Source organism: Hafnia sp. HMSC23F03 (assembly GCF_001816025.1).
In the GTDB taxonomy this organism is placed as follows: domain Bacteria; phylum Pseudomonadota; class Gammaproteobacteria; order Enterobacterales; family Enterobacteriaceae; genus Hafnia; species Hafnia paralvei.
This window is the reverse complement of sequence record NZ_KV824188.1, coordinates 1-57,671: the sequence shown is the minus strand read 5'-3', so window position 1 is coordinate 57,671 and position 57,671 is coordinate 1. Positions and strand designations below refer to the sequence as shown.

At 48.3% G+C, this 57,671-nt stretch carries 51 protein-coding genes and 1 other RNA gene (1 of these 52 running past the window's edge); 36 read left to right on the top strand and 16 right to left on the bottom strand.

Features of this window, described 5'->3' with window-relative positions; genetic code table 11:
• A protein-coding gene (locus HMPREF3091_RS01415; RefSeq protein ID WP_070713574.1) for a LacI family DNA-binding transcriptional regulator crosses the window boundary here: on the bottom strand, positions 1–625 show its 5' portion. 446 nt of this gene lie to the left of the window's left edge; only the first 625 of its 1,071 coding nucleotides appear in the window; its start codon is at positions 623–625; its stop codon lies off the left edge, out of view.
• A 347-nt stretch (positions 626–972) separates the two neighbouring features.
• On the opposite strand from HMPREF3091_RS01415, the gene HMPREF3091_RS01410 reads away from it, so the two are divergent.
• From HMPREF3091_RS01410 to HMPREF3091_RS01345, 14 genes are all read left to right on the top strand, one after another.
• Positions 973–2,166, top strand: a complete 1,194-nt coding sequence (locus HMPREF3091_RS01410) for a Gfo/Idh/MocA family protein (protein ID WP_070713570.1) — start codon at positions 973–975, stop codon at positions 2,164–2,166.
• On the top strand, positions 2,163–3,236 hold the full coding sequence (locus HMPREF3091_RS01405; RefSeq protein ID WP_070713567.1) for a Gfo/Idh/MocA family protein: 1,074 nt from the start codon (positions 2,163–2,165) through the stop codon (positions 3,234–3,236). The genes HMPREF3091_RS01410 and HMPREF3091_RS01405 overlap by 4 nt, the downstream gene beginning before the upstream one ends.
• Positions 3,237–3,248: 12 nt before the next feature.
• Positions 3,249–4,271: a Gfo/Idh/MocA family protein gene (locus HMPREF3091_RS01400; protein WP_070713565.1), complete on the top strand. Its 1,023-nt coding sequence runs from the start codon at positions 3,249–3,251 to the stop codon at positions 4,269–4,271.
• 102 nt (positions 4,272–4,373) lie between these two features.
• A complete protein-coding gene (locus tag HMPREF3091_RS01395) occupies positions 4,374–5,933 on the top strand; it encodes an MFS transporter (RefSeq protein ID WP_070713563.1) in 1,560 nt (519 codons plus the stop codon).
• A gap of 64 nt (positions 5,934–5,997) precedes the next feature.
• Positions 5,998–7,113, top strand: coding sequence for a glycoside hydrolase 5 family protein (locus tag HMPREF3091_RS01390; protein WP_070713560.1), 1,116 nt, complete (start codon positions 5,998–6,000; stop codon positions 7,111–7,113).
• A gap of 196 nt (positions 7,114–7,309) precedes the next feature.
• Entirely contained in the window at positions 7,310–7,639 is a 330-nt protein-coding gene (bolA, locus tag HMPREF3091_RS01385) for a transcriptional regulator BolA (protein ID WP_004091708.1), read from the top strand.
• Between the two features lie 512 nt (positions 7,640–8,151).
• A complete protein-coding gene (gene tig, locus HMPREF3091_RS01380) occupies positions 8,152–9,456 on the top strand; it encodes a trigger factor (RefSeq protein ID WP_004091710.1) in 1,305 nt (434 codons plus the stop codon).
• 224 nt (positions 9,457–9,680) lie between these two features.
• Positions 9,681–10,301, top strand: a complete 621-nt coding sequence (gene clpP / locus HMPREF3091_RS01375) for an ATP-dependent Clp endopeptidase proteolytic subunit ClpP (protein ID WP_004091711.1) — start codon at positions 9,681–9,683, stop codon at positions 10,299–10,301.
• A 283-nt stretch (positions 10,302–10,584) separates the two neighbouring features.
• A complete protein-coding gene (gene clpX, locus HMPREF3091_RS01370) occupies positions 10,585–11,856 on the top strand; it encodes an ATP-dependent protease ATP-binding subunit ClpX (RefSeq protein ID WP_004091713.1) in 1,272 nt (423 codons plus the stop codon).
• Between the two features lie 190 nt (positions 11,857–12,046).
• Positions 12,047–14,401, top strand: a complete 2,355-nt coding sequence (lon, locus tag HMPREF3091_RS01365) for an endopeptidase La (protein WP_070713558.1) — start codon at positions 12,047–12,049, stop codon at positions 14,399–14,401.
• Positions 14,402–14,619: 218 nt separating this feature from the next.
• Positions 14,620–14,892, top strand: a complete 273-nt coding sequence (gene hupB, locus HMPREF3091_RS01360; protein WP_008814266.1) for a nucleoid-associated protein HU-beta — start codon at positions 14,620–14,622, stop codon at positions 14,890–14,892.
• Positions 14,893–15,210: 318 nt separating this feature from the next.
• A complete protein-coding gene (gene ppiD / locus HMPREF3091_RS01355) occupies positions 15,211–17,091 on the top strand; it encodes a peptidylprolyl isomerase (RefSeq protein WP_070713556.1) in 1,881 nt (626 codons plus the stop codon).
• Between the two features lie 143 nt (positions 17,092–17,234).
• A complete protein-coding gene (locus tag HMPREF3091_RS01350; protein WP_070713553.1) occupies positions 17,235–17,615 on the top strand; it encodes a ComEA family DNA-binding protein in 381 nt (126 codons plus the stop codon).
• A 156-nt stretch (positions 17,616–17,771) separates the two neighbouring features.
• Positions 17,772–18,182 carry an acyl-CoA thioesterase gene (locus HMPREF3091_RS01345; protein ID WP_004091720.1) on the top strand — a complete coding sequence of 137 codons (411 nt, stop codon included), beginning with the start codon at positions 17,772–17,774 and terminating at the stop codon, positions 18,180–18,182.
• Between the two features lie 49 nt (positions 18,183–18,231).
• Here the strand turns inward: HMPREF3091_RS01345 and queC are convergent, their stop codons facing one another.
• Positions 18,232–18,918 (bottom strand): 7-cyano-7-deazaguanine synthase QueC, encoded by a 687-nt coding sequence (queC, locus tag HMPREF3091_RS01340; protein ID WP_020303632.1) that lies wholly within the window; start codon positions 18,916–18,918, stop codon positions 18,232–18,234.
• A 124-nt stretch (positions 18,919–19,042) separates the two neighbouring features.
• On the bottom strand, positions 19,043–20,743 hold the full coding sequence (locus tag HMPREF3091_RS01335) for an SgrR family transcriptional regulator (protein WP_070713551.1): 1,701 nt from the start codon (positions 20,741–20,743) through the stop codon (positions 19,043–19,045).
• A 103-nt stretch (positions 20,744–20,846) separates the two neighbouring features.
• Between HMPREF3091_RS01335 and cof the strand changes: the two genes are divergently transcribed.
• Positions 20,847–21,668, top strand: coding sequence for an HMP-PP phosphatase (cof, locus tag HMPREF3091_RS01330; protein WP_070713549.1), 822 nt, complete (start codon positions 20,847–20,849; stop codon positions 21,666–21,668).
• A 78-nt stretch (positions 21,669–21,746) separates the two neighbouring features.
• Here cof and HMPREF3091_RS01325 read toward each other — a convergent pair whose 3' ends face one another.
• Positions 21,747–22,787, bottom strand: coding sequence for a PLP-dependent cysteine synthase family protein (locus HMPREF3091_RS01325; protein WP_070713546.1), 1,041 nt, complete (start codon positions 22,785–22,787; stop codon positions 21,747–21,749).
• 125 nt (positions 22,788–22,912) lie between these two features.
• On the opposite strand from HMPREF3091_RS01325, the gene HMPREF3091_RS01320 reads away from it, so the two are divergent.
• The 5 genes from HMPREF3091_RS01320 to amtB all read left to right on the top strand — a co-directional run bounded on the left by HMPREF3091_RS01320 (position 22,913) and on the right by amtB (position 29,169).
• A complete protein-coding gene (locus HMPREF3091_RS01320; RefSeq protein ID WP_004091728.1) occupies positions 22,913–23,374 on the top strand; it encodes an Lrp/AsnC family transcriptional regulator in 462 nt (153 codons plus the stop codon).
• Positions 23,375–23,616: 242 nt separating this feature from the next.
• Positions 23,617–25,389, top strand: coding sequence for a SmdA family multidrug ABC transporter permease/ATP-binding protein (locus HMPREF3091_RS01315; protein ID WP_070713543.1), 1,773 nt, complete (start codon positions 23,617–23,619; stop codon positions 25,387–25,389).
• A complete protein-coding gene (locus tag HMPREF3091_RS01310; RefSeq protein ID WP_004091730.1) occupies positions 25,382–27,160 on the top strand; it encodes a SmdB family multidrug efflux ABC transporter permease/ATP-binding protein in 1,779 nt (592 codons plus the stop codon). Before HMPREF3091_RS01315 ends, HMPREF3091_RS01310 begins: the two co-directional genes overlap by 8 nt.
• Before the next feature lie 347 nt (positions 27,161–27,507).
• Positions 27,508–27,846, top strand: a complete 339-nt coding sequence (gene glnK, locus HMPREF3091_RS01305) for a P-II family nitrogen regulator (RefSeq protein WP_004091732.1) — start codon at positions 27,508–27,510, stop codon at positions 27,844–27,846.
• A gap of 33 nt (positions 27,847–27,879) precedes the next feature.
• Positions 27,880–29,169 (top strand): ammonium transporter AmtB, encoded by a 1,290-nt coding sequence (amtB, locus tag HMPREF3091_RS01300; RefSeq protein ID WP_070713540.1) that lies wholly within the window; start codon positions 27,880–27,882, stop codon positions 29,167–29,169.
• Positions 29,170–29,232: 63 nt separating this feature from the next.
• Here amtB and tesB read toward each other — a convergent pair whose 3' ends face one another.
• Positions 29,233–30,093, bottom strand: a complete 861-nt coding sequence (tesB, locus tag HMPREF3091_RS01295; protein ID WP_004091734.1) for an acyl-CoA thioesterase II — start codon at positions 30,091–30,093, stop codon at positions 29,233–29,235.
• A 307-nt stretch (positions 30,094–30,400) separates the two neighbouring features.
• Here tesB and HMPREF3091_RS01290 point away from each other — a divergent pair, with 307 nt between their 5' ends.
• On the top strand, positions 30,401–30,919 hold the full coding sequence (locus HMPREF3091_RS01290; protein ID WP_070713537.1) for a YbaY family lipoprotein: 519 nt from the start codon (positions 30,401–30,403) through the stop codon (positions 30,917–30,919).
• Between the two features lie 57 nt (positions 30,920–30,976).
• Here the strand turns inward: HMPREF3091_RS01290 and HMPREF3091_RS01285 are convergent, their stop codons facing one another.
• Complete coding sequence (locus HMPREF3091_RS01285) at positions 30,977–31,309, bottom strand: MGMT family protein (protein ID WP_070713534.1); 333 nt, start codon at positions 31,307–31,309, stop codon at positions 30,977–30,979.
• Between the two features lie 191 nt (positions 31,310–31,500).
• Between HMPREF3091_RS01285 and ffs the strand changes: the two genes are divergently transcribed.
• Positions 31,501–31,597, top strand: an RNA gene (gene ffs / locus HMPREF3091_RS01280) — signal recognition particle sRNA small type.
• Positions 31,598–32,266: 669 nt separating this feature from the next.
• Here ffs and HMPREF3091_RS01275 read toward each other — a convergent pair.
• The 6 genes from HMPREF3091_RS01275 to HMPREF3091_RS01255 form a co-directional block, all read right to left on the bottom strand.
• A complete protein-coding gene (locus HMPREF3091_RS01275; protein WP_004091739.1) occupies positions 32,267–32,470 on the bottom strand; it encodes an HHA domain-containing protein in 204 nt (67 codons plus the stop codon).
• A 13-nt stretch (positions 32,471–32,483) separates the two neighbouring features.
• A complete protein-coding gene (gene tomB / locus HMPREF3091_RS01270; RefSeq protein ID WP_070713531.1) occupies positions 32,484–32,858 on the bottom strand; it encodes an Hha toxicity modulator TomB in 375 nt (124 codons plus the stop codon).
• Between the two features lie 517 nt (positions 32,859–33,375).
• Positions 33,376–33,516: a type B 50S ribosomal protein L36 gene (gene ykgO / locus HMPREF3091_RS21950; RefSeq protein WP_004091741.1), complete on the bottom strand. Its 141-nt coding sequence runs from the start codon at positions 33,514–33,516 to the stop codon at positions 33,376–33,378.
• Positions 33,516–33,788 (bottom strand): type B 50S ribosomal protein L31, encoded by a 273-nt coding sequence (locus HMPREF3091_RS01265; protein WP_004091742.1) that lies wholly within the window; start codon positions 33,786–33,788, stop codon positions 33,516–33,518. The genes ykgO and HMPREF3091_RS01265 overlap by 1 nt, the downstream gene beginning before the upstream one ends.
• 160 nt (positions 33,789–33,948) lie before the next feature.
• Positions 33,949–37,101: a multidrug efflux RND transporter permease subunit AcrB gene (locus tag HMPREF3091_RS01260; RefSeq protein WP_070713527.1), complete on the bottom strand. Its 3,153-nt coding sequence runs from the start codon at positions 37,099–37,101 to the stop codon at positions 33,949–33,951.
• Positions 37,102–37,146: 45 nt separating this feature from the next.
• Complete coding sequence (locus HMPREF3091_RS01255; RefSeq protein ID WP_004091744.1) at positions 37,147–38,337, bottom strand: efflux RND transporter periplasmic adaptor subunit; 1,191 nt, start codon at positions 38,335–38,337, stop codon at positions 37,147–37,149.
• Positions 38,338–38,476: 139 nt separating this feature from the next.
• On the opposite strand from HMPREF3091_RS01255, the gene acrR reads away from it, so the two are divergent.
• The 3 genes from acrR (at position 38,477) to mscK (ending at position 43,077) form a co-directional block, all read left to right on the top strand.
• The gene (acrR, locus tag HMPREF3091_RS01250; RefSeq protein WP_004091745.1) at positions 38,477–39,181 is read left to right on the top strand and encodes a multidrug efflux transporter transcriptional repressor AcrR; all 705 of its coding nucleotides are present in this window, start codon (positions 38,477–38,479) and stop codon (positions 39,179–39,181) included.
• Positions 39,181–39,534 (top strand): DsrE/DsrF/TusD sulfur relay family protein, encoded by a 354-nt coding sequence (locus HMPREF3091_RS01245; protein WP_008814248.1) that lies wholly within the window; start codon positions 39,181–39,183, stop codon positions 39,532–39,534. Before acrR ends, HMPREF3091_RS01245 begins: the two co-directional genes overlap by 1 nt.
• A gap of 177 nt (positions 39,535–39,711) precedes the next feature.
• Positions 39,712–43,077 (top strand): mechanosensitive channel MscK, encoded by a 3,366-nt coding sequence (gene mscK / locus HMPREF3091_RS01240; RefSeq protein ID WP_004091751.1) that lies wholly within the window; start codon positions 39,712–39,714, stop codon positions 43,075–43,077.
• Between the two features lie 55 nt (positions 43,078–43,132).
• On the opposite strand, the gene rsmS is transcribed toward mscK, so the two are convergent.
• The 3 genes from rsmS to priC all read right to left on the bottom strand — a co-directional run bounded on the left by rsmS (position 43,133) and on the right by priC (position 44,212).
• The gene (gene rsmS, locus HMPREF3091_RS01235; protein WP_070713524.1) at positions 43,133–43,312 is read right to left on the bottom strand and encodes a pleiotropic regulatory protein RsmS; all 180 of its coding nucleotides are present in this window, start codon (positions 43,310–43,312) and stop codon (positions 43,133–43,135) included.
• Positions 43,313–43,321: 9 nt separating this feature from the next.
• Positions 43,322–43,570, bottom strand: a complete 249-nt coding sequence (locus HMPREF3091_RS01230; RefSeq protein ID WP_008814246.1) for a GlsB/YeaQ/YmgE family stress response membrane protein — start codon at positions 43,568–43,570, stop codon at positions 43,322–43,324.
• A 99-nt stretch (positions 43,571–43,669) separates the two neighbouring features.
• Positions 43,670–44,212, bottom strand: a complete 543-nt coding sequence (gene priC, locus HMPREF3091_RS01225; protein ID WP_039188534.1) for a primosomal replication protein PriC — start codon at positions 44,210–44,212, stop codon at positions 43,670–43,672.
• A gap of 129 nt (positions 44,213–44,341) precedes the next feature.
• On the opposite strand from priC, the gene HMPREF3091_RS01220 reads away from it, so the two are divergent.
• From HMPREF3091_RS01220 to htpG, 6 genes are all read left to right on the top strand, one after another.
• Complete coding sequence (locus HMPREF3091_RS01220; RefSeq protein WP_035503033.1) at positions 44,342–44,722, top strand: DUF454 family protein; 381 nt, start codon at positions 44,342–44,344, stop codon at positions 44,720–44,722.
• A 187-nt stretch (positions 44,723–44,909) separates the two neighbouring features.
• Positions 44,910–45,461, top strand: coding sequence for an adenine phosphoribosyltransferase (gene apt / locus HMPREF3091_RS01215; protein ID WP_004091760.1), 552 nt, complete (start codon positions 44,910–44,912; stop codon positions 45,459–45,461).
• 351 nt (positions 45,462–45,812) lie between these two features.
• Entirely contained in the window at positions 45,813–47,816 is a 2,004-nt protein-coding gene (dnaX, locus tag HMPREF3091_RS01210; RefSeq protein ID WP_070713520.1) for a DNA polymerase III subunit gamma/tau, read from the top strand.
• A gap of 50 nt (positions 47,817–47,866) precedes the next feature.
• On the top strand, positions 47,867–48,196 hold the full coding sequence (locus HMPREF3091_RS01205; RefSeq protein ID WP_004091772.1) for a YbaB/EbfC family nucleoid-associated protein: 330 nt from the start codon (positions 47,867–47,869) through the stop codon (positions 48,194–48,196).
• Positions 48,196–48,801 carry a recombination mediator RecR gene (recR, locus tag HMPREF3091_RS01200; RefSeq protein WP_004091774.1) on the top strand — a complete coding sequence of 202 codons (606 nt, stop codon included), beginning with the start codon at positions 48,196–48,198 and terminating at the stop codon, positions 48,799–48,801. Before HMPREF3091_RS01205 ends, recR begins: the two co-directional genes overlap by 1 nt.
• A 175-nt stretch (positions 48,802–48,976) precedes the next feature.
• Entirely contained in the window at positions 48,977–50,845 is a 1,869-nt protein-coding gene (gene htpG, locus HMPREF3091_RS01195) for a molecular chaperone HtpG (protein ID WP_070713516.1), read from the top strand.
• Here htpG and HMPREF3091_RS01190 read toward each other — a convergent pair.
• Entirely contained in the window at positions 50,842–51,084 is a 243-nt protein-coding gene (locus tag HMPREF3091_RS01190) for a hypothetical protein (protein ID WP_139146180.1), read from the bottom strand. The genes htpG and HMPREF3091_RS01190 overlap by 4 nt on opposite strands.
• 114 nt (positions 51,085–51,198) lie before the next feature.
• Here HMPREF3091_RS01190 and HMPREF3091_RS01185 point away from each other — a divergent pair, with 114 nt between their 5' ends.
• From HMPREF3091_RS01185 to HMPREF3091_RS01165, 5 genes are all read left to right on the top strand, one after another.
• On the top strand, positions 51,199–52,776 hold the full coding sequence (locus HMPREF3091_RS01185; protein ID WP_070713511.1) for an MFS transporter: 1,578 nt from the start codon (positions 51,199–51,201) through the stop codon (positions 52,774–52,776).
• A 62-nt stretch (positions 52,777–52,838) separates the two neighbouring features.
• Positions 52,839–53,978 carry a beta-galactosidase BglB gene (locus HMPREF3091_RS01180; protein ID WP_070713507.1) on the top strand — a complete coding sequence of 380 codons (1,140 nt, stop codon included), beginning with the start codon at positions 52,839–52,841 and terminating at the stop codon, positions 53,976–53,978.
• Between the two features lie 225 nt (positions 53,979–54,203).
• Positions 54,204–54,848, top strand: a complete 645-nt coding sequence (adk, locus tag HMPREF3091_RS01175) for an adenylate kinase (protein WP_004091785.1) — start codon at positions 54,204–54,206, stop codon at positions 54,846–54,848.
• A gap of 141 nt (positions 54,849–54,989) precedes the next feature.
• The gene (gene hemH / locus HMPREF3091_RS01170) at positions 54,990–55,964 is read left to right on the top strand and encodes a ferrochelatase (protein WP_070713503.1); all 975 of its coding nucleotides are present in this window, start codon (positions 54,990–54,992) and stop codon (positions 55,962–55,964) included.
• A 102-nt stretch (positions 55,965–56,066) separates the two neighbouring features.
• Positions 56,067–57,368, top strand: coding sequence for an inosine/guanosine kinase (locus tag HMPREF3091_RS01165; RefSeq protein ID WP_070713502.1), 1,302 nt, complete (start codon positions 56,067–56,069; stop codon positions 57,366–57,368).
• The last annotated feature ends 303 nt before the right edge of the window (positions 57,369–57,671 follow it).

Here is a 57,671-nt window from a genome sequence, read left to right as displayed (position 1 = left end):
GATGATCCAAACAGGCTCTTTTAAAGCCGTCGAGGCGTAGCAGCATGGTATCTCGGCGTAGGTCTGTAAACAGTAAAACTGGACGATGGCCTTTTTGAAATAAATAAGTCGCAGCGCTGTAACTCGAGGAATAGTGGTCTGGCGAAATACTGTCTAAACGCATTTCTTTATCTTTAGCATTTATCGTAATAGCCAGTTTATTAGATTCTGATGCGAGTTTATATACCATTGCGTCATCGATACCAATTATTATGATTGCGTCAATGTCCTCTTTGTTGATTAATTTTATAAATGATGAAATATCAGCCCCGTTCACCTCTAAACTGCATTTACTGAGCCGGATGTCGTAATGCTCGATTTCTGAGGCGATGCTTTGAATGACCTCATAATAATAGCGATCGCCGTGAGGCGTGAATGCCTTAGCCGGGGCACACACTAATATAGAATTCATTAATAAGCGTCCAGCGGGCATGTTGTGCAAAATACCCAGTAGTTTTGCATGCGTAAATACTTTCTCTTTTGCCTGAGGACTGACGTTTGATTTACCCGATAATACGCGAGACACGGTACTGGTAGACAGTTGGGTAAGTTCTGCTAACTGCTTGATTTTTAATTTACCGGTCATTTTTGTGATCGACTCCATATATGAGTGATGAGATTATTTTCGTGGCTAGCTCATTGTCTATTTTGAAGTTTTATTTCTGTCGCACTCACTAAATCTACACGCTGCAATTCGTCCCATAAATAGCAGTTGTGTGAAAAAGAAGCCATTACTATTCTCTCAAAAATAAAATTCAAATGAAGAATTTCGTAACAAGACACAAATTATGTTTATCCCAACTCCGTCATTCGGAGATGACTAAGCGTGACGATGTCGGTTCTGACTTAATATGTGGGGAATAATTCCGACAAACACATTAATTCCATGAATGTGATGTGGTTTTATTCTATCAATGATGATGAGGTAACAGAATGCAAAAAATAGCGATTATTGGCACCGGTGGTATTTCTCGTACTCATATACAAGGGTATTTAAAATTTGCAGACCGTTGCCAAATTGTGGCTCTGGTTGACATTTACCCTGAAAAGGCAGAAGAGAAAAAACGCCAATATGGGCTGAACGATGCTAATGTTTACAGCAGCCATAGAGATATTCTAAGCGATGAGAATATTGACGTTTTTGATATCTGTACGCCGCCATATGTCCACGCAGAGATTGCTATTGATGCTCTTAATGCTGGTAAACATGTGCTTTGTGAAAAACCAATGGCAGCTTCATTACAAGAGTGCGATGCCGTTATCGCTGCCGCCAAGTCCAGCGGTAAGACGCTTTCTATCATTGCGCAAAATCGCTTTACCGATGCTTTCTGGCGCTTAAAAACGATCATTGATTCAGGTGCGGCAGGAAAGGTTTGTCATGCGCAGGTGGACTCATTTTGGTGGCGTGGGCGTTCTTATTATGATCTGTGGTGGCGCGGAACTTGGGAAAAAGAGGCCGGCGGCTGCACCCTTAATCATGCCGTGCACCACGTTGATGCCATTCAGTGGATGCTAGGATACCCCTCTGAGGTGGTATCAATGATCACCAACGCGGCGCATGAGAACGCTGAGGTTGAAGATCTTTCTGCCGCAATCTTTAGATATGACTCTGGCGCATTAACTCAGCTTACCGCATCGGTTGTCCATCATGGTGAAGATCAGAAAATCGTCATTCAAGGTGAGAAGGCTAGAATTTCAGCTCCGTGGGATAAGTACGCCAGTATTTCGGGGGCGAATGGGTTTCCGATTGAAGAGCGTGATACTGAATGTGAAAAGCAGTTGGAAGCGCTTTATCGGTCGGTGCCAAAGCTTGCCCACACCTTACATGCTGGGCAAATAGATAATTTCCTGCATGCTCTAGAAACCGGAACGGCCCCGTTAGTGGATGGTGTGCAGGGCAAACGCGCGTTGGAACTTATCACTGCGATCTATAAGTCTGCTATCACGCGTAGCTATGTCAGCCTACCTATTGGTGCCGATGATCCTTATTACCAAACCGGTGGTTTGATCTCTCTCGCGCCTCATTTTCATGAAAAATCTGCTTCGGTAGAAAACTTCAGCGATGAAGGGGAGATTCCTCTGGGCAAAGATATGGACAAAGACATGAGCAGCGAGGTTTCGGCATGAAAAACAAAGATGGTATGAACTATGCGCCGGTTGGTAAACCTCAGCCGGTCGTGCAACCGGGAGAGTTTGTTTTCGCCGCGGCGGCGCTCGATCACGGGCATATCTATGGCATGTGTAATGGCCTGATTGAGGCCGGAGCAACTTTGAAATGGGTTTACGATCCCGATCCTGAAAAGGTTAAAAAGTTTGTTAGCCAATACCCGCAGGTTCAAGTCGCTGATTCCATTACGAGTTTATTAGCCGACGAACAGGTTCAGCTGGTTGCAGGGGCAGGGATTCCCGCCGAGCGCTGTGCGCTTGGCTTGCAGGTTATGGATGCTGGGAAAGACTATTTTACTGACAAAGCGCCATTGATCAGCCTTGAGCAGTTGGCTGTGGCTAAACAGAAGGTAGAGCAAACTGGGCGTAAATATGCGGTGTATTACAGCGAGCGTCTGCACGTTGAAAGCGCTGTCTTTGCTGGACAGTTAGTGCAACAAGGCGCAATTGGTCGCGTGGTACAAACGCTAGGGATGGGGCCACATCGTGAAGGTGAAGGGCGACCCGATTGGTTCTATGACAGAAAGCAGTTTGGCGGGATTTTATGTGATATTGGCAGCCACCAAATAGAACAGTTTCTATTTTATACCGCTAACGACAATGCCCGTGTTATCGCCGCTCAGGCAAAAAACTTCAACCACCCACAACATCCACATTTTGAGGATTTTGGCGACGCCATGCTAGTGGGCAGCAATGGTGCAACGGGCTATTTCCGCTGTGATTGGTTTACGCCAGAGGGACTCTCCACTTGGGGTGATGGTCGGCTAACGTTGCTGGGAACAGAGGGCTACATTGAGATCCGTAAATACGTCGACATCACTCATCAGGAGCAGGATGTGGTGTATCTGGTCAATAACGCGGGAGAGTTCCGTTATCCCGTCGCCGGTCAAGTCGGTTTCCCATATTTTGGCCAATTAATCCTTGATTGCCTCAATCGTACTGAAAACGCCATGACTCAGGCTCATGCGTTTAAAGCGGCTGAGCTATGCGTACGGGCGCAAATGTGGGCAAATCAGAATCAATTGACCTAAGTTGGAGGCGGTATGCAAAGGATCAACGCGGCTATTGTAGGGTGTGGCTCTATTCATGCACGTCATGTAGAGGGGATAAAACATCACCCAGAGGGAAATTTACACACCATCGTTGAGCTCGACCAAGCTAAAGGCGAAGAACTGGCATCTCGCTATGGCTGTCTCTATGCCCGTCATTATCATGACATGTTGTGTGATAAGGAGATTGACGTGGTGCATATTTGCACGCCACATCATTCGCATCGAGAAATTATTATTGCGGCCTTAGCCGCTGGCAAACATGTATTCACAGAAAAACCGTTAGCGCTAAACGCGAGTGAAATCCAACAAATCAAACAGGCTGCCTTAGCATCCAAGGTTTTGCTGGGCATCTGCTACCAGAATAGGCTGAATCCGACGAGTCAGAAGATCAAATCCATGCTTGAACAGCAGACGCTTGGCAAAATGATAGGTATGCGAGCAATGCTTACGTGGGCGCGTTCTGAGGAGTATTACTCACAAAGTGAATGGCGTGGGCGATTTGCTCGCGAAGGAGGAAGCCTGCTAATTAATCAGGCCATTCATACGCTGGATCTGATGCAGTGGTTTGGGGACGGTGTTCAGGCGATTAAGGGCGTCGTCGATAGCACCTTTCTCGCAGAGGCAACGGAAGCTGAAGATACCGCAACGGCTAATATGGTGTTAGGCAATGGTGCCCGAGGACTATTTTACGCCACTAATTGTTACAGCACGGATTCACCGCTACTTTTGGAAATTCACTGTGAAAAGGGAATATTGCAGCTGCACCAAAATAGTCTGTGGCTAATAGCTGATGGAAAGAATACTCAGCTCGCTAGTGATGAGATAACTATCGGGATGGAAAAAAGTTATTGGGGCAGCAGCCACAATAAAGCAATTTCATCTTTTTACCGTGCAATAAGTGAAAATATCCACTCTGGCTACGTTGATATTAATCAGGCCGAAATATCACTGCGGATGGTTGATGCTATATATCAGTCATCGTTGTTACGTCGTTGGGTAACCTTAGCCGAATAAAATAGTTAAATATTAAAATTCATTATCCGTTTAAATGATTGTGTGGGGCTTACTCCGCGCAGGAACGCTATTTTTTATACCACAATATGCAGGGTCTATATAATGAAACCAACGGAACGTCGAGTCGGTTATGGTACTGCAATAGGATATGGTGTCACTGATTTATTCGGTGGTGGCGCATTTGCCGTTATAGGTACATGGCTACTGTTTTTTTATACGACTTATTGCGGGCTAACGGTATTAGAAGCAGGGTCAATTTTTGCTATAGCCCGAGTCATTGATGCATTATTAAGCCCAATAATGGGATATATTACTGATAATTTTGGTAATACATGGTTAGGTAAAAGATTTGGTCGTCGGCGTTTTTTCTTATTAATCAGTTCTCCTCTGATGTTCCTGTATGCCTTAATTTGGATATCAGATATGAGTTATTGGTACTACCTTGGCACTTACTTGTCGATTGAACTGCTTTCGGCCATGGTTCTGGTGCCATGGGAAACCCTCTCTGCAGAAATGACCAATCGCTTCAGCGAGCGAACTCGTTTGTCTGGCGTGCGCATGATGTGTTCACAGTTAGGAGGGTTGTTAGCGGTTTCTGTACCGGGTGTCATTATGCACTTTACCGGCAAAGATAACCCAATGACGTATACCTATATGGGCATGTTTTTTGCCGTTGTATTTTGCTTGGCGGTTTTTATTACTTGGAGGTGTACATGGGAGGCCAGCGATGTATGTGATAGCGATGAGCCTGAATATGTATCGGCACATGGATCGGGAAACCTTTGGCATCATATAAAAGGCTTGGTGTTGGATCTTTTCTCTTCTTTTAAAATTCGTATTTTTCGCCAGCATATTGCTATTTATATCTCCTCGTTTACGGCACTAGATGTATTTGGCGCGGTATTTACCTATTACGTTGTTTATAGTTTAAAGCAGGATGTCTCGGTTGTTTCCGGATTTTTAACCGTAGCCGCCTTTGTTTCTGTTCCGGGAACCTTTGGTTTTATGATGTTGCTCGAAAAATTTAATATGACACCGAGTGGTGCATTACGCTTATCCTATGGCTGTATTTTTGGTGTTCTGTGTTTTCTTTTTTATATTTATATGACTGAAGCACAGGTCTCGGTGTGGCTGTTCTTGGGTGTTTTCGTTATTTTCGGTATGGCTCGTGCCGGGCTATATTATATTCCTTGGAATATTTATAGCTTTATTCCTGATGTTGACGAAATTATCACTAAAAAACGTCGTGAAGGTATTTTTGCGGGTGTGATGGTTTTAACCCGAAAAAGCACCGTCGCACTCGCCATTATGTTGATTGGTATTGTGTTGCAGGAAAGTGGATTTGTAAAAGGCAGCGGTGAGCAGCCGATTAGCGCAGTTCATGCCATTGTTGGTTTAATGATTTTTGGTACTGGAGCGCTGTTGGCCATTAGTTTTTATATCACATACCGATTTAAGCTCACTCGTGATACTCACAAGATACTGATTAAAGAAGTCGCTCGTCTCAAACTGGGCGGACGTTTGGATGATTGCGATCCCCGTTCGCGTCAGGTGATCAAAGATCTCACTGGATATGAGTATGACAAAGTGTGGGGCGGGATGGATAAGATGTGTGATAGAGATAGCTTATCATCCGTTTCGTACCGCAACGATCCCTCTTGAACGTGTCAGTCATGAAACGTCCAGATTAGGTTAACTATTGGCATATCGCAGAGAGGGTAAGTGCATGAGAGCACAGTGGAGTAAAGAAGAAGCCAACGCTTGGTACCAACGGCAAGGATGGCTATGTGGATTCAATTATCTACCCCGCACGGCGGTTAATTGGAACGAGCTATGGCAGGCTGAAACTTTTGATATAGCGACGATTGATGAAGAACTCGGCTGGGCCGAAGATGTTGGCTACAATACGCTGCGTGTGAATTTGCCTTTTATTGTTTGGTTGCACGATAGAGAAGGACTCTTCGCTCGTATCGATGCTTTCCTCTCGGTGGCGCAAAAACATGGTATGCAGGTGATGCTTACATTAATGGATGACTGTGGATTTTCAGGCGATCAACCCCATCTGGGTGTGCAAGAGGCGCCTATTCCTGGCGTACACAACAGCCGCGCAGTGGCGAGTCCCGGACGCGACACCGTGTGCAACCTGTCCGCGAGGAGCAGCATTGAGCGTTATATTCACGACGTCATCACGACGTTTCGTGCCGATGGACGCATTCTGCTCTGGGATCTTTATAACGAACCGGGAAATCGAGGAATCTTCATCAGTGGAGCCGATGAGGCTTTGTATGCGGAAAAATTGGAGGTTTTCGCGCTGGATTTGCTGCGGCAGGCTTTTCAATGGGCGAGAGAAGCGAATCCGATTCAGCCATTGACCGCGGGGGCGTGGCATATTCCCGAGCCTAGTTCTCGCTTCGCGAATGCCTACCAGCATCCGATAGATCAGGAGGCATTAGCACAGTCTGACGTGATTAGTTTTCATGCCTATGTTGGAACGCCTGATATGGTTGGTCTAATAAATCAGCTTAACTCGTTTGGCAGACCTCTGTTTTGCACCGAATGGCTAGCGCGACACGTGGGTAGCACTTTTGAAGAACAGCTTCCTTTAATGCGAACGCATAATATCGCGTGTTATCACTGGGGATTAGTGGCTGGGAAAACGCAGACCACGCTGCCTTGGCCAAGTATCGTTAAGCGCCGTAAAGACTATGCCCATCTTTGGTTCCATGATGTATTTGATGTTCATGGCATACCGTTTCGACAGTCTGAAATGGCGCTGGTTTCACGCTTCATGCATAGCAATCAGATGCAGGCATTAGAAACCGATATGAGAAAAAACGACTAGAAAGGATGTATTACGCCCGTTTGCGTAAAATCCCCTGTTTCAGAAAAGATAAATATGTAACTTATCGTCGTTGGTTGCTAGGAAAAAGCTACAATTAACATTAAGGTATGTTTCTCATTGGTGCGTCATAGCTCATCTTTTGAGAATATAGCCTGTTAAGCGCCAGGTTTTTTCTGCCGACGTAGGCTGATGCAGTATGAGGGGATTTCTTATGATGAGAGAACAGATAGAAGCAAAGTTACGCGCCGCGTTTGAACCTTTCTATCTTGAGGTGGTTGATGAAAGTTATCGTCATAACGTACCGGCAGGTTCTGAAAGTCACTTTAAAGTGGTGTTAGTCAGCGATCGTTTCCAAGGTGAGCGCTTTCTGACTCGCCATCGTTCAATCTATGGCGTGCTCTCAGAAGAGCTGGCCGATGGTGTTCATGCGCTGGCCCTGCATACCTATACGCACAAAGAGTGGGAAGCGTTACAAGATACGGTTCCAGCATCACCGCCCTGTCGTGGTGCTGGCACCTTAGCCTAAGCTAACTTGCTTAAATAGGCGGCGAAAAGGCAAGTAAATTACCACGAAGGTGGAACTCTTGACCGTTTTTGCTGTATTAATAGCGTGTTCGATGAGAAACGGCCCTTGAGGCCGTTTCTTTTTGCGTAGCGAGTTTTATGATTAGATGCGCAGGCGATTGCATGACATATCGTCTTTGTTATGGGGCTAAAGCGGTGTGAGCTATAGCCGAAATGGCAAAGGTATCGCTCGAAACTGTGAATCACGCCGCGGACACTTGGTGTGCGGTTCTCGACTCATTGCTCATGCATCGCTATAATGTCGCGTCTATTTTTTCCTGAATGTATTCGGGACGCTTCTATGCCCAAACGACTTGAAGTTGCAGGCAATACAGCAGCGGCTTCAGGTAAGAAGGGATAAACAGGGAACACGGTTCTGGTGAAAGCGGCCGTCCCGGTTCTGTGAAGTCAGGTTTTCTTCGTTGAAAATGGCTTCTGGAGTTGACCGAGCACTGTGATTTTTTGAGGTATAAGATGCAAGTTTCTGTTGAAACCACCGAAGGCCTTGGCCGCCGCGTAAACATTACTGTTGCAGCCGACAGCATTGAAAAAGCAGTAAACAGTGAGCTGGTCAACGTGGCTAAAAAAGCACGTATCGACGGCTTCCGTAAAGGTAAAGTGCCAATGCACATTATCTCTCAGCGTTATGGCGCATCTGTTCGTCAGGACGTTCTGGGTGATCTGATGCAGCGCAACTTCGTTGACGCGATCATCAAAGAAAAACTGAATCCAGCTGGCGCGCCTAAATATGTACCGGGCGAGTACAAACTGGGCGAAGATTTCTCTTTCGCAGTTGAATTCGAAGTTTACCCAGAAATCGAACTGAAAGATCTGGAAAGCATCGAAGTTGAAAAACCAGTTGTTGAAGTTACCGACGCTGACGTTGATGCAATGCTGGATACTCTGCGTAAGCAGCAGGCAACTTGGGCTGCTACCGAACGTGCAGTAGAAGCTGAAGACCGCGTAACCGTAGACTTCACCGGTTCTATCGACGGCGAAGTTTTCGAAGGCGGCAAAGCCTCTGATTTCGTTCTGGCAATGGGCCAGGGCCGTATGATCCCAGGCTTCGAAGAAGGCATTCTGGGTCATAAAGCCGGTGAAGAGTTCGTTATCGACGTCACCTTCCCAGAAGACTACCACGCTGAAAACCTGAAAGGGAAAGCAGCGAAGTTCGATATCGTTCTGAAGAAAGTTGAAGAGCGTGAACTGCCAGAATTCACTGAAGAATTCATCAAACGTTTCGGCGTTGCAGATGGTTCTCTGGACGGTCTGAAAGCTGAAGTGCGTAAAAACATGGAACGCGAACTGAAAGGCGCGGTACGTAACCGTATCAAGTCTCAGGTTATCGACGGTCTGGTTAAAGCGAACGACATCGACGTTCCAGCGGCACTGATTGACGGTGAAGTTGACGTTCTGCGTCGTCAGGCTGCACAGCGTTTCGGTGGCAACGAGAAACAAGCTCTGGAACTGCCACGTGAACTGTTCGAAGAGCAGGCTAAGCGTCGTGTTGTTGTTGGTCTGCTGCTGGGCGAAGTTATCGCTAAGAAAGAGCTGAAGGCTGACGAAGATCGCGTTAAAGCGCTGATCGAAGAGATGGCTTCTGCATACGAAGATCCAAAAGAAGTGATCGAGTTCTACAGCAAAAACAAAGAGCTGATGAACAACATGCGTAATGTTGCTCTGGAAGAACAAGCTGTTGAAGCACTGCTGGCTAGCGCTAAAGTGTCTGAAAAAGCGACCAACTTCAGCGATCTGATGAACCAAACTCAGGCTGCGTAATGTTGCTTTGAATGGTTAATCCGTTCTGAAGTTATAAAAACCTTCGCTCTAGAGCGAAGGTTTTTTTATGGGAAAAGGTTTATTTCTTTGTGTACCGTCCCCAAATATTGTGCAAGTGTCTAACCTATAACAGCAGACACAGGCAGTTGAGCATGGTCAACATAGTTTATCTACAGTAGAATCAAAGCAAATAATGCCAAAGTGATTTCTATAGGAGACGGTTAATGTCATACAGTGGCGAGCGTGATTTAGCACCGCACATGGCTTTAGTGCCAATGGTTGTTGAACAGACTTCGCGTGGCGAACGTTCATACGATATTTTTTCCCGTCTGTTGAAAGAGCGAATCATCTTCCTGACTGGTCAGGTTGAAGATCACATGGCAAATCTGATCGTGGCTCAGATGCTGTTCCTTGAAGCGGAAAACCCAGAGAAAGATATTCATCTATATATCAACTCACCGGGCGGCGTCATCACTGCAGGGATGTCTATTTATGACACTATGCAGTTTATCAAACCTGACGTAAGCACCATCTGCATGGGGCAAGCATGTTCCATGGGCGCGTTCCTGCTGACCGCAGGTGCCAAGGGCAAACGCTTCTGTCTGCCAAATTCGCGCGTGATGATTCACCAACCGCTGGGTGGTTTCCAGGGGCAGGCGACGGATATTGAAATCCACGCGAAAGAAATCCTGAAAGTTAAGGCTCGCATGAATGAGCTGATGGCTAAACATTCAGGTAAACCGCTCGAAGAAATTGAGCGTGATACCGAACGTGACCGCTTCTTGTCAGCAGACGAAGCTGTAGAATACGGTTTGGTCGATTCGGTAATGACTCACCGCGGCTGATTGTGTCAGACTACGGCCTTGAATGGCGTCGCCTATCCAACCCTCGGTTCACATAGCGATATTTCGGTTTGCCACTGATGGGTAGCGTAACTATCAACATCGGGTCGGTTGCCGATATACTATAGTGAATATAAAGCGTCGGGTGATGCTTTGCATCGTACCAATGGGTTGTATGGCCTATGCTGAAAGGTCGTTTTGCGCAGATTGGTCGCACTGCCGTTGATAGGGTTAGCCATTGGCGACCGATTCGACGGGACAGATACTTAATGAAAGAGGTTTACTGATGACAGATAAGCGCAAAGACGGTTCAGGCAAGCTGCTGTACTGTTCTTTTTGCGGCAAAAGCCAGCATGAAGTTCGTAAGCTGATCGCCGGGCCGTCAGTGTATATCTGCGACGAGTGTGTCGATCTGTGTAATGACATCATTCGCGAAGAGATTAAAGAAGTCGCTCCACATCGTGAGCGCAATGCTTTGCCAACGCCGCACGAAATTCGTAACCATTTAGATGATTACGTTATCGGGCAGGAACAGGCGAAAAAAGTGTTGGCGGTAGCGGTATATAACCACTACAAACGTCTGCGCAATGGTGATACCAGCAACGGTGTTGAACTTGGCAAAAGTAACATTTTGCTGATCGGTCCAACCGGTAGCGGTAAAACACTGTTGGCTGAAACGCTGGCTCGCTTCTTGGATGTGCCATTCACGATGGCCGATGCTACCACCTTGACCGAAGCAGGTTATGTGGGTGAAGATGTTGAAAATATCATCCAGAAACTGCTGCAGAAATGTGATTACGACGTACAGAAAGCCCAGCGCGGTATTGTCTATATCGACGAAATCGATAAGATTTCTCGTAAGTCGGATAATCCATCGATTACCCGTGACGTATCCGGCGAAGGCGTACAGCAGGCTTTGCTGAAACTGATTGAAGGCACTATCGCTGCGGTTCCACCTCAGGGCGGCCGTAAGCATCCACAGCAGGAGTTCTTGCAGGTTGATACCTCCAAGATTCTGTTTATCTGCGGTGGTGCTTTCGCAGGCTTAGATAAAGTGATTGGCCAGCGTGTAAATACCGGTACTGGTATCGGCTTTGGTGCAACGGTTAAGGCTTTGTCTGAGAAAGCCACCGAAGGTGAGCTGTTGGCTCAAGCTGAACCAGAAGATCTGATCAAGTTTGGTCTGATCCCTGAGTTCATCGGCCGCCTACCTGTTGTTGCTACGCTGCGTGAGCTGAGCGAAGACGCACTGATTCAGATCCTGAAAGAGCCAAAAAATGCCCTGACCAAGCAGTATCAGGCATTGTTTAATCTGGAAGGTGTGGATCTGGAATTCCGCGACGAAGCCCTGACGGCGATTGCTAAGAAAGCAATGGCACGTAAAACAGGTGCGCGTGGTTTGCGTTCCATCGTTGAAGCCGCTCTGCTGGAAACGATGTACGACTTACCCTCAATGGAAAACGTCGATAAAGTCGTCGTTGACGAAAATGTCATCGAGGGTCAGGCGGAGCCAATGCTGATTTATGGCAAACCGGAAGCACAAGCTTCTGGCGAATAATTAGCCAGTAAACTGATGGGTTATCAATAAAATGGGGGATTTTATCTCCCATTTTTTTTTCTGTTGTTGTTTGCGTTGAATCCCTGGTAAACATCCCCATATACTCAGATACAAACTGGGTGAAGCAACAACGTAAAACGGGTTGTAAGATTCCCATAACCTGGCGGAAGCTAAACTAAGAGAGAGCTCTATGAATCCTGAGCGTTCCGAACGCATAGAAATCCCCGTATTGCCTCTGCGCGATGTGGTGGTTTATCCGCACATGGTGATTCCATTGTTCGTAGGCCGAGAAAAGTCTATCCGGTGCCTAGAAGCCGCAATGGATCACGACAAGAAGATCCTGCTGGTCGCACAGAAGGAAGCGTCGACGGATGAACCTGGAGTAAATGACCTTTTCTCTGTAGGTACCGTTGCCTCTATTTTACAGATGCTGAAATTGCCTGACGGCACCGTAAAGGTTCTGGTCGAAGGTCTTCAGCGCGCGCGAATCACCACGCTATCAGACAGTGGTGAACATTTTGCTGCACAGGCCGAATATTTAGAAATTCCAGAAATGGATGAACGCGAGCAGGAAGTTCTGGTTCGCACAGCCATTAATCAGTTTGAAGGCTATATCAAACTGAATAAAAAGATCCCACCAGAAGTGCTGACATCGCTCAACAGTATTGACGATGCGGCCAAGCTGGCAGATACCATTGCCGCCCACATGCCGTTGAAGTTAAACGACAAGCAGGCTGTTTTGGAAATGTCAGACGTCACTGAGCGTCTGGAATATCTGATGGCGATGATGGAGTCTGAAATCGATCTGCTGCAGGTTGAAAAACGCATTCGTAACCGCGTTAAAAAGCAGATGGAAAAGAGCCAGCGTGAGTACTATCTGAATGAGCAAATGAAAGCTATTCAGAAAGAGCTGGGCGAAATGGATGATACGCCAGACGAATTCGAAGCGCTGAAGCGCAAAATCGAAGCGGCGAAAATGCCGAAAGATGCGCGCGAAAAAACCGAAGCGGAACTGCAAAAGCTGAAGATGATGTCGCCGATGTCTGCTGAAGCAACGGTGGTTCGTGGCTATATCGACTGGATGATTCAGGTTCCTTGGAATGCGCGCAGTAAGGTCAAAAAAGACCTCAACAAAGCGCAGGAGATTCTGGACACCGACCATTATGGCTTGGAGCGTGTTAAAGACCGTATTCTGGAATATTTAGCCGTCCAGAGCCGCGTAAGCAAAATTAAAGGGCCAATCTTGTGTCTGGTTGGGCCTCCAGGGGTAGGTAAAACCTCTCTGGGTCAGTCAATCGCTCGTGCCACAGGTCGTCAATACGTCCGTATGGCGCTGGGGGGCGTGCGTGATGAAGCGGAAATCCGTGGTCACCGCCGCACGTACATCGGCTCTATGCCGGGTAAACTGATCCAGAAGATGGCAAAAGTCGGGGTGAAAAACCCGCTGTTCCTGCTCGATGAGATCGACAAAATGTCGTCTGACATGCGTGGCGATCCGGCTTCAGCGCTGCTGGAGGTTCTGGATCCTGAGCAGAATATCGCATTCAACGACCACTATCTGGAAGTGGATTACGATCTGTCCGACGTAATGTTTGTGGCGACCTCAAACTCCATGAACATTCCTGCGCCGTTGCTGGATCGTATGGAAGTGATTCGTCTGTCGGGTTACACCGAAGATGAAAAACTTAACATTGCCAAGCAGCATTTGTTGCCAAAACAGTTAGAGCGCAACGCGCTGAAGAAAGGTGAGTTGACGGTTGATGACAGCGCAATTAGCGGCATTATTCGCTATTACACCCGTGAAGCGGGCGTGCGTAGTCTGGAACGTGAAATCTCGAAACTGTGCCGTAAAGCAGTGAAAAATCTGCTGATGGATAAATCCGTCAAGCACATTGAGATCAACGGCGACAACCTGAAGGATTTCCTTGGCGTACAGCGATACGACTATGGCCGTGCGGATAGTGAAAATCGCGTAGGTCAGGTAACCGGCTTGGCGTGGACTGAAGTGGGTGGTGATCTGCTGACCATTGAAACGGCCTGTGTGCCGGGCAAAGGTAAGCTGACTTACACCGGTTCTTTAGGTGAGGTTATGCAGGAGTCTATTCAGGCTGCGCTGACCGTAGTGCGTGCTCGCGCGGAGAAATTAGGCATTAACCCTGATTTCTATGAAAAACGCGATATTCACGTTCACGTACCTGAAGGTGCTACGCCGAAGGACGGTCCAAGTGCCGGTATTGCCATGTGCACCGCGCTGGTTTCATGCCTGACAGGTAATCCAGTTCGCGCTGATGTTGCCATGACGGGTGAAATTACGCTGCGTGGTTTAGTGCTCCCTATCGGTGGATTGAAAGAAAAACTGCTGGCTGCGCACCGTGGCGGAATTAAAACGGTACTGATCCCAGATGAGAACAAACGTGATTTGGAAGAGATTCCAGACAACGTCTTGGCCGATCTGGATATCCATCCGGTAAAACGAATTGATGAAGTTTTAGCCTTGGTGCTGCAAAATTCACCGTTTGGAATGGAAGTGGTCACCGCGAAATAGTGATATATCGCAAAAACCTCTGATAAAACCTATGCTGGCAGCCCATTTCGGACTTGCCAGCATTTTTTTGTGCAGCTAACTTAGAACCCTGTCAAATTAGGAAAAGCCGCATCTGATGTGTCTTGCCATGAACTGACAGGATTGATATAACTGCTGCGCAGCCGTACCCAAAGGACAATATTCCAGTACGGCATAAGATTTCTATAGGGGATGAAAGAGTGAATAAGTCACAACTGGTCGATAAGATTGCCGAAGGTGCAGATATTTCTAAAGCGGCTGCTGGCCGTGCATTAGATGCGATTATTGCGTCTGTTACTGAGTCTTTGCAGAGCGGTGATTCTGTTGCTCTGGTCGGTTTTGGTACTTTTGACGTGCGTGAACGTTCTGCACGTACTGGTCGTAACCCTCAGACCGGTAAAGAAATCAGCATTCCTGCTGCAAAAGTTCCTGGTTTCCGTGCTGGCAAGGCACTGAAAGACGCAGTTAATTAATTGTGCGTCAGGCTCAACCATCTGAATTTGTTTGTATGTTATGACTCCGCGTGAGTGCAAACAGTGAAACATTAGACTGACGTGGCTGAGCTGCTAGGGTAAAATACAAGGCGCATCATAAACGATGCGCTTTTTTTATGGCTAAAGTTTCATGGAAACAGAGTCTCTCCCAGTAAGCCGATTCGCTTAACAGGAGTGATTTTTGATTTAATAGCCAATTTAGTCGTATTACGTGTGCAGTGTTGGCTACGAATCAGATAGACTGAGCCGACAAAAATTACTGTATTACCCACAATCACAGCGGAGTGTTGCCACACTATGATGGACAATTTACGCGCGGCCGCTAATCACGTCGTGCTCAAAATCATCCTGGGCCTAATCATCGTGTCATTTGTTTTGACCGGGGTAGGGGGTTATTTGACCGGCGGTTCCGGTGACTATGCGGCTAAGGTCGATGGTCAGGAAATTAGCCGTGGTCAGCTTGAGCAAGCGGTTCAAAGCGAACGCAGTCGTTTACAGCAGCAATTGGGCGACCAGTTTTCAGTGTTGGCAGGGAACGAAGGTTACATGAAGGAGCTGCGTAAGCAGGCTCTTGACCGCCTGATTGACGATAAGCTGCTTGACCAGTATGCCAAGAAATTGGGACTGGGGATTAGCGATGAACAAGTGAAAGAAGCCATCTGGGCGATGCCTTATTTCCAGACGAATAATCAGTTTGATAATGCCAAGTATCTGAGCATCATTGCCAACATGGGGCTGACGCCAGATAACTATGCGCAGCTAGTTCGTCAGCAATTAACCAGCCAACAGCTGATTCAGGCCTATACGGCGACAGGCTTCACTCTGCCGGTTGAAGTTGAAGCTATGGCTGCGCTCACCATGCAACAGCGTGATGTGCGTCTGGCGACGATTGATATCAAGGCGCTAGAAAAAGATCAGAAAGTCACTGATGAAGAGCTGAAAGCTTATTATGAGCAGAATAAGAATAGCTTCATCGCACCTGAAGAAGTGAAGGTCAGCTACATCGAAATGGATGCAGCGGCAATTCAGGATAAAGTCACCGTTTCTGATGATGAAATTGCAGCCTATTACGATCAGCACAAATCCAGCTATACCCAGCCAGAGCGTAAAGACTACAGCGTTATTCAGGTAAAAACTGAAGCTGATGCTAAAGCGGTACTGGATGAGCTAAACAGCGGCGCAGATTTTGCCAAAGTGGCAGCGGAGAAATCGACTGACATCATTTCGCGCAAAAAAGGCGGTGAGCTGGGCTGGTTAGAACCAGGTACAACACCCGATGAAATTCTGGGCGCGAAGTTAACCACCAAAGGCCAGCTTTCTGGCGCGGTGAAGTCTAGCGTTGGCTATCTGGTTGTTCGGTTGAATGACATCAAGCCAGAACAGGTTAAACCGCTGGCTGAAGTTCGTGCTGACATCGAGTCTCAGGTTAAACAGCAAAAAGCGCTAGACGCCTTCTTTGCCTTGCAGCAAAAGGTGAGCGATTCAGCCACCAGTGATAATGAGTCTTTAGCCGGTGCGGAAGAGGCTGCTGGTGTGAAAGCGACCGAAACGGGTTGGTTTACACGCGATAACGTTCCTGCGGCTATCAACTTCAAACCCGTTACTCAGGCTATCTTTGAGGGTTCTCTGTTTGGTGAAAATGGTGCACCGGGCAGTAACTCTGATGTGATCAGCGTTGAAGGTGACCGTGCTTTTGTTATCCGTATTTCTGGTCATAAACCAGAAGCGGTGAAGCCAATGGATCAGGTGAAAGAGCAGATCACCGAGATGGTGAAACGCCAGAAAGCTATCCAGCAGGCGCGTACTGAAGGCGATAAACTGCTGAATGCGCTGCAGGCAGGTAAAGGCGAGGAAGCACTGAAAGCCGCAGGTATTAGCTTTGGTGCAGAACAAACGCTGACACGTGCTTCTGAAGATCGTCAGTTAGCTGATACCGTGTTTGCGTTAGCTCAGCCAAAAGACAACAAGCCTGTTTATGGTTTGGCTCAGGATCGTCAGGATAACATTGTGCTGATTCAGCTTGATGCGGTGAAGTCTGGTCATTTGAGCAACGAAGAGCTTAAAGCTTTCTCTGCTCAGATGTTAACGGGCTCAACCGGCATTACCTTTGACTCTCTGATGAATAATTTGCGTTCTAATGCCAAAATTAAGTATGGCAGCGCAGCGAGCGAAATGTAGTAAGCATCGCAATAAATTTGCACTCTTGTGCAATCACAAAAGGCCGCTTATGCGGCCTTTTCCATATCTGGATAATGCTATTTGTTATGTTTTTTACCCTGTTGCACCCTGTGCTCGCTGACACATAACAGGAGAATTTCAGCATGAAAAAACAAAGTATGGTGATGTCATTATTCAGCGTATGGATGCTGCTGGCAGGGGCTTTGCTACTGCCAGCACAAGCTCAGTCTGCAACCACAAACAAGCCAGTTTCCCCAAGCGTAGAGCAAGCGCCAAAGGCGCCCGATCCACAGCCAGTGACCAAAGATGCTTCGTCAGGTATAACGGGAACCAGCGTCAATATTAACACCGCTAGCGCAGAGCAAATGGCGACGGTGCTAAACGGCGTCGGGCTGAAGAAGGCGCAGGCTATCGTTGAATATCGTGAGAAAAATGGTGCTTTCACTCAGATCGAGCAGTTAGAGGAAGTAAAAGGCATTGGCGCTTCTCTCATTGAACGTAACCGGGATCGTTTAAAATTGTGATCGAACACAAAAATTAGTGGTCTAACCAGTTTGGTTTTTTAGCACTCTGCTACTTTCAATAGTGCGCTAAGCGTTAAACCTTGCTGGGGAGGTGGCCGTGATTTATCACGGTTGCCTCAGATGAAATAGAGACTATTTTGAAAGGCCATTCGAACGATGAGCAATGCAACCATCATTAAGGTTAGGGGATACCATTTAGATGTCTATCAGCATGTTAATAATGCTCGTTATCTAGAATTCCTTGAGGAAGCGCGTTGGCAATGGCTTGAAGACCACGGTGCTTTTGAGTGGATGATGAAAGAAGCCATTGCTTTTATGGTAGTGAACTTAAATATTAACTATCGCCGCGGTGCAGTCTTGAATGATGAGTTAATTGTTGAGAGCAAACTTCATCAGCTCAATGGTCGAAGCGGTGTTTTAAATCAAACGATTACTCGCACGTCCGATAATGAAATCATTATTGATGCGGCGCTAACGTTTGTGTGCACCGATCTGAAAACACAAAAAGCATTGCCTCTTGAAGGTGCCTTACGCGATCGCTTGCTGGAATTAAGCGGAGATAAATGAAGGGAGAATGACTGAGCCGCCAGTGTAAAACATAGCGGCTTCGAATATTTTATAAGCCGGTTTTTTCTTTCAGGCTAGCGGAGACGACCGCTTGGTTTGCCAAATACTCATTTAACCCGTGAGAGCGCAAATGGCAGGCTGCGCATTCGCCGCAACCATCGCCCTGAATACCGTTATAGCAGGTCAATGTTTCTCGGCGTACCAGATCCAGTTTCTGGTAATGATCGGCCAAAGCCCAAGTTTCGGCTTTGTTCAGCCACATTAGCGGAGTTTCAAAGCGAACGTCACGCGCCATGCCGAGCGTAATCGCTTTGTTGAGAGCCTTAACGAACTCATCGCGGCAGTCTGGGTAGCCAGAGAAATCGGTTTCGCATACGCCCGTAATCACCGCTTCAGCCTGAACTTGATAGGCGTAGATTGCGGCTAACGTAAGAAACAGAATATTTCGACCTGGTACAAACGTGTTTGGGATACCGTCTTCGCTTTCGGTGGGGACGGGGATGTTGTCACGAGTCAGGCTGCTGATAGCCAGTTCATTGAGTAAACCCACATCCAATACTTTATGTGCCGAAGCGCCTAGTTTAATCGCGAGATCGCGAGCCACGTCGATTTCGGCACGATGGCGTTGGCCATAATCAAATGTGATGCAATGCACTTCATCATATTGATCTAATGCCTGAATCAGACAAGTTGTGGAGTCTTGACCGCCACTGAATACTACCACCGCGCGTTTCATCGCCTTACCTCTATAATTCAAAAAAACAGAGGCAGACAAAAAATTGCCTGCCATTGCGCTATCTATACTTTAAATCGCTTCAGCATATGGTAACGGCTGCGTGAAGGGATGAACAGCCTGACCTTTAATCTGTGGGTGCTGGCACCCATGCTCGGCTGAAATCAAACCATCCGTAAGCGGTGAGGATCACCCCTTCAACCCTAGGGGGAGCGCTGATCTGGTACTGATAGTTAAACAGCGGCATGATAATGCCCTGCTGCATCAGATGGGTATAGTAATCACGAAGAGCATAGTGTCGCAGGGTTTCATCGCTGATGAGTTGCACGTCATCAAGCACAGCACGACATTGTAACTGCTCGGTGTGACTCAAAATGGCTTGCCAGAGAATATCGACTCTCAGCCAGTTTTCCAGTGCCATCTCCGGTGACTCTCCGATGAGTCGATCGCCTAAAACAATGTCAACATCCTCAAACTGCTCGCGTGATTCCCAGCGTTTGCCATCATGGAAGCGAACTTCCAGTTCGCATCCTGCTTGAGCAAGGCGTTCTTGTAAGCGCTCGGAAAGCGCAGTGAGCTCAGCGGGAGGATGATAGAGCAAGGTGAGTTTTGGCGGTAAACTGACGGGCTCAGTGGTTGGTTCAGGTAACGGCCAACCAGACAACATTTCACTGCTACGTGCGATCAAACCATTCTCAATCGGCAGTTGGTTCAACGTATTTTCTTCGCGGATGAGCGTCGTTAAATAGCGTCTTTGTATCTCGGTGAGTTTCCCTCGTTTTTGATTGATAGCGATATAGCAAAAGCCCACGCTGGTGCTGCGCTGTACCGGACGCACGCTATCTAACTCCTCGTACTGACCAATAGTGATTTTTACGGGATGTTGGCAACTGGGGGCAACGGACAATTGATCGGGGCTCGATGTGATCCAATATTCGATGGCATGTAGATAAGGACGGTGCAGATGATAGCTACTGTGCTGCTCAAGCCGAATTAGCATATCTGACGAGCTGATTTGGCGGAAAGGCCCTGCGCCGATCTCAGGGAAATCGGGGTGAGGGAGCAGGCACAGCATGTCGGCTAAACGATGGGCTAGCCAATAGTCCGGACGCTTTAACGTAAAACGGATACAGAGTGCATGGGGCAATGAGATTTGCTCAATGCTATCAAGGAAACTGCCGCAGCGTGGATGTGAACGCAGTTGCTCTAAAGTTTGCACTAGTTGTTCTGCGGATATCGGTTGCCCGTTATGCCAGCGTAGATCGCTGCGTAGCAAAAACTGCCAACGTAGGCCGTCGCTACTGGTTTGCCAGTGGTGAGCCAAATCTGGCTGAGGAATAGAATTACCGGTCACAAAACGAGTGAGTCCTGCATGAATAGTATGTGCAAGATGCTGTTCTGCTCGCCCAGTGAGCGTCAAAGGGACGATGGGCTCCAACGTACGGTAGTAGGGGATACGTAACGTGGGCAGATCGGAATCCCACTGGCCACCCAGATGAGGCATCAGCAGTTCATTCAAATGGCCGGGATCGCGCTCGGCCAGTTTCAATGCATTTTGGTGATCGCCAATTTTGAGCAATTGCTGCATGAGAGTCGCGCGCAGTTGCTGTTCTGGAATTAAGCAGTGGAGGCGGGCTCGCTTGCCACGACCTGCCGTTGCATGCCATTCCAGCCATTTTAATGCTTGTAGCTGGGTAAGCAGTGTACGGACATGTCGTTCGCTACAACAAAAGACGCTCGCCAGTTCAGCGACGGTGGTGGAAATGGGTTCATCACCGGCGAACTGATTTAAACGTTGATATTGACTGAGCCTTTGTAACAGTCGCATCGCTAAATCCTGAACAATTTTCTTTAATTGTTCACTATTAGTTCCGTAAATGCCACGCCATACTGAGTAACTCAATATATCGGTCACAAAAAGAGGTTTCGGTATGGTTCGTTTAGCTGCCTTTGATATGGATGGCACTCTGTTAATGCCCGATCATCAGGTTGGCGCTGAAACCTTGGATACGCTGCATCGTTTGATCGAACAAAACATTGCACTGACTTTTGCGACCGGGCGCCATTTCCTTGAAGTTCGAACCATTGCACGCCGCTTAGGACTGCATGGTTACATGATCACCGGCAATGGAACGCGTGTTCACGACCGCGAGGGGAATAATCTCTTTGCTCAGGACCTTCCGCCGGAAATTGCGCTAGAAGTGTTGCATTCCCATTGGGACACTGACGCCTCGGTGCATGTATTTAGGGATGATGGCTGGCTTACTACGAATGAACTTCCTGAATTGTTAACGCCACACGCGGAAAATGGCTTTGGTTATAAAATTACGCCGCTGCGTTCATTGCCCGCTTTTGGCATTAGTAAAATCTGCTTCTGTGACGATCATGACGCTCTAATACACTTGCAGGTTCGCTTACTGCAGCATTTTGGCAATGCTGTCGATTTTTGTTTTTCTGCCTACGATTGCTTAGAGGTTCTGCCAAAAGGGACAAATAAAGGTTCGGCGCTAAGTCACTTGTGCAACCATTTAGATATTGATCTTGCTGACTGTATGGCATTTGGTGATGCAATGAACGACCGGGAAATGCTTGGCATGGTAGGAAAAGGATACATCATGGGCAATGCATTACCACAGCTTAAGGCAAGTCTGCCGAATTTAGAGATTATCGGCCACTGCCAGCATCAGGCGGTGGCTAAACAGTTGAATACTTGGCTGAGTTCACCTAAAAAACCTCACCATTCCCCCGAATAACGAGGATTCTTTTTCAGCCACCGGACAGCCGCATATTGCATGCAGCTGTCCGGTTTTTTTTGCGTATAAAAGCTGAAATTACAGCGACTCTAGCTGTTGACTATATTGGCTCAAGTCGCCGATGTTAGCGCTCACCCATCCGGCATCGTAATAAGTCTCTAAATAGCGCTCTCCGCTGTCGCACAGCAGGGTGACGATTGAGCCTTTTTCACCACGCTCGCGCATCTGACGTGCTAAAGCGAGCGCTCCCCACATATTGGTACCCGTTGAGGCACCGACTTTACGACCGAGCACTTTTTGCAACCAGTGAATTGTTGCAATGCTGGCTGCATCGGGAACGCGCATCATGCTGTCGATCGCTTCGGGTATAAATGATGGTTCGGCGCGTGGGCGGCCAATGCCTTCGATTTTGCTGCCGCAGGTGCCGGTAATTGAACGATCTTTTTGCAAATAGCTATCCATAAACACGGAGTTTTCCGGATCGACAACCATTAGATGAGTTGGGTGCCCTTGGTAGCGGATATAGCGGCCCAAAGTTGCTGATGTGCCACCTGTGCCTGCACTCATCACAATATAGGTGGGAACAGGGTAAGGTTCGCGCTCCATCTGGCGGAAAATACTATCGGCAATATTATTATTGCCGCGCCAGTCCGTTGCTCGTTCGGCGTTGGTGAACTGATCCATGTAATGTCCATTGAGCTCTTTGGCTAACTGTTCTGAAACAGCATAGATCTGGCTGGCGTGATCGACAAAATGACAGCGTCCACCGTAAAACTCGATCTGCTCGATTTTCTTACGTGCAGTGCACGACGGCATAACGGCGATAAAAGGCAGATTCAACAGACGAGCAAAATAGGCTTCTGAGACCGCAGTACTGCCTGAGGACGCTTCGATAATCGTGGTGCCTTCTTTGATCCAGCCATTGCACAAGCCATATAAAAACAACGAACGAGCCAGACGATGTTTCAAGCTGCCGGTTGGATGAGTGCTTTCGTCTTTGAGATACAGATAGATGCCTGGAAATGTCGGCAGATTCAAACGAATAAGATGTGTATCCGCCGAACGCTGGAAATCAGCTTCTATCTCGCTAATCGCGTGCTTTACCCAAGTGTTGTTCATGATATTGGCCTGTGTGAGTCAGTCAGAACTTATGCGTTAAGACTATCTGCTTTTGCAGAAAAATAAGTTGCTATATAGACTTCATATTGGCCTAATAAGAGAAAATCTTTCTCCAGAAGCGATATATGTTAGATAAAACAGATCGAAAACTACTGGCATTACTGCAACGCGATTGCACCCAGTCGTTGCAGGTACTGGCCGATGCGGTCAACCTCACTTCGACACCCTGCTGGAAGCGCCTCAAACGCTTAGAAGACGATGGCTACATCGTCGGGCGAGTCGCGTTGCTTGATAAAGATAAACTTGGCTTGGGATTAACCGCCTTTGTGATGATTAAAACTCAGCATCATAGCAGCGAGTGGTATCACCATTTTGTGCAGCAGGTTGAGCACATGCCTGAAATTCTGGCGTTTTATCGTATGGCGGGTGAATACGATTATCTGATGCAGGTGCAAGTCGCTGATATGAAAAGCTACGATGCGTTTTATAAGCGATTAGTTAATGCGGTGAAAGGCTTGAGTGACGTGACCTCTAGCTTTGCGATGGAACAGATCAAAAGCACCACGATTTTGCCTGTCGGCGAATGAAAACGTACAAATTTCCCATTAGACGGTTACCTACGTTTCCTATCGGTGTTATCCTAGTGCTGTTTAAATATACAGCATGTTTGCCCTAAATAATTCGAGTTGCAGGAAGGTGGCAAGTTGGTGAGTCCCTAGCAGCATAGATAAATCTGTGACTCGGGTGAACAAACGCAGCCAACGTACATGCAACTTGAAGTATGACGGGGATAAATCAGAGCCCACAGCGGGTTATGGAATAAAACTACGTGAGATTATTTGCCCAATTAGGCTGGTATTTTCGCCGTGAATGGCGGCGATATCTGGGAGCCGTACTTTTATTAGTCGTGATTGCTATTCTTCAACTGGCGCCACCGCGCATCGTGGGGATTGTGATTGACGGCGTATCGAAACAGCATATGTCTGGAACCACCATTATGTTCTGGATCGCTATCTTATTGGCGATTGCGGTGGTGGTGTATTTATTGCGCTACGTTTGGCGCGTGCTTTTATTCGGCGCTTCTTATCTACTCGCCGTTGAACTGCGCGAAAAATACTATCGCCAGTTGAGCAATCAGGCGCCGTCATTTTATCAGCGCCATCGTACCGGTGATTTGATTGCTCGAGCAACTAATGACGTTGACCGTGTGGTCTTTGCTGCAGGGGAAGGGGTATTGACGCTGGTGGATTCTCTGGTGATGGGGCTGGCAGTATTATTCGTCATGAGCACCCAGATTAGCTGGGAACTCACTCTCTTATCGCTTATTCCGATGCCAATCATGGCCATCGTGATTAAACATCAGGGCGATCAGCTTCACTCGCGTTTTAAGTCTGCTCAGGCGGCTTTCTCGATGCTGAACGATCAGGCGCAGGAAAGTTTAACCAGCATTCGTATGATCAAATCTTTCGGGCTTGAAAACCATCAATCCAAGCGCTTTGCCAAGGTTGCCGCGGAAGCGGGGACGCGCAATATGCATGTGGCGAAAGTCGATGCGCGCTTTAACCCGATTATCTTCATCGCGATTGGCTGCGCTAACCTGTTGGCCATTGGCGGCGGCGGGGTGATGGTCATACATGGGCATCTAACCTTAGGCCAATTGACCAGCTTTGTGATGTACCTCGGGCTGATGATTTGGCCAATGTTGGCGCTAGCTTGGATGTTTAACATCGTTGAGCGTGGAAGCGCTGCTTACAGCCGTATTCGCAGCATGCTATCGGAGCAGTCAACCGTGACTGATGGTGACAAAACGCTGCCGGAAGGCCGAGGTGAGCTGAGCGTTAACGTAGAAAGCTTTGCTTACAGCGAAGACACTCATCCCGTGCTGCATGACGTGAAGTTTAATCTCGCGCCTGGGCAGATGTTAGGCCTATGTGGGCCAACGGGGTCGGGGAAAAGTGCGCTGCTCTCGCTGATCCAGCGCCAGTTCGACCCCGATCGGGGAGAAATTAGTTTCCACGGTATTTCTTTACGTGAACTGCGTTTGGATGAATGGCGTACTCGATTGGCGGTCGTCAGCCAGACGCCATTCCTGTTCTCTGATTCTGTGGCGATGAATATCGCTTTGGGTAAGCCGGATGCCACGCAGGAAGACATTGAACGCGTCGCTAAGCTGGCTAGCGTGCATGAGGATATTCTGCGCTTACCGGAAGGATACCAAACCGAAGTCGGGGAGCGCGGGGTGATGCTCTCGGGGGGACAAAAACAGCGCATCTCTATTGCGCGCGCGCTGTTGCTCAACGCCGAGATCTTGATTCTGGATGATGCGCTTTCTGCGGTTGATGGTCGGACGGAATATCAGATCCTGCATAATTTACGCGAGTGGGGGCAGAACCGAACCGTCATTATTAGTGCTCACCGCCTATCCGCACTCACTGAAGCGAGTGAAATTCTGGTCTTACAGCAAGGCGTGGTTGCTCAACGTGGTCAGCATACTGAGCTCAGTCAGCAAAGCGGTTGGTATCGCGATATGCACCGCTTCCAGCAAATAGAAGCTCAGCTTGATGAGCCAGACACTCAGACTCAGGAGCCAGATAATGCGTAATATCAAACAGCTCTGGCCGACGCTGAAACGTCTACTGGCTTACGGTGGCCCCTACAAAAAACCGTTGGCAATAGCCGTGGTCATGCTTTGGGTCGCGGCAGCGGCAGAGGTCTGTGGGCCAATCATTATCAGTTATTTCATCGATAACGTGGTTGCTAAAGGCGATCTCAGACTGGGTTTAGTCGTTGGATTAGCGGTGTTATACCTGTTGCTCGAGTTCATGGCAGCCGGTTTGCAGTATGCGCAGGCATTGTTGTTCAATCGTGCCGCGGTGGGTGTGGTACAGCAGCTGCGAACCGATGTGATGGATGCCGCGCTGCGCCAGCCTCTTTCGGCGTTCGACAATCAGCCGGTTGGCCAGCTTATCTCCCGAGTGACCAATGACACCGAGGTTATCAAAGATCTCTATGTCACCGTAGTCGCGACCGTGTTAAAAAGCGCTGCGCTGATTGGCGCCATGCTGGTGGCAATGTTTACGCTGGATTGGCGAATGGCGCTGATTTCTATCTGCATCTTCCCAGCGGTATTTGTGGTGATGGCGGTGTATCAGCATTACAGCACGCCGGTCGTGCGTCGTGTGCGTAGCTATCTGGCGGATATCAACGACGGCTTCAATGAAGTCATTAACGGTATGGGCGTGATCCAGCAATTTCGTCAGCAGGCTCGATTCGGTGAAAAAATGGGGGCGGTTAGCCGTTCTCACTATCAAGCGCGTATGCAAACGCTTCGTTTGGAAGGCTTTTTACTGCGCCCATTGCTCAGCCTGTTTTCGGCCATGATCCTCTGCGGGCTGCTGATGATGTTTGGTTTTAGTGCTGAAGGTTCGATTGGCGTTGGGGTTCTTTATGCTTTTATCAATTATCTAAGCCGTCTGAATGAGCCTCTTATAGAGCTCACGAGCCAGCAATCCATGATGCAGCAGGCCGTGGTGGCGGGTGAACGTATTTTTGAACTGATGGACGATGCGCAGCAGAACTATGGCGGTGATATTCAACCGCTGCAAAGCGGGCGGGTGGATATTAATAATGTCACGTTTGCTTATCGCGAAGGCCGCCCTGTACTGCAAGATATCAATTTGCATATTGCTTCTCGTGGGTTCGTTGCGTTGGTAGGGCATACGGGCAGTGGTAAATCGACGCTCGCGAATTTGCTGATGGGATACTATCCGGTTAGTGGCGGAGAGATCTGCATCGATGGACGCCCAATCCCAACGTTGAGCCATCAGGTGTTACGCGAAGGCGTGGCTATGGTGCAGCAGGATCCGGTTGTCATGGCTGAATCGGTGATGAACAACGTGACTCTAGGACGAGATATCAGCGAAGCCCAGGTTTGGAAAGCGCTTGAGGATGTTCAGCTAGCACCTCTGGTCAGGACTTGGCCGAACGGCATCCAAACTCAGCTCGGTGAGCAGGGGAATAACCTATCGGTAGGGCAAAAGCAGCTGTTGGCGATGGCGCGCGTGCTGGTGCAAGCGCCGCAGATTTTGATTTTGGATGAAGCGACAGCCAACATTGATTCCGGCACTGAACAGGCAATTCAGAAAGCATTGAATGTTATTCGCCAGCAAACAACGCTGATTGTGATTGCTCACCGGCTTTCCACCATCGTTGATGCGGATTCTATTTTGGTATTACATCGTGGTCATGCCGTGGAGCAAGGCTCGCATCATGAACTGTTAGCAAAGCAGGGGCGTTATTATCAGATGCATCAGTTACAGTTGGTGGGCGAAGCTTTGGCTGCGGGGCTGAATCAGGAACCGCCAACCATCTAATTCCTCTTTTTTGAAGTACAGCATAGAGCCGATGATTATTCATAACATCGGCTTTTTCTTTTTGGTTACCCTGATTATTGCAACCTACCTTTGGGCCTTTGTGGTGCAGATAATTAGCGCGTGATGTAAAAAGAGTTTGTGTAAAAAAAACGCACCGTCATTTTCCTAATTGCACACTATTGGTGCAGTTTTGCGAAACTCCTCACGTTTAATCTGCTGTCTAGTCTCTTTCTTTGCACCAAAACTAGCGTTTTCTCCCGCAAAACTGATTTCTATAAAGTTGGCATAGGCTTTGCTCATATCCATTCGCTAACGAAATTATTCGGGATCATTTGAGGAGAGGCTGTATGAAGCTGGTAACTGTGGTGATAAAGCCGTTCAAACTGGAAGACGTACGTGAAGCACTTTCCTCTGTCGGGATCCAAGGGCTGACGGTTACTGAAGTTAAGGGATTCGGGCGTCAGAAAGGGCATGCCGAGCTGTATCGCGGGGCAGAGTACAACGTGAACTTTCTACCCAAGGTCAAAATTGATGTGGCGATTGCTGACGATCAGCTTGATGAAGTTATCGATGTGATCAGCAAATCTGCCTATACCGGAAAAATTGGCGACGGAAAAATCTTTGTTGCTGAACTACAGCGCGTCATTCGCATTCGTACCGGCGAAACTGATGAAGCGGCACTGTAATTAATAACTCACACAGATAGGGATGGATTAATAATGAAAATACGCTTATCCACTTTGGGTCTGGGGAGTGCCTTATTACTACCCGGTGTCGCAATGGCTGCTGCTCCAGCCGTGGCAGATAAGGCCGATAACGCCTTTATGATGATTTGTACCGCATTGGTGCTGTTTATGACCATCCCCGGCATTGGCCTGTTTTATGGCGGGTTACTACGTTCTAAAAACGTGTTGTCGCTGATGACGCAGGTCATGGTCACTTTTGCCGCCATTTGCGTGCTGTGGGTTGTTTATGGTTATTCATTGGCATTTGGTTCTGGTAACGCCATTTTTGGCAACTTTGATGAAGTGATGCTGAAAGGCATCGGTCTAACGGATTTAACCGGTTCGTTTTACAAGATGATCCACGTTGCGTTCCAAGGCTCTTTTGCCTGTATTACCGTGGGTTTGATCGTGGGCTCCTTTGCTGAACGCATTCGTTTCTCTGCGGTGCTGATCTTTGCCGTGTTGTGGTTCACCTTCTCCTACATTCCGATGGCACATATGGTCTGGGGCGGTGGCTATCTGGCGGCTGATGGCGCGTTGGACTTCGCGGGCGGCACCGTAGTGCACATTAATGCGGCAATTGCAGGGCTGGTTGGCGCTTATCTTCTGGGTAAACGCGCCGGATTTGGTAAAGAAGCTTTTAAACCACATAACCTGCCGATGGTCTTCATGGGCACCGCGGTGCTGTATATAGGCTGGTTTGGGTTCAACGCAGGCTCGGCAAGCGCCGCCAATGAGATTGCTGCTCTGGCCTTCGTGAATACGGTTGTGGCCACCGCCGGAGCAATTTTGTCTTGGGTTCTGGCTGAATGGATGACGCGTGGTAAGCCTTCACTGTTGGGCGCGTGTTCTGGCTGTATCGCTGGGCTGGTGGCAGTCACGCCTGCGGCAGGTACCGTTGGCGTGGGGGGCGCGTTATTACTGGGGCTGGTTGCCGGTGTCGCGGGGTTGTGGGGCGTAGTCATGCTGAAACGCTGGTTGAAGGTCGATGATACCTGCGATGTGTTTGGTGTGCATGGGGTATGCGGCATCGTCGGATGCTTGGCCACGGGGATTCTGACGGCAACCTCGCTCGGAGGAACGGGCTACGCAGAAGGTGTGACGATGGGGCACCAGTTCGGCGTACAGGCGCTTAGCGTGGCAGTTTGTATCGTCTGGTCCGGTGTGGCAGCGCTGATTGCTTTCAAGATTGCAGACGTTTGCGTTGGGCTGCGTGTGCCGGAAGATCAAGAGCGTGAAGGTTTGGATGTAAATAGCCACGGTGAGAATGCTTACAACCAATAATCTGTTTGATTTATTGGAAGAAGGGCGCAGAAATTGAACTGCGCCCTTTTGCGTTCTTACTTATTATGAACGCTGACGAATAACCCCTTCCTGAACGGTGGACGCAATCAACTCACCGGCACGGTTATAGAATTGCCCACGGACAAAACCACGAGCGCCGGATGCCGAAGTACTTTCAACGGCATACAGCAACCAGTCATCCAGACGGAATGGACGATGGAACCACATTGAGTGGTCAATCGTAGCAACTTGCATACCGGGTTCTAAAAAACCCTTACCGTGCGGCTGCAATGCCGTAGGTAAGAAATTGAAATCAGATGCATACCCGAGCAGATACTGATGAATACGAGGATCGTCTGGCATTTCCCCATTAGCCTTGAACCAGACGTTGCGGATAGGCTCTTCAACCTTGCCCATTAAGGGATTATGGAAAGTGACAGGGCGCATCTCCAGCGGCTTTTCGCAGGTGAATTTTTCGCGTACGGATTCGGGAATTAAATGCGCCATGCTGTTGGCTATTTCTGATTCGGATTTTAACGACTCAGGAGCCGGCACTTCTGGCATCACGTTCTGATGTTCAAAGCCTTCTTCTGCGGTTTGGAAAGAGGCTGTCATATAGAAAATAGGTTTGCCGTGCTGTACGGCTTTGACGCGGCGGGCGCTGAAGCTATTGCCGTCGCGAAGGTTTTCTACATCGTAAATAATGGGTTGGCTACTATCGCCGGGACGCAGGAAGTAGCTGTGGAAAGAGTGAATATTTCGTTCCAAAGGCACGGTTTGCTTTGCGGCATATAATGCTTGTCCGACGACCTGACCACCAAATACCTGACGTAAGCCAAGATCTTCACTCTGCCCGCGATAGATCCCTTCTTCTATTTTTTCCAGATCTAACAGATCGAGTAAATTTTTTAATGCCTGACTCATGAATGAGATCCTAATTAATCCGTGTTGAAAACAGCGTGCGTAAGCAATGTGGGAAGTGCACATCGCTAGCGTAATTATGGCAGAAATTACCACAAAACCGTTTAACGTTTTAAGTCTAGTTTAGAGGGTTCAATTATCTGAAATTGTTAATGTAAAGTAGATAAAACTGGAAAAGTCAGCCGTTTGTGCCATCCTTATAAAGTATCGTAGCGTAACAAACTACTTTAGGTGACCTATGTCGGCTGTGGTCAATCGCATTTTATATTCCGCATCCGGCAACAAAAATAAAAGGAAGGAGACCGAACTGATGAAACTCTGGAAAATTGTAGGTGGTGTTTTGATGACGGCAACAGTAGCGGGTTGTTCTTCGAATGCTGCTGACGTACCAACACCAGCTCCGGGTAATCAAGTCACTGCGGATGCCTCGCAGATTAGCGGTCCAGCAGTACGTGGTAGCGTTAATCTTCGTCAACGTATCGCACTGCCGCCAAATGCTGAAGTGACTGTCACCTTAGCAGACGTTTCTTTGGCCGATGCGCCAGCGCGCGTTCTGTCACAGAAGGTATTCCGCACCGATGGCAAACAGCCGCCATACAACTTTGTGCTGCCGTATAACCCACAGGATATCCAGCCAAATCAGCGTATCAATCTGAGTGCGGCAATTAAAATTGATGGCCGCTTGGTGTTTATCACCGATACTTTGAATGAAGTCGTGAACAATAATGCGGGTACTCAGAAAGATCTGGTGCTGGTTCCTATTTCTGCTGATGGTGCAGCAACGGTTCTGAGTGAAAAACCTAAGTCTGTAGGCGCATCACCTCTTTAATACTGATTTATTTGGCTTTGGCTGACGTTAAAAACCTGCCCAGTGAGGCAGGTTTTTTTATGGCTTGGAGGGATCCCAGCCATAAAGAGCTAAATCGATAACTCCATTGGCATTAAAAGTAACCCCTTCATCCTGCAAGGCGGTGCGCTGGCGGATGTAGTCAGGCCCGACAAGTGAGATATTTCCTGTGCGGTTGACAACGCGGTACCACGGGAGTGTGGAGCCTTTAGGGAGTTTCCGCAGAATACCGCCAACCTGCCGTGCGGCACGTGATGACCCCGCAAGGCGGGCAATTTGTCCATAGGTGGCCACTTTTCCATAAGGAACCGCGTGGATAGTCATCAACACACGTTGGCGAAAATTATCTTCAGGGGGAGTATCGTTTGGCATCGGGGGTAGATTTTCGATTCAGTCATCCATTATCTGGGGTCAGTTTGCCATAAGGAATGGTGGGATAAAATGGTTGTTTAATAAAACGACGTTCGGTTGCCAGAGCCTTGCTTTTCACGCGGTCATCACTGATAATGCCCCCGCACTGAAGTTGTTTCGCTTTTAACTCAGGTGCTCATCAATGGAGGCTCTGTTGGTTCTCCCGCAACGCTAACTTGTGAACTCGGTCAGATCCGGAAGGAAGCAGCCGCAGCAGGCGACGTGTGTGCCGGGATGTAGCTGGCAGGGCCTCCACCCATTTAGGGCTACCTAAATTCAGTCTAGCCAGTCAATACCCCAGTCCGTTTCTCTGAATTGTTACTCCAGTAGTACTTGCGCGCTGAAATTTCCACTCCAGATATCTCAAATTCGCTACTCTAGTTCTCCTGCGTACCCATGCAGTGGTGACATTATTGTTCTGACAGAACATCTCTAGTGCTGTAACTCGTCTAGGCGACGCCATTGATAACGTATTAGAGCAATATTAAATGAAAGTATTATCACGATCAGAAATTGAGGTGGTTCAGATGGTGGGGATACTGGCTTACAGAGGTTGAGTTAAGTATGAAGACGGTTATTTTTAGTGATAAGTGCATTCTATCACCAAAAGCAGGGACCTACATGGGGCAGGTAGCCGCTGAAACCAAGCTTAATGTTATTAAGGACAAAGCCGTAGATCTCGGCAGGCTACACCGAAGTACAAATTTATCAGGTGAATGTAATAAATAGCAAAGAGGCCAGTGTATATAAATGATATTGGCCTTTTTCTACGTTCATTTGTTGTGCCAGAAACAATAGCACTTATTCTTAGATACACGTATACAAATGGAGAATCATCGATAGATAATCCAATTGATTGCAATAATGACTAAATAATAAATAAGGATAATTTCTTAAATGATGACTCTTACGTCTTAATTATCGTACATACTTCCACACTTCCGCTGGGATCTTGTCATATAGCTTGTTCATCGTTAGCTCAGCCAGACGGTGATCTGCCGCAGAGTAGAAGGTCTCTAGCTCATCGTCGGAAAGTTCATACTTATTTTTTTCAATCACGCGCTCGAGAGTGTCTAAGGTAGTGCACTTGCGCAAACGCATCAGGTAATCAATTTTAGTCATAAGGAGTCCTCGTCTAAAGGTTAAAATTTAATGCGGATGTGGTTTTTTCACCCGCTAAATAACGCAAAATACGGCCTTTTGCTTTAAGCCATTTTTTAAGTTCTGGTTCGTTGATGCTGTAATTACTAAACAGACTGTATGTTTCGTCAAGATACTCATCTAATATTTCAGTTAATTCTGAAGCATTTGGATACTTAATCTTGAATGTTAAGCCAAAATTCGCAATATGTTCGTTTAATTCATTTAGTTGTAGATTGTCCACTGCTGTTGGGTCGTTGACCCAGCCATGATGGCCATCGCTCAGAACATCCATTCCTTGATTGTACAACATATTACATAGATATTTCAGCTCTGTAATATCGTGCTGATAAGACGTATATTCATCCATATCATGCCCTCATCATGCTTAACGTGGTCTCAACGAATTAGTCAATGCTGCTAGTTAATACAACAATAAACCTGATAAGCAGTTTACAACCATAGAGCAATACTTGAAGGCCGCAGTATCATAGCAAAAGCACATCGGGGTTGGCGATATTTTGTGTTAAGAAGTATTTAATTAATACGCTTTGCGCGTTTTTTAAACACATAAACAAAGATACTAAACTTAATTATCGCTATGGGCCCGAATAAGCTAATCAATAAGAGGCATAACTGTGACTAGCTTAATCACATTAGCGATCTCTTATGATTATTGCACAAATAATTGGCTATCCAAGAAGATTTTACCTTTTATTACGATATCCGTTTGTGTCGTGGCGTGCTAAGTCAGTCACTCTCTTTATAGTTGCGTGGTTTCAATAGGTTATTGATGCTGCCACTCATTAGTTGCGATAAGGTTTTGGGAGGATTCTGAGTTCGTCAGCCCCATGGTCGGGGCTGAGATAAGGTGGTGTGCGTCGGCGTTAGCGTTTTTTCTTCCCTCCTTGTACCGCTTTGAAGCGTGGGTTTGATTTGCAAATAACAAATATGCGGCCGTGACGCTTAACTATTTTGCAATCAGGATGCCGTTTTTTCGCTGATCGTAATGAACTAAGAACTTGCATTAGTTTTCCTCTGCTGATTTTTTCTTCGTCATGAAATGACCAAAACGTTGCTGGAATTTTGCCGCGCTACCTTCTTTAGAGAACTCTTTCTGCTTGCCGGTGTAATAGGCGTGTGACGCAGAGGAGACATCGAGCGTGACATAGGGATACTTCACTCCATCCATTTCAATTTCCCGCTCGGAGTGAATGGTTGAGCCAATCTTGTAGTAAGCATCAGCCGTCGTGTCATGAAAGACCACGGTGCGATAGTGCGGATGAATGTTGGGTTTCATTATTTCAGCCTTAATTGATGTTATAACATAACAATAATTATGCGGCAGTTATTTTATCGATGCAAGCGGATTGTTGCTCTATGGATGAGTTCGCAGTTAATAGGGGAGTGATAGGGGCGTAAAAAAGGCCGCATTTGCGGCCTTTTAGAGAGGAGAAAGATTATTTCACCTGATGGTCAACGGCATGGCTGTGTTCGATATCTTCGCCACTTCGGTTAAAGCGACGGCGAACCACAACGAAGAACATAGGTACGAAGAAGATGGCCAAGATGGTTGCAGAAATCATCCCGCCCATGACACCAGTACCTACTGCGTTCTGCGCGCCAGAACCCGCGCCAGAGCTGATAACCAAGGGTAGAACCCCGAGCATAAATGCTAGAGATGTCATCAGGATCGGACGTAAACGCATACGAACGGCTTCTAACGTTGCCTCGATCAGCCCTTTACCTTCCTTATCCATCAAGTCTTTGGCGAACTCGACGATAAGTATGGCGTTCTTGGCCGATAGACCAATGGTGGTTAACAGACCCACTTGGAAGTAAACGTCGTTATTCATACCGCGCATGGTTGCCGCCAATAATGCCCCGATAACGCCCAGTGGAACCACCAGCATTACGGAGAATGGAATTGACCAGCTCTCATACAGTGCCGCCAGACACAGGAACACGACAATCAACGAGATGGCATACAGTGACGGTGCCTGGTTTCCAGACAAACGTTCCTGATAAGACATCCCAGTCCAGTCATAACCGATACCGGTAGGCAGCTTAGTCACCAACTCTTCCATCAGGTTCATTGCTTCACCGGTACTCTTACCCGGTGCAGCTTCCCCTAGGATTTCCATGGATGGCAAGCCGTTGTAGCGTTCCAAACGAGGCGAACCATATTCCCATTTTGATGATGAGAAGGCAGAGAACGGTACCATCTGTCCTGCATCACCACGAACATAGTAGTTGTTGATATCGTTCGGCAACATACGGTATGGCGCATCAGCCTGTACGTAAACTTTCTTCACACGACCGCGGTCGATGAAGTCGTTCACATAAGTACCCCCTAACGCAGTAGACAGCGTTTGGTTGATGTCTGAAATAGCGACACCTAAGGCCTGTGCTTTTTCCTGGTCGACAATAATTTTAAACTGCGGCGTATCTTCCAAACCGTTAGGACGTACACGAACTACGGTATCTGGATGCTCTGCTGCCATTCCTAACAGCTGATTACGCGCTTCGGTCAGTTTTTCATGGCCTAGGCCAGCCTGATCGATAAGTTCAAAGTCAAAGCCTGTTGCCGTACCCAGTTCGATAATTGCTGGTAGGTTGAATGGGAACACCAGACCATCTTTAATCTTACTGAATGCGCCAGTTGCACGGGCGATAATCGCTGGAACCTTGTTGTCAGCACCAGAACGCTCATCCCACGGTTTCAAGCTCACGAACGCCAAGCCGTTGTTCTGACCCTGACCGCTGAAGCCGAAGCCGCTAACGGTAAACACGGACTGAACGTTGGCTTTCTCTTTGTCTAAGAAGTAGTCGGTGACTTCAGCAAGAACTTTGTTGGTACGTTCCTGCGTGGCACCGGCTGGCAACTGAACCATGGTCAGGGCAATACCCTGATCTTCATCTGGTAAGAAGGAGGTTGGCATACGAACGAACAGTAAGCCCATACCTACCACGATAACCAGATAGATCAGCAGATAGCGACCTGTACCACGCAGAATACCGGCAACGGAATTCGTGTAGTGCTCAGTGCTCTTTTCAAACATGTTGTTAAACCAACCGAAGAAGCCGGTGGTTTTGCCATGTCCGCCTTTTTCAACGGGCTTAAGCATGGTGGCACACAGTGCCGGAGTCAGGATCATCGCCACCAGTACTGACAACACCATTGCGGAAACAATTGTGATAGAGAACTGACGATAGATTGCACCTGTTGAGCCACCAAAGAACGCCATCGGGATAAATACCGCTGACAGTACCATCGCGATACCCACCAGCGCGCCCTGAATCTGTTCCATCGACTTACGGGTAGCTTCTTTTGGTGGCAGGCCTTCTTCGGCCATCACACGCTCAACGTTTTCCACCACAACGATGGCGTCATCCACCAATAGCCCTATCGCAAGCACCATACCGAACATCGTTAGGGTGTTTATCGAGTAACCAAAGGCTGACAGAATCGCAAAGGTACCTAACAGAACCACCGGTACTGCAATCGTTGGGATCAAGGTTGCACGAATGTTCTGCAAGAACAAATACATAACCAAGAATACCAGTACGATCGCTTCTAACAGCGTTTTTACCACTTCGTTAATAGAAATTTTAACGAATGGCGTGGTGTCGTATGGATACACGACTTTCAGGCTGGCAGGGAAGAACGGTTCCAGTTTCGCCAGTTCTTTTTTAACCCCTTCAGCCGCATCCAGCGCGTTAGCACCGGTTGCCAGTTTAATCCCCAGACCTGCCGCAGGTTTGCCGTTAAAGCGAGCGATAACGTTATAGTTCTCGCCGCCTAGTTCAATCTTCGCGACGTCACGCAGCAGAACACGAGAGCCATCAGCCTGAACCTTCATCAGGATCTTGCCGAATTCTTCCGGAGTCTGTAAGCGAGTTTGTGCAATGATTGATGCGTTCAACTGCTGACCAGGAACCGGAGGAGCGCCACCCAATTGGCCGGCCGCAATCTGGTTGTTCTGGATTTTTATCTGGTTGATCACGTCCAGAGGGGTCATCTGGTAGTTGTTCAGCTTGTTTGGATCTAACCAGATACGCATAGCGTACTGGGCACCAAACAGGGTGACATCACCAATGCCTTCGGAGCGGCTGATCGGATCCTTAATGTTGGAAGCCACGTAGTCGGCGATATCGTCCTGAGACATACTACCGTCTTCAGAAATAAAGCCTGCAACCATCAGGAAGCTACTACTGGACTTCTCAACGCTGATCCCTTGTTGCTGAACTTCCTGCGGCAGCAACGGCGTTGCTAGCTGCAATTTGTTCTGCACCTGAACCTGTGCGATATCCGGGTCAGTACCAGACTGGAACGTCAGCGTGATCGACACGCTACCAGATGAGTCACTGGTAGAGGACATGTACATCAGATTATCGATACCGTTCATGTTCTGTTCGATAATCTGGGTAACCGTATCCTGTACCGTCTGCGCATCAGCACCAGGGTAGACTGCGGAGATCGACACCGCCGGCGGGGCAATCGTTGGATACTGCGCCACCGGTAGTTTCATAATCGCTAGCGCACCGGCCAGCATGATAATGATGGCGATAACCCAGGCGAATATAGGTCGATCTATAAAAAACTTAGCCATGAATTACTGGCTCCTTTTTATCAATGTATCAGCAACGAGCATCACTTAAGACTTCTTAGGTTCGCTGGCCGCCGCATCTTTTGTTGAAGCATTCCCTGCAGAGGCTTCTTCTACTTTCACTTGCACGCCTGGACGGACTTTCTGCAAGCCGGTCACAATGACTTTGTCACCCGATTTCAAGCCTGCAGTTACCAGCCACTTATCGCCGATAGCCTGAGCTGCAGTTACGGTACGGAGTTCAACTTTGTTGTCCGCGCCGACCACCATGACGGTTGCTTCACCACGAGGGTTACGCGTAACGCCTTGCTGAGGAACTAACAGCGCGTTGTTCTTGATCCCTTCATCCAGACGAGCGCGCACAAACATGCCAGGCAACAAATCGCCTTTAGGGTTAGGGAATACGGCACGAATAGTGATTGAACCCGTGCTTTCATCGACGGTGACATCTGAGAATTCCAGAGCGCCAACCTGTGGGTACTTCTGACCGTTCTCCAGAATCAGCTCAACCTTCGCTTTCCCACCTTCTTGTTCCAAAGTGCCGTTAGCCAGCTCTTCTTTCAAACGCAGGAAATCGTTACTTGACTGAGTGACGTCAACGTAAATGGGATCCAACTGCTGCACCGTTGCCAGCGCATTGGCCTGATTAGATGTGACTAATGCCCCTTCGGTAACGCTAGATTTCCCAATACGTCCACTGATAGGCGACGTGACTTTGGTGTAAGCCAGATTAATACGAGCCGTTTCCACGGCCGCTTTTGCAGCGGTTACAGCAGCATCTGCCTGACGCGCATCGGCAACGGCAGTATCGTATTCTTGTTGACTGATGTACTTAGTACCCACCAACGTTTTATAGCGATTTACCGTTAGGCGAGCGATGTTTGCGGCTGCTTCGGCTTTAGCCAAATCGCCACGCGCACTGTCATAAGCAGCCTGATAGGTCGCTGGATCAATTTGATACAGGGAAGAACCGGCCTGAATGTCACTGCCTTCAACGAAGTTACGCTTAAGGATGATACCGCCAACCTGTGGACGAACCTCTGCGATGCGATATGCAGACGTACGGCCAGGAAGCTCAGTGGTGATGTTCAACGGCTCAGCTTTCAGCGTGACAACACCCACCTCAGGTGCGCTTTGCTGACCTTTTTGCTCGTTTCCGTCGTTACATCCTGTAAGTAGTAAACTACCAGAAAGCATTAGCACGGCCGCCAGAGGCGTTAACCCTCTGTTTTTATTCATATTTAACCTCAAGAGTCCGATTATTAAATGGGCATTGAATCATTTGTGAAAACCCATTGCTGCGCTAATTAAAACTGCATGTTATGGTACATACATTCATGAATGTATGTAAATCAAAGCACATTAAAAAAATAACGCCATGGCACGAAAAACCAAAGAGCAAGCTCAAGAAACTCGACTGCAAATACTTGAAGCCGCAGTAGTTGAGTTTTCCGCACGCGGGGTTTCAGCAACCTCGCTTACGGATATTGCCAACGCGGCAGGTGTGACACGTGGCGCAATCTATTGGCACTTTAAAAACAAAGTAGACCTTTTTAATGAGGTCTGGGATCTGACCGAATCAAAAGTCAGTGACTTAGAGATAGAGTATCAAACAAAGTACCCAGATAATCCACTTAGGATTTTACGCGAAATCCTAATTTATATCTTGGTAGCAACCGTTGACGATCCACGCCGTAAGGCGTTGATGGAAATTATATTTCATAAATGCGAATTTGTCGGCGAGATGCGTTCTTTACGCGATATTCGCAGGATACTCTACCTCGAAAACTTTGAGCGTATAGAAAATGTGCTACGTAACTGTATCGAGTGTCAACAGTTGCCTGCTGAACTGAATACCCGACGTACGGCGGTAATGATGCGCTCCTATATAACGGGTATAATGGAAAGCTGGCTTTTTATGCCTGAAAGCTTTGATCTAAAAGCAGAAGCGTCTCTAATGGTCGACAGCTTTATCGACATGATCAAGTACAGCGAATATTTGTTGAAGGGCGCTGTTAGCATGCCGTTTGAAGCGCCGGCATGTGCGGTGGCAATGACGCCGCTGAATAAAAGGAAATCATGATGCAAAAAATTGTTTTGATCGCCAACGGGGCTGGATATGGCCAAGAGTCTTTGTTTAATGCGCTGCGTTTAGCTATCGCCATGAAAGAGCAGCAGGGCGATATCGAACTGAAAGTATTTTTAATGTCTGATGCGGTAACATCTGGCTTGGCAGGCCAAAAACCTCATGAAGGGTATAACCTTCAGCAGATGATTGAGATTCTAACGGCTCAGCAAGTGCCATTTAAGCTCTGCAAGACTTGCGCCGATGGGCGTGGTATTAGCGCTCTGCCACTGATTGACGGGGTGGAAATTGGTACTCTGGTTGAATTGGCTCAGTGGACTCTGGCGGCAGATAAAGTGCTCACTTTCTGATCTTAATTTTCGCTGAGATACTGGACGATATGCGTTTTATTTCCACAGAGATATCGTCCTTAATTTTCGGCTGCCCAAGCAACGCAAAAATAGATTTTGTTTTCTCCTTTTCCCTATTCATTGTCTGAATATCTTCGTGCTACGCTAATCACTCCTCTTGTTAGATGATTTATTCCCATGATGGCTGGCCGTATCAAATATCGTCCTGCTCAGTTTGCTTGGCGTCCTCAGTTCTATCTGGTTGCGTTGCTCTTTAGCATACTGGCATTTTTAACCCCTAGTTATGCCTTAGCGCTGAACGGCGATATATTGACGCGCGCTGAAGTTCAGAGCCAGCTCGATGCGCTGAACAAACAAAAAACACTTTCTCCGGGAGAGAAACTTGCACAGCAGGATTTGAACCGTACGCTCGAATTTCTTGACGGCATAGATCGTCTCAAGCAAGAAAACCAACAGCTTAAACAGCAGGTTCAGCAGGCACCGGTTAAATTAAACCAGGCTCTCAATGGGCTAGACTCCATTCGGCAGGCTGATAGCGAAGCGATCACGCGCACCTCACTCTCCACCCTGACGCTTCGCCAGTTAGAAAACAAAATGGGGAGCACTCTGGATGCATTGCAGAGCGCACAGGAAGATTTAGCCAACTTTAACAGCCAGCTTATTTCTCTGCAGACTCAGCCAGAACGTGCGCAAAGCAGCATGATGGAGACATCACAGCAGATTCAGCAGATCCGTAATGCGCTCTCCGATCCGAGTAATATGCGCTCTACGCAACAAAACATGCTGAATACGCAGATGGCAATGCTGAACATGTCGCTTGATTACCAGCGTCAGAGCCTCTCGGCAAATACCGCATTACAAGATTCTCTACAGAAGCAACGCGACTATGCCAATGCGCGCATTAACCAACTTGAGCGTATGGTTCAGTTGGTGCGCGAAGTGGAAAACGGTAAGCGCCTAACCCTGTCGGAGAAAACGGCACAAGAAGCGCAAAATCCTGACGATGCCACTCAGGACATCCAGCAAGATCCCATTATTGGTCAAGAACTCGATATCAACCGCCAACTGAGTAAACGGCTGATTGAGGCGACCGAAGGCGTGAACTCGTTGGTGCAGGAAAATATTCGTATCAAGAATTGGCTCGATCGTTCGCTACAGGCCGAACGCAATCTGAAAGAGCAAATTACGGTGCTTAAAGGCAGTTTATTGTTGTCCCGCATTTTGTATCAGCAGCAGCAAAATCTGCCTACGGAAAAACTGACAAATAACGTTGCCGAGCAGATTGCCGATCTACGTTTAGAACAGTTCGATATCAATGAAAAACGTGATGCGCTTTATCAGGGCAATGATTACGTTACACAGCTGATTAGCCAAAGCAAAGAAAAGCCATCTGATGACGTTGTCAGTGCGCTTGAAGACATTGTTGATGCACGTCGTGAGCTCCTGGATCAGCTGAATAAACAGTTGGGCAGCCAGCTCACCTTGGCAATAAGTTTGCAAATCAACCAGCAGCAGTTGCTGAGTGTGAATGAGTATCTTCAGCATACACTGACTCAGCAAATTTTTTGGGTAAGCAGTAATAAGCCAATGAACCTCAACTGGTTTATTGATTTACCCAGTGCTCTGAAGGGGCAATCTCATTCTCTGCATTTTGATCTCAAGCCTGGGGCTTTAGCTGAAGGCGCACTTAACTCGATGTTTGTGCTCGTTCCTCTGCTCGTGCTTTTTGGTCTCTTCCGCTGGCGTTATCGCAAAATAGATGAACTGCTGGAGAAATTAGGCAACGAAGTCGGGCAGCTTAAACGCGACACGCAATTACATACGCCTAAAGCGATTGGTCTCACCATGCTTAAGGGCTTGCCGGGAACGTTATTAATTCTTGCACTCGGCTTTTGGTGCTATCGCTCAGATATCAGTATTAATAACTTTTTGTGGTCGCTGTCGCTGCAGTTTGCGATGTTCTGGATGTTTATCACAACAACCTATCGCCTGCTTGAGCCGGGAGGCGTATCGGAAAAACACTTTAATCTTTCTCCGTTGTTGTGTGCTCACTACCGCCGCGTGACTCGTCGAGTCGGTGTAGTTCTGATCCCACTCATTTTCTGGTGTGTGCTGGGAGAAAAAGCCCCTCTGCGCTTGAGCGAAGATGTTATTGGTCAGGTGGTGGTACTGATCACATTAGGGCTAATTTCAGCCTTCGTGTTTCCTATCTGCCGTGATGCATGGCGAGAGAAGAACTCTCACACCGTGCGTTTAATCATGGTGACACTGCTCGCATTAACGCCGTTAGTGCTGATGGTTCTAACCGCTTTCGGTTATCTGTATACGGCGCTCAGTTTAGGGATCCGCTGGCTGGATAGCCTGTATCTGATGATTTTCTGGACCGTCATCTATTCTTCCGCCATCCGAGGTTTAAGCGTGGCGGCGAGACGCTTGGCCTATCGACGCGCTCTGGCCCGTCGTCAGCAAAACGTGGCGAGAGAAGGGGCCGAAGGCCTTGAACCTGTCGAAGAGCCACCGTTGGCTATCGACCAAATCAACAGCCAGTCTCTGCGTTTGACTACCATGGTTCTGTTCCTGATTTTCGGTAGCGTACTGTATTGGATTTGGTCAGATTTGGTGACGGTTATCTCTTATCTCGATAGCATCACTTTATGGCATTACAGCAGTGGTTCTGGGGCGAGCCAGTCATTACAGGCGGTAACGTTGGGCAGCGTATTGTTCGCGCTGCTATCGGTGGTTATTGCTTATGTCCTGACGCGAAACTTGCCGGGCTTGTTAGAAGTGCTAGTGCTTTCCCGCCTCCAGATGCGACAGGGCTCCTCTTACGCGATTACCACGGTACTGACCTATCTCATCATCGTGATAGGAACGCTCATATTCTTCAGCACGCTTGGCGTATCATGGGACAAACTGCAATTTCTCGCCGCTGGCCTATCCGTCGGGTTAGGCTTCGGTCTACAGGAGATTTTCGGTAACTTTATTTCGGGCCTGATTATTTTATTTGAACGTCCGATCCGCATCGGAGACACCATCACTATTGGGACATTTTCGGGCACGGTAAGCCGAATTCGAATTCGTGCTACGACGATCACCGACTTCGATCGCAAAGAGGTCATTATCCCCAACAAAGCCTTTGTTACCGAGAGGCTGATTAACTGGTCACTGTCCGATACCACCACGCGAGTGCTGATAAAAGTGGGTGTGGCCTATGGCTCCGATCTGGACAAAGTGAAACAGGTGTTATTACAAGCGGCCAAGGAAAATCCACGCGTCATGACCGATCCTGAGCCGCAGGTATTCTTTTTGGCGTTTGGTGCCAGCACGTTAGATCATGAGTTGCGCCTGTATGTGCGGGAGCTGCGTGACCGTAGTTATACCGTTGACGAACTTAACCGCCGTATTGATCAGCTATGCCGTGAGAATGATATCAATATTGCTTTCAATCAGTTGGAAGTGTATTTGCATAATCAGGAAGGTAAAGAGGTGCAGGTGGTCAAAAAAGACTTGGACGGTAGCGCGGGTGGAGAATCATTGGCGTAAATCGTTGCGAATATAATAGGGAGCTGGCCACTCCCTATTCATAAGGCTCAAGACATTACGAGCTGCTGAGTGGAAAAACGGCCTGACTATGTTTTAACGCTAACTTTGATTCATAGTCGCTTTTCACTATTTCCAAGGCCGCTAAGACCACTTCGGGGCCAAGGTCGTTACTTTCCAGCAGATAGATTAAATCTACAGCGAGCTGTACTTCAGCGGCGGCGTTCTCGAGCGACATGTCGATTCCTTAGTTTTTCAGCTTGCGGTAGATGAACAGCAGCAGCATAGCACCTAAAATTGAAATGATCAGGCTACCTATGTTAAAGCCGGTGACCGTACCCAAGCCGAAGAACGCGCTGATGTAGCCACCGACTAACGCACCGGCAATCCCCAGGATCACCGTCATAAAGAAACCGCCACCGTCTTTACCCGGCATGAACCATTTGGCGAGAATACCCACGATGAGACCCAGAATAATCCAAGAAATGATGCCCATTTTTCTTCTCCCTTAAACGAATATTGCGTGCTGGCTCATTCTATTGGTTTATAAGATGAAGAGAATTATTTTCTGTCTATATATAATATTTTCAGAATTTTAGGAAAATCCGAGCTCCAGTTGCTCTATTTGGTGTTCAATTTTTTTCAACGCCTGACGACAGCGGCTAAGACGAGCCTCCAGGGCAACCAGCTCTTGCTGGATCCCTTGCTGCTGCACTAGCGTTTGGCATTGACCTAACTGACTTTCACGCTCATATAGCATATCGTTTAGACGCTGCTCGTACCCACGTGTTTCTACCAATTGTTGCTGTAGAATCGATAGGGGAGAGCGCCGTTTTTTTCTGTCCTGACGGCGTAATTGCTGCGTTGCCAGCTCGCGCTGGAGCGCTTCAATCTGTACCACCACTCGCTCAGCCAAGAAGCTGACCTGCTGCGGATGATTGCGTGCCACTTCATCAGAGAGCCGAGAGAAATTGCGCCGCAGTTCCTGCAAATAGTCTTTTAGCCCTGTTTCCGTGCAGGCAAACAGCGCGCGATCAAAACGTGGCTGGTAGGTGGGCATATAGCTGCTGTTTTTCAGCGCCAGTTCCAGTTGAGTTATTCGTTGATCTAGAATTTGCAGAAGCTGCTGGCTTGACATCAGTGAGCCTTAACGGTGATTGCTTTGGTTGAGTTAATTGCTGGGGCGGGTATCGCCAATGACTTTAAGTACGCAGCTCGTGTAACATCGAATGGTACTGGAGCCGCAGGGGATAGGGCAAGATACACCATGCAACGTTTATTACTCATTATTTTAGGATGGACAGCTTTTGCTCTCGCCTGTTTAGGGGCTGTGCTGCCCTTGCTACCGACAACGCCGTTTTTGTTGGTTGCGGCTTGGTGTTTTTCCCGCTCATCACCACGCTTTCACCGTTGGCTGCTGTATAACTCTTGGTTTGGTGGCTATTTGCGTCACTGGCAAGAGCATCGCGGTTTGCCATCAGGAGCTAAGCCAAAGGCGATTGTTTTCATTATTCTGACGTTCGCGCTTTCATTGTGGTTGGTGAATCTGTGGTGGGTGCGTATTTTGTTGCTGGTTATTTTAACTTGCCTGCTATTCTTTATGTGGCGTCTGCCGGTTATTGATGCAGAGCAACAAAAAACGCCGTGAACTAAACTCTTCAGTTGCATTTTTTCGCCAGTTTCAATAGATTTGAGCGTTTTCGTGCGCGGGTTACCTCCCTGTCCCTTGTTTCTATATCCGAATTTCGCTGATCTGAAAAGACAGGTTACGCATCGGGGGAAGTTCAGGTGGCTTGCGTTAGCCCGGACCCGCTGTTTTATCAGGCAACAATTTTATGACCGCTACAGCACAACAAATCGAATTCCTTAGAGAAAGCATTAAAACCATCCCGGACTACCCAAAACCAGGGATTTTGTTCCGTGATGTCACTAGCATGCTGGAAGACCCAAAGGCTTATGCGCTGAGCATCGAGCTTCTGGTTGAACGCTACCGCCATGCTGGTGTCACTAAAGTCGTGGGTACTGAAGCTCGTGGTTTCCTGTTTGGTGCGCCTGTTGCACTGGCGCTTGGCGTAGGTTTTGTTCCTGTGCGTAAGCCGGGCAAACTGCCGCGTGCGACCCTGAGCGAAAGCTATGAACTGGAATACGGCACCGACACGCTGGAAATCCATCAGGATGCCATTCAGCCGGGCGATAACGTTCTGGTTGTTGACGATCTGCTGGCGACCGGTGGCACCATCGAAGCTACGGTCAAACTGATCCGTCGTTTAGGTGGCGTGGTTACCGATGCCGCATTTATTATTGATTTACCTGACTTGGGTGGCGAAGCGCGCCTGACGGCTCAAGGGATCAACTGTTATAGTTTGGTCGACTTCTCCGGCCATTAATCGCTGCGGATAAGCCCCGACTAAGAACAGATACCAAGCCTCGCGAATGCGGGGCTTTTGCATTTTTATCATCTTGGCGACTTCGTGTTTGTCTGGCTGAAAGTAATTAGGAATCAGCATAAAGCTACTGTTACAATAACCTAATATGTCGCCCTCAAATGCGGCTAAGCTAATCAATAGTTGAGATTGTTCTGTTTGCCTCCACATATGATTCAATTCATATGTCTTTGTCTAGAAATCAGAGCGTAGGTAAACGGAATGAACCCCGGTCGGTATATGATAACCCCGATCAGCATCGCGGTTTTTGCAGTCATACTGAAATTACCCCTTACAAACCAATGATGAGTATCAATGAGCTATCAGGTACTTGCCCGTAAGTGGCGTCCACAAACGTTTTCTGACGTCGTGGGTCAGGAACATGTTCTGACCGCGCTAGCAAACGGCCTTTCCTTAGGGCGTATTCACCACGCCTATCTGTTTTCCGGTACCCGCGGCGTGGGTAAAACCAGCATCGCGCGCCTGTTGGCGAAAGGGCTGAACTGCGAGACGGGCATCACTTCTACGCCGTGTGGCGTATGCGATAACTGCCGTGAAATCGAGCAAGGACGTTTTGTCGACCTGCTGGAAATCGATGCGGCGTCGCGTACTAAAGTTGAAGATACGCGCGACCTGCTGGACAACGTACAGTACGCACCGGCGCGTGGTCGCTTCAAAGTCTATCTTATTGACGAAGTGCACATGCTCTCCCGCCATAGCTTCAATGCGCTGTTGAAAACGTTGGAAGAGCCGCCTCCGCACGTCAAATTCCTGCTGGCTACCACCGATCCGCAAAAGCTGCCGGTGACGATTTTATCTCGATGCTTACAGTTCCATCTTAAAGCATTAGACGTTGAGCAAATTCGCACCCAGTTGGAAAAGATCTCTACGGCGGAAGGATTCACCGCCGAGCCACGCGCTCTGCAACTGCTTGCGCGTGCTGCCGAAGGTAGTATGCGTGATGCGCTGAGCCTGACCGATCAGGCGATCGCGATGGGATTAGGCCAAATTACCGCTGAAACCGTAGGGCAGATGCTTGGCACTCTGGATGATGAGCAACCTCTGGCGATCATCGAAGCGCTGGTGGATGCCGATGGCGAAAAGGTGATGGCGCTGGTTGAGCAAGCGGCTTCACGCGGCGTGGATTGGGAAAATCTACTGATTGAAACCCTGACGTTGCTGCACCGTATTGCGATGTTACAGCTGCTGCCAAACGCGTTGGATAGCCATTATATTTCCGTTGAACAACGCTTACGCGAGCTTGCACGTACGCTGCCACCTTCAGATTTGCAGTTGTTCTATCAGGTGTTGCTGACCGGTCGCAAAGAATTGACCTATGCGCCAGACCGACGCATGGGCGTGGAAATGACGTTGCTGCGTGCGCTGGCTTTTCACCCAAAAGTGGTGATTGCTGAGCCAGTGGCGGCACCTCAGACCGCACTGCCAAGTATGCCTGTGCAAAGTACCGCATCGGCGGCCCCGTCTAGCTATATGCCGACACAGCATTCTTCACCCGATATGCAAGGCATGCCGCCCGCGGGGCAATTCCAGCCTCAAGAAGCAGCATCGGCGCGCCCGATGGCAAAACCTGCCGGTTTATCTGACGCAACGGCCCAATTGTTACAGGCCAGAAGTCAGCTACGTCAAAAAACGGGTGGGGGTACTGACCCAAAAAAGAATGAGCCGGCAGCGCCAGTCACCGCGCGGCCGGCAAGCTCAGCACTGGAGCGTTTGGCATCAGTGACGGAGCGTAGCCAGCAGCGTCAGGCTGCGGCAGCAGAAACTAAACCGCTAAAAAAAGAGGCCTACCGCTGGAAAGCACAGACGAAAGCGGTAGAGGCTAAGCGCGAGGAGATCGCCACGCCAAAAGCGTTGCGGACCGCGCTGGAATATGAAAAAACGCCTGAGCTGGCGGCAAAGCTGGCCGAGGAGTCGCTGGCCCGCGATGAATGGGCGGCGGAGTTGAATCAGCTGCGTTTACCTAAACTGGTTCAACAGTTGGCGTTGAATGCGTTTCGTGAGCCAGCAGAAGAGGGCAAGGTGCTTCTGCATTTACGTTCTTCGCAACGTCATTTAAACTCCGCTTCTGCGCAACAGACTTTGTCTCAGGCGCTGAGTGAACATTACGGTCGTCCGGTTGAGCTGACGATTATCGAAGACGATAATCCAGAGCGACTGACGCCGCTGGAATGGCGGCAGACGATTTACGAAGAAAAACTGGCGCAGGCTCGCCAGTCGATTGCTGCGGATAGCAACATCCAGACTTTGCGACGTTTCTTTGACGCCGAACTGGATGAAGAGAGCATCCGCCCTGTTTAACTGCTGTGTCAGCATGATGCCGACGCAGCCCCACGCAAAGAGAGAACACTATGTTTGGTAAAGGCGGATTGGGCAACCTGATGAAGCAAGCCCAGCAAATGCAAGACAAAATGGCGAAAGTGCAGGAAGAGATCGCCCAACTGGAAGTTACCGGTGAATCTGGCGCGGGTTTGGTAAAAGTGACCATTAACGGTGCACATAACTGCCGTCGTATCGAAATCGATCCAAGCCTGATGGAAGACGACAAAGAGATGCTGGAAGACCTGATCGCTGCGGCTTTCAATGATGCGGCACGCCGTATTGAAGAAACCCAGAAAGAGAAAATGGCTTCAGTTTCCAGCGGTATGCAGTTGCCGCCGGGCTTTAAGATGCCATTCTGATGCAAACCAGCCCGCTTCTTGAATCATTAATGGAAGCGCTGCGCTGCCTGCCGGGCGTTGGCCCGAAATCGGCGCAGCGCATGGCATTCCACATGCTGCAGCGCGATCGCAGCGGTGGGATGCGCTTGGCGCAGGCGTTGACTAGAGCAATGTCTGAAATTGGTCATTGTGAAGACTGCCGTACTTTCACTGAGCAGGATATCTGTACGATTTGTTCTAATTCTCGTCGCAAAGAGAACGGACAAATCTGTGTGGTGGAAAGCCCAGCGGATATTCATGCGATAGAGCAAACGGGTCAATTCTCCGGTCGCTATTTTGTTTTGATGGGGCATCTGTCTCCGTTAGACGGAATTGGCCCGCAGGATATTGGTCTGGATCGCTTGGAAGAGCGTTTGGGTCAGGAGCCACTCACCGAGGTGATTTTGGCGACTAACCCAACGGTTGAAGGCGAAGCAACGGCTAACTATATTGCAGAGATGTGTAGCTCACACGGTGTGTTAGCGACACGTATTGCTCACGGTGTACCGGTTGGCGGCGAGCTGGAGATGGTTGACGGCACCACGTTGTCACACTCTCTGGCTGGACGTAATCCGGTGAGGTTCTAACCGGCTGCGCAAGATCGGCGTGTGATCCATCACGGATTAAAGTGATCTGGATTACACGCCGCACTTCTTTTCTTCTCCATTTATTTTTTACCCTTGAATTTCAACATCCCATCCCCATTTTTTACCTGTTAACATTTTTTGTCTGAGTGCAATCAACTGAGGTAAAAGCAAAACTATGAAAGGCCAAGAAACCCGTGGCTTCCAGTCAGAAGTTAAACAGCTTCTGCATTTGATGATCCACTCACTCTATTCAAACAAAGAAATCTTTTTGCGTGAGCTGATTTCCAACGCCTCTGATGCCGCGGATAAGCTGCGTTTCCGTGCGCTTTCTAACCCAGATTTGTATGAGGGTGACGGCAATCTGCACGTACGTATTTCTGCGGATAAAGAAAACCGCACTTTGACCCTGAGCGATAACGGTATCGGTATGACCCGTGATGAAGTTATCGACAATTTGGGGACTATCGCTAAATCCGGTACTAAAGCGTTTCTGGAATCAATTGGCTCCGATCAGGCTAAAGATAGCCAACTGATTGGACAGTTTGGTGTCGGCTTCTATTCTGCGTTCATCGTGGCAGATAAAGTGACCGTTCGTACCCGTTCAGCCGGTGTCAACGCCGATCAGGCTGTTTTTTGGGAGTCAGAGGGTGAAGGTGATTACACCATTGCCGATATCGAAAAGGTCGAGCGCGGTACTGAAATTACCCTGCATCTGCGCGAAGGCGAGGATGAGTTCCTTGATGATTGGCGCTTACGTAACATCATTAGCAAATACTCTGACCACATTGCCTTGCCAGTCGAGATTCTGACCACAGAAGGTGAAGACGGCGAGCAGAAGTGGGAGAAAATCAACAAAGCGCAGGCGCTGTGGACACGTACCAAGTCTGAAGTTACCGACGAAGAGTACAAAGAGTTCTATAAGCACATTGCGCATGATTTTACCGATCCTGTGACCTGGAGCCACAACCGCGTTGAAGGTAAGCAGGAATACACCAGCCTGCTATACATTCCTGCACAGGCTCCTTGGGATTTGTTCAATCGCGATCACAAGCATGGTCTGAAACTGTATGTCCAGCGCGTATTCATCATGGATGACGCTGAACAGTTCATGCCAAATTACCTGCGTTTCGTACGGGGTCTGATTGATTCCAACGATCTGCCGCTGAACGTTTCTCGTGAGATTCTGCAAGATAGCCGCGTTACTCAAAGCTTGCGCGCCGCGCTGACCAAGCGCGTATTGCAAATGCTGGATAAACTGGCAAAAGATGATGCTGAGAAGTATCAGAAATTCTGGCAGCAATTCGGCTTAGTGCTGAAAGAAGGCCCAGCAGAAGATGGCGGCAACGCTGAGGCGATTGCCAAACTGCTACGCTTTGCTTCAACGCATAACGATAGCGCGATCCAGAATGTTTCTCTGACTGACTACATTAGCCGTATGGTGGAAGGCCAAGAGAAGATTTATTACATCACTGCTGACAGCTATGCCGCAGCCAAGAGCAGTCCACATCTAGAATTGCTGCGTAAGAAAGGCATTGAAGTTCTGCTGCTTTCCGATCGCATCGATGAGTGGATGATGAGCTATCTGACTGAGTTTGATGGTAAACCATTCCAGTCAGTGAGCAAAAAAGATGAATCTCTGGATAAACTCGCTGATGAAGAAACCAGCGAGCAGAAAGAGGCTGAAAAGGCGCTAGAACCGTTCGTCGACCGCGTGAAAAATCTGCTGGGCGACCGCGTGAAGGATGTTCGTCTGACACATCGTTTGACTGAGACGCCCGCTGTCGTGACGACTGACGCTGATGAAATGACGACACAGATGGCAAAACTGTTTGCTGCTGCGGGTCAGGCTGCGCCAGAAATCAAATACATCTTTGAGCTGAATCCCGAGCACGCATTGGTGAAACGAGCCGCGGATGAGCAGGACGAAGCGCGCTTTGGCGAGTGGATTGAGCTATTACTGGATCAGTCTCTCTTAGCTGAACGAGGGAGCTTAGAAGATCCAAACTTGTTTATTAAACGAGTGAACGATCTGCTGATGGCTTAATTATTAGTAAAATCAGTAATAAAACGCCGCCTTATCATAGGGTGGCGTTTTTTTTTGTCATAAATTTCGGCCTTGTTATTTATTCTTTTCTTCTTATTTATGCGTCGTTCATTGCATTTTTGAACACCTGCTTTGATAAAAGCAAAACGGTGTTTTATAAAATGGAGAGATTGATCGGTAGCGTCTTTATATTTTTGCCATTGACTGTCCATCGGTGGCAAACGCTCAAAGGTTTTCAATCGGTCATAAATCTACTTTAGACCCATAGGGAGGGTTTTCTGAGCCTGATGTTTTTCGTTTTAGAGAAATGTCTCTCGGATCGCCCAGAAAAGAAACTACGGGGAATGAGAGTAATGACAATGCCATTGCAAAACAGACGCAAAATTGGGCTAATGAACTATTTAGCCTACGGTTCTGGGGACTTTCTCGGAGCAGGTACCACGGCTTTGACAGCTGCGTGGCTACTCTATTTCTACACTACGTTTTGTGGGCTCAGCCCAATCGAAGCGACATTTATTTTTGCGATGGCGCGTGTTTTAGACGCTGTCGTCAGCCCTTTGATGGGCTTTTTAACCGACAATTTCGGCTCGACGCGTTTAGGCAAGCGTTTCGGTCGGCGTAAATTCTTTATTATGCTCGGCATTCCGCTGGTGTTTAGTTACAGCCTAATGTGGGTCGGCGAGATGCATTATTGGTATTACCTACTCACCTACCTGTTCTTTGACGTTGTTTATTCAATGATTTTGGTGCCGTACGAAACATTAGTGCCTGAAATGACGGATGATTTTAAACAGAAAACTAAATTTTCTGGCGCACGTATTTCGATGGCACAACTCTCTGCCATTTTGGCTGCATTTTTACCCGGTTTCCTATTGAAATATTTAGGAAAAGACAGCGCTATCTCCTTTTTCTATGCGAGCTTAGTGTTTTCGATCATCTGCGCAGTGGTTTTAACGCTAGTGTATTTTTTCACTTGGGAACGGCCGCGGGAAGAGATGTCAGAAGCTCAGTTAAAAGCCGGGCAGGAGAAGCAGCAACTCACTTTGCTACAAAGCCTGAAGCGCTTGAATGTTGAACTTTTGTCCACGTTGCGTATTCGTATTTTCCGTCAGCATTTGGGGATGTATTTGGGCGGTTATATTGCGCAAGACGTGTTCAATGCGGTGTTTGCTTATTACGTCGTATTTGTGCTGATGCAGAGCGCCACTATGGCTTCCAACTTCATGAGCGTTATGGCCTTCATGCAGTTTCTTGCCGTCCTCTGCATGATCCCGCTGTGTATCCGTTTTGGACCTGCGCCATCGTACCGTCTGGTAGTGGTGCTATTTGGCGTTAGCTGCATATCGTATGGATTGCTGTATTTGGCCGGAGTTAACGACAGTTTGCTGTTACTTCTGCTGGTTTCGGCATTGGCTGGTTTAGGTCGTGGAGGCATTAACTACGTACCTTGGAACACTTATACCTATATTGCCGATGTGGATGAGGTGATCACCGGTCAACGCCGCGAAGGTATTTTTGCGGGGATTATGACGCTAACACGCAAAGCATCTCAGGCTTGTGCGGTGATGTTGGTCGGGATTGTGATGGAGTTTTCCGGCTTTGTTTCTGGCCAGAGTGTTCAGATTCCGGCGGTAAGTCATACCATTTTGATGATTTTGAGTGTGGGCACCGTTTGCGTACTGTGCATCGGCTTCTATATCTCCCTGCGCTTCAAACTCAACCTGCATACGCACAGCATTCTACGTGAGGAAACCGTCAAGATGCGCGATGCAGGCCATATTGTTCCTGAACAAATCACGCCTGAGGCAAAAGCGACCGTCGAAATGCTGGCGGGAATGCCTTACGAGTCTTTGTGGGGAAATAACAATATTGGTTATCTCAACCGCGGTAAACCGGCCCCTAAGCCGCTGCATATTTTAAAGAATGCATGAGTGATGTACCACTCTGTCCTGAATGCGAAACATTTTTGAATTAATGAATGAAGGGAGTTTTCATGCTCGTATATCCGGTAAAACATAGCCCGCTTTTACGTCAGCCAGAACGCTTTATAGCGCGTAGTGAGCTTAAAAGCTTGATCTGCAAAATGACCGATAATCTGATTAATATCAGCGATGAAACCGGAGAGTTTTTACTGCGACTAGATGATGGCCGTGTCATCGATACTAAGGGATGGGCAGGCTGGGAATGGACTCACGGCATCGGTTTGTACGGTATTTATCAATATTATCAGCAGACTGGCGACCAACAGATGCGAGCTATCATTGATGATTGGTTTAGCGCGCGCTTTGCCGAGGGGACGCCAACCAAAAATGTGAATACGGTCTGTCCTTTCCTCACGCTGGCGTATCGCTATGAAGAAACGCGTGATCCGCGTTGGCTGCCTTATCTGGAACGTTGGGCCGAGTGGGTGATGTATGAAATGCCGCGTACCGAGCGTGGGGGAATGCAGCACGTTACGCTGGCTGAAGAAAATCACCAACAGCTCTGGGACGACACGCTAATGATGAGCGTGTTGCCGCTAGCGAAGATCGGTAAATTACTGAATAAACCAGAATATATTGAAGAGGCGAAATATCAGTTTTTGGTGCATACCCAGCACCTGATGGAGCGTGAGACAGGTCTGTGGTTCCATGGCTGGACGTTCGAAGGTCATCATAACTTTGCTAAAGCACGCTGGGCTCGCGGCAACAGCTGGTTGACGATGGTCATTCCTGAGTTTATCGACCTGCTCGATTTGCCTGAATATGATGCCACCCGACGTTTCTTGATTCAGGTATTAGAAAGCCAAGTGGTAGCGCTGGCGAAATGTCAGGATCAAAGTGGCTTGTGGCACACGTTACTTGATGATCCAAACTCGTATGTTGAGTCATCCGCCACCGCAGGTTTTGCATACGGTATTCTAAAAGCGGTACGGAAGCGCTACATCGGTGCAGAATACGCGGCTGTGGCTGAGAAAGCGGTTAAAGGCGTGATAAAACATATTAACGCAGAGGGTGAGCTGACCAATGTTTCGTTCGGTACGGCGATGGGGCGTGATTATGACTATTACCGTCAAATTCCGCTGACCTCCATGCCATATGGTCAGGCGATGGCCATCTTGTGTCTGTCGGAATATATGCGGGTTTATTTATAAAACAGTATAGCGACAGCTTGCGATGTATTGACACGATGCCTCGCTAATTTATTGAAGGCATAAGGCTAAAAACGGGCGACGGTGAGATAAAAATCACCGCCGCCCGTTTTATTATGCGAGTTTCACGTTTCAGCAGTATCCCGATTCCTTGAGGTAGCGGTCACAAAAATGGTAAGGTTTAGTGTTTTTGAATTTTATAAAAAATAATTTAAGAGGATTTACGCGATGCGTATCATTCTGCTTGGCGCTCCTGGCGCGGGTAAAGGCACTCAGGCACAGTTCATCATGGAGAAATACGGCATTCCGCAAATCTCTACGGGTGACATGCTACGTGCAGCAGTGAAAGCCGGTACCGAATTAGGCAAAAAAGCAAAAGAAATCATGGACGCTGGCATGCTGGTGACCGATGAGCTGGTGATTGCTCTGGTTAAAGAGCGCATCACTCAAGAAGATTGCCGCAACGGTTTCCTGCTGGATGGTTTCCCACGCACAATCCCTCAAGCTGACGCAATGAAAGAAGCCGGTATCAGCGTAGATTTCGTATTGGAATTCGATGTTCCTGACGAACTGATCGTTGAGCGTATCATCGGTCGCCGCGTGCATCAGGGCTCTGGCCGTGTTTATCACATCAAATTCAACCCACCTAAGGTTGAAGGGAAAGACGACGTGACTGGCGAAGAGCTGGTAACCCGTAAAGACGACCAAGAAGAAACCGTGCGTAAACGTCTGGTTGAATATCATCAGCAGACTGCGCCACTGATTGGTTACTACAGCGCCGAAGCGGCGAAAGGCAACACTAAGTACGTGAAATTAGACGGTACTCAGTCTGTTGCTGCCGTGCGTGCAGAGCTGGAAACGATTCTGGGTTAATTTAGCCTCGAATGACACAGGCGGCTGATGGCCGCCTTTTTTATATCCATAATTTATCAGTCTGTTACCGATGAGAGTAATAGATTGGGTTATGCGTTAACTTGGTTACAATAATCTATCCCCATTGAACTGAGGCCTGCAATGAAGCAAGAAAAATTCGGCGTACTATTAGTTAACCTGGGCACGCCAGAGGCCCCAACGTCGTCTGCGGTAAAACGTTATTTGGCTGAGTTTCTCAGCGATAAGCGCGTCGTGGATGTTTCCCGCCTGATTTGGTGGCCGATTTTGAACGGCGTTATTCTGCCGATCCGCTCCCCGCGCGTGGCTAAACTCTATCAATCTGTATGGATGGAGGAGGGCTCTCCGCTGATGGTCTATAGCCGCCGCCAGCAGGCCGCATTACAGGCTCGTTTGCCGAATATTCCTGTAGAGCTGGGGATGAGCTATGGTCAGCCTGCATTAAAAAATGCGATTGATAAACTTCATGATGCCGGCGTTGATCGTATTATCCTGCTGCCGTTGTATCCGCAGTATTCCTGCTCGACCAACGCTGCGGTATTTGATGGCGTAGCCCGACACTTTGCAAGTATGCGTCGCATACCGTCGCTGAATTTTATTCGCGACTATGCTGAACATCCCGCCTACATCGCCGCACTGTGTAGCAGCATTCGAGCTAGTTTTGCTCAACACGGTCAGCCTGACATGTTGCTGTTTTCCTTCCACGGTATTCCGCAACGTTATGCCGATCAGGGCGATGACTATCCACAGCGCTGCCGAGCGACTACGCGTGCGGTGGCTAATGCGCTAGGACTAGACGCTGAGCGTTACATGATGACGTATCAATCGCGTTTCGGTCGTGAGCCGTGGTTAACACCGTTTACAGATAAAACGATTGAGCAATTGCCAACGAAAGGCGTAAAGCATATTCAGGTGATTTGTCCCGGTTTTTCTGCTGATTGTCTGGAAACGCTGGAAGAGATCAAGGTACAAAATAAAGAATTCTTCATTGAAGCGGGTGGTGAAAAGTTTGAATACATTCCTGCGTTGAATGACGATGCTTTGCATATCGAACTGTTTTATCAGTTAGTCATGGAACAAATGGGGCGTTCAGCCTGATATTCTGCGATGAAATTTTGCGTCAGAGCTTCTCGCTCTGACGATTAAGCAAGTGATGTGTTAGAATTCTCGGCCTCCTTTTCACAACCACTGACGACACTGATGAAATTCCCTGGCCAACGCAAATCTAAACACTATTTCCCCGTAAATGCGCGCGATCCGTTGCTACATGCAACGCAGAAAAGCGAAATTGATACCTCCTATGTGGTCGGTATCGACCAAACGCTGGTGGATATTGAAGCGAAAGTCAGCGACGAATTTATTACTCGTTACCGCCTAAGTCAGGGGCATTCTTTGGTGATCGAAGACGATGTTGCCGAAGCCCTGTATCAAGAGCTAACCGATAACAAGCTGATCACCCACGAGTTTGCCGGCGGCACGATTGGCAACACGATGCACAATTACTCCGTGCTAGCCGATGACCGCTCGATTCTGCTTGGCGTAATGTGTAGTAACGTGAAAATTGGCAGCTATGCCTACCGTTATCTGTGTAATACCTCAAGCCGCACCGATCTCAACTACCTGCAAGGGGTTGATGGTGCGATTGGGCGTTGCTTCACGCTCATCAGTGAAAATGGCGAACGTACGTTTGCCATCAGCCCTGGGATGATGAATCAACTGCGCCCGGAAAGCATTCCTGAGGATGTTATCGCAGGCGCATCAGCGCTGGTGCTTACCGCCTATCTGGTACGCTGCAAGCCGGGTGAGCCGATGCGCGAAGCCACCATGAAAGCCATTGAATATGCTAAAAAGCACAATGTGCCGGTGGTTCTGACATTAGGCACCAAGTTTGTGATCGCTGACGATCCACAGTGGTGGCGTGATTTCTTGCGCGATAACGTGACGATCGTCGCCATGAATGAAGAAGAGGCCGAAGCTTTAACCGGACTCAACGATCCATTGGCGGCATCTGATAAAGCGCTTGAGTGGGTCGATTTAGTGTTATGCACCGCTGGGCCGGTTGGTTTATATATGGCGGGCTATACCGAAGAAGATGGGAAACGCAAAACCCAGCATCCGCTGCTGCCAGGGGTTATTCCAGAATTCAACCTGTACGAATTCAGCCGCCCAATGCGTAAAGCCTCCTGTGACGTCCCGTTCAAAATCTACTCGCATATTGCGCCTTATATGGGAGGTCCAGAGAAGATCATGAACACCAACGGCGCAGGTGATGGCGCATTGGCAGCACTGTTGCACGATATTGCGGCTAACGGTTTCCACCGCACTAATGTACCTAACTCCAGCAAACATCAGCGTACTTATCTCACTTATTCTTCGCTGGCTCAGGTGTGTAAATACGCCAACCGCGTCAGCTATCAAGTGCTTAACCAGCATTCTCCACGCCTAACGCGTGGACTGCCGGAAAGAGAAGATAGCTTAGAAGAGTCGTATTGGGAGAGATAAGAGGTGGGGGCGGGTAACCTAGCTATGTAGGATTCGCCTTTGTGGGAGCAGTGACAGATTTCGTCCGCCCGTTAGCATCAATTTTTCCATGACGCAGCTGGCGTAGGCGTCCGACGAGAGGTTGCCAGCGCGCAACCTCTCGACTCTCGCGCTTTTTATCCGAGATGCCATTTCCGCTCCGGTTTGGTATCGCCCATCCAGGGCGCCCCAAACTCCGTCACGACATCCCTGTCGTGCCGGCTCTCCCTACGAATGCTTAAACTAAAAATCGTCCACGCTTTTTGTTTTGATTTTGACCTTTCC

Excerpts from the sequence above, each read along its gene's own strand:
- HMPREF3091_RS01410 (WP_070713570.1), top strand. The coding sequence starts at position 973 with ATGCAAAAAATAGCGATTATTGGCACCGGTGGTATTTCTCGTACTCAT.
- HMPREF3091_RS01405 (WP_070713567.1), top strand. The coding sequence starts at position 2,163 with ATGAAAAACAAAGATGGTATGAACTATGCGCCGGTTGGTAAACCTCAG.
- HMPREF3091_RS01400 (WP_070713565.1), top strand. The coding sequence starts at position 3,249 with ATGCAAAGGATCAACGCGGCTATTGTAGGGTGTGGCTCTATTCATGCA.
- HMPREF3091_RS01395 (WP_070713563.1), top strand. The coding sequence starts at position 4,374 with ATGAAACCAACGGAACGTCGAGTCGGTTATGGTACTGCAATAGGATAT.
- HMPREF3091_RS01390 (WP_070713560.1), top strand. The coding sequence starts at position 5,998 with ATGAGAGCACAGTGGAGTAAAGAAGAAGCCAACGCTTGGTACCAACGG.
- bolA (WP_004091708.1), top strand. The coding sequence starts at position 7,310 with ATGAGGGGATTTCTTATGATGAGAGAACAGATAGAAGCAAAGTTACGC.
- tig (WP_004091710.1), top strand. The coding sequence starts at position 8,152 with ATGCAAGTTTCTGTTGAAACCACCGAAGGCCTTGGCCGCCGCGTAAAC.
- clpP (WP_004091711.1), top strand. The coding sequence starts at position 9,681 with ATGTCATACAGTGGCGAGCGTGATTTAGCACCGCACATGGCTTTAGTG.
- clpX (WP_004091713.1), top strand. The coding sequence starts at position 10,585 with ATGACAGATAAGCGCAAAGACGGTTCAGGCAAGCTGCTGTACTGTTCT.
- lon (WP_070713558.1), top strand. The coding sequence starts at position 12,047 with ATGAATCCTGAGCGTTCCGAACGCATAGAAATCCCCGTATTGCCTCTG.
- ppiD (WP_070713556.1), top strand. The coding sequence starts at position 15,211 with ATGATGGACAATTTACGCGCGGCCGCTAATCACGTCGTGCTCAAAATC.
- HMPREF3091_RS01350 (WP_070713553.1), top strand. The coding sequence starts at position 17,235 with ATGAAAAAACAAAGTATGGTGATGTCATTATTCAGCGTATGGATGCTG.
- HMPREF3091_RS01345 (WP_004091720.1), top strand. The coding sequence starts at position 17,772 with ATGAGCAATGCAACCATCATTAAGGTTAGGGGATACCATTTAGATGTC.
- queC (WP_020303632.1), bottom strand. The coding sequence starts at position 18,918 with ATGAAACGCGCGGTGGTAGTATTCAGTGGCGGTCAAGACTCCACAACT.
- HMPREF3091_RS01335 (WP_070713551.1), bottom strand. The coding sequence starts at position 20,743 with ATGCGACTGTTACAAAGGCTCAGTCAATATCAACGTTTAAATCAGTTC.
- cof (WP_070713549.1), top strand. The coding sequence starts at position 20,847 with ATGGTTCGTTTAGCTGCCTTTGATATGGATGGCACTCTGTTAATGCCC.
- HMPREF3091_RS01325 (WP_070713546.1), bottom strand. The coding sequence starts at position 22,787 with ATGAACAACACTTGGGTAAAGCACGCGATTAGCGAGATAGAAGCTGAT.
- HMPREF3091_RS01320 (WP_004091728.1), top strand. The coding sequence starts at position 22,913 with ATGTTAGATAAAACAGATCGAAAACTACTGGCATTACTGCAACGCGAT.
- HMPREF3091_RS01310 (WP_004091730.1), top strand. The coding sequence starts at position 25,382 with ATGCGTAATATCAAACAGCTCTGGCCGACGCTGAAACGTCTACTGGCT.
- glnK (WP_004091732.1), top strand. The coding sequence starts at position 27,508 with ATGAAGCTGGTAACTGTGGTGATAAAGCCGTTCAAACTGGAAGACGTA.
- amtB (WP_070713540.1), top strand. The coding sequence starts at position 27,880 with ATGAAAATACGCTTATCCACTTTGGGTCTGGGGAGTGCCTTATTACTA.
- tesB (WP_004091734.1), bottom strand. The coding sequence starts at position 30,093 with ATGAGTCAGGCATTAAAAAATTTACTCGATCTGTTAGATCTGGAAAAA.
- HMPREF3091_RS01290 (WP_070713537.1), top strand. The coding sequence starts at position 30,401 with ATGAAACTCTGGAAAATTGTAGGTGGTGTTTTGATGACGGCAACAGTA.
- HMPREF3091_RS01285 (WP_070713534.1), bottom strand. The coding sequence starts at position 31,309 with ATGCCAAACGATACTCCCCCTGAAGATAATTTTCGCCAACGTGTGTTG.
- HMPREF3091_RS01275 (WP_004091739.1), bottom strand. The coding sequence starts at position 32,470 with ATGACTAAAATTGATTACCTGATGCGTTTGCGCAAGTGCACTACCTTA.
- tomB (WP_070713531.1), bottom strand. The coding sequence starts at position 32,858 with ATGGATGAATATACGTCTTATCAGCACGATATTACAGAGCTGAAATAT.
- ykgO (WP_004091741.1), bottom strand. The coding sequence starts at position 33,516 with ATGCAAGTTCTTAGTTCATTACGATCAGCGAAAAAACGGCATCCTGAT.
- HMPREF3091_RS01265 (WP_004091742.1), bottom strand. The coding sequence starts at position 33,788 with ATGAAACCCAACATTCATCCGCACTATCGCACCGTGGTCTTTCATGAC.
- HMPREF3091_RS01260 (WP_070713527.1), bottom strand. The coding sequence starts at position 37,101 with ATGGCTAAGTTTTTTATAGATCGACCTATATTCGCCTGGGTTATCGCC.
- HMPREF3091_RS01255 (WP_004091744.1), bottom strand. The coding sequence starts at position 38,337 with ATGAATAAAAACAGAGGGTTAACGCCTCTGGCGGCCGTGCTAATGCTT.
- acrR (WP_004091745.1), top strand. The coding sequence starts at position 38,477 with ATGGCACGAAAAACCAAAGAGCAAGCTCAAGAAACTCGACTGCAAATA.
- HMPREF3091_RS01245 (WP_008814248.1), top strand. The coding sequence starts at position 39,181 with ATGCAAAAAATTGTTTTGATCGCCAACGGGGCTGGATATGGCCAAGAG.
- mscK (WP_004091751.1), top strand. The coding sequence starts at position 39,712 with ATGATGGCTGGCCGTATCAAATATCGTCCTGCTCAGTTTGCTTGGCGT.
- rsmS (WP_070713524.1), bottom strand. The coding sequence starts at position 43,312 with ATGTCGCTCGAGAACGCCGCCGCTGAAGTACAGCTCGCTGTAGATTTA.
- HMPREF3091_RS01230 (WP_008814246.1), bottom strand. The coding sequence starts at position 43,570 with ATGGGCATCATTTCTTGGATTATTCTGGGTCTCATCGTGGGTATTCTC.
- priC (WP_039188534.1), bottom strand. The coding sequence starts at position 44,212 with ATGTCAAGCCAGCAGCTTCTGCAAATTCTAGATCAACGAATAACTCAA.
- HMPREF3091_RS01220 (WP_035503033.1), top strand. The coding sequence starts at position 44,342 with ATGCAACGTTTATTACTCATTATTTTAGGATGGACAGCTTTTGCTCTC.
- apt (WP_004091760.1), top strand. The coding sequence starts at position 44,910 with ATGACCGCTACAGCACAACAAATCGAATTCCTTAGAGAAAGCATTAAA.
- dnaX (WP_070713520.1), top strand. The coding sequence starts at position 45,813 with ATGAGCTATCAGGTACTTGCCCGTAAGTGGCGTCCACAAACGTTTTCT.
- HMPREF3091_RS01205 (WP_004091772.1), top strand. The coding sequence starts at position 47,867 with ATGTTTGGTAAAGGCGGATTGGGCAACCTGATGAAGCAAGCCCAGCAA.
- recR (WP_004091774.1), top strand. The coding sequence starts at position 48,196 with ATGCAAACCAGCCCGCTTCTTGAATCATTAATGGAAGCGCTGCGCTGC.
- htpG (WP_070713516.1), top strand. The coding sequence starts at position 48,977 with ATGAAAGGCCAAGAAACCCGTGGCTTCCAGTCAGAAGTTAAACAGCTT.
- HMPREF3091_RS01185 (WP_070713511.1), top strand. The coding sequence starts at position 51,199 with ATGACAATGCCATTGCAAAACAGACGCAAAATTGGGCTAATGAACTAT.
- HMPREF3091_RS01180 (WP_070713507.1), top strand. The coding sequence starts at position 52,839 with ATGCTCGTATATCCGGTAAAACATAGCCCGCTTTTACGTCAGCCAGAA.
- adk (WP_004091785.1), top strand. The coding sequence starts at position 54,204 with ATGCGTATCATTCTGCTTGGCGCTCCTGGCGCGGGTAAAGGCACTCAG.
- hemH (WP_070713503.1), top strand. The coding sequence starts at position 54,990 with ATGAAGCAAGAAAAATTCGGCGTACTATTAGTTAACCTGGGCACGCCA.
- HMPREF3091_RS01165 (WP_070713502.1), top strand. The coding sequence starts at position 56,067 with ATGAAATTCCCTGGCCAACGCAAATCTAAACACTATTTCCCCGTAAAT.